The following is a 50,438-nucleotide window of genomic DNA, read 5'->3' as shown; positions in this document are numbered from 1 at the left end:
AAATAAAATATATTATTAGAATATCATTAAATAATATATATGACCCTTAATTAGGAGGGGTTAAGTATGGCAAAGAGCAATGATAAGAGTTTAAAAGCTGATAACAGAGTATTTTATACTTCGCTGATTGTTATAATACCTATATGTTTGTGGGCGATATTATCTAGTGAAAGTTTTACTAATGCTGTAAATTCAGCATTTAATTTCTTCACGAGTAGATTTTCATGGTTGTATTTACTGTCTATGTTAATTTTTGTTGGTTTTGCTTTATGGCTTGCATTTAGTAAATTTGGAAATATTAAACTTGGGGCAAATGATTCAAAACCAGATTATAAGACCAGCTCTTGGTTTGCTTTATTGTTTGGATCGGGAATGGGAATAGGATTAGTGTTTTGGGGAGCTGCGGAGCCAATCTCACACTTTCTATATCCAAAAGCAGGCATTGATCCGACAAGTGCAGAGGCAGCAGCATTTGCTATGAAATCTTCGTTTTTACATTGGGGAATTCATCCATGGGCTGCATATAGTATAATTGGATTATCGCTAGCATATTTTCAGTTTAGAAAGGGTAAATCAGGTCTAATAAGTAATCTATTTGAGCCATTAATAGGGGACAAAGTGCACGGACTACTTGGAGTAGTAATAGATACTCTAGCTGTATTTGCAACTGTAGCCGGAATAGCAACATCTTTAGGACTTGGTACACTTCAAATTAACAGTGGTCTTAGTTATATTTTCAATATAGAAAATACAATTAGATCACAGCTTATAATAATAGCAATAACAACGGTAATATTTATATGGACGGCAGTATCTGGAATAGATAAAGGTATGAAAATTTTATCTGATATAAATTTAGCGACTGCTGCTATAGTAACAGTAGTAGTACTTTTAATCGGACCAACTATACAAATTATAAACGGATTTGTAGGTGGTCTAGGAGGATATCTGCAAAATATTTTTGCTGACAGTATGAATATTAGTGCTTATGGAGACAACACTTGGGCAGGTAAGTGGACAATATTTTATTGGGCGTGGTGGATTGCATGGGCGCCATTTGTAGGGACTTTTATAGCAAGAATATCAAAAGGAAGAACTATAAGAGAGTTTGTTTTTGGTGTAATGATAGCACCAGCTATAGCTTCATTTATATTTTTCTCAGTATTTGGAACACTTGGAATAGATCTATTTATGAAAGGAACGGTAACCGGGCCTCAATTGGCTGACATGACTAAGGACGTATCTATAACACTTTTCTCGGTATTATCTCACTATAGTTTAGGCACAATAATATCATTAGTTGCTATATTTTTACTGTTAACATTCTTCGTAACATCTGCAAATTCAGCGACATTTGTGCTAGGGATGTTTACATCAAATGGGGACTTAAATCCATCAAATAAGAGAAAAATAATCCTAGGAGTAACTCAATCTCTTTTAGCGATAAGTTTACTTTTAACTGGAGGATTAGAGGCACTACAGACAGCATCTCTTTTAGCAGCATTTCCGTTTATTTTTATAATGTTTTTCGCATGTATATCTCTATTTAAGTCACTTAAAGACGAAGACCTTAATGCAGTAAACGAGCAGATTTTAAAAGAGAAAGCTTTAAAACATTAAAGAAGCGTAATTTAATGAAGTGCAATTTAAAAGTATAATTGAAAATAAAATTGTAGAGGTTGAATTATTAAAGATTGATTAATATCTTTAGTATCTTTATGGAAAGACTGTCTATAAAATTGGGCAGTCTTTTTATTTATAAAGAATTAAAAGCAAGTTAAATTTACAGATATATAAGGCAGAATCTTTACTATATATACAGACACATATATTTATAAAAGTTAAATCTATTTTTATATGGATGTATAAAGCAAGGCCTATATAAGATTTCATAAAAAGGAATACTTCATAAATAAGGATATTTTACAAAAAATAGTGAGCATCTAGAGATGCCCACCATAAAAAACATAATTATTTTTATAAGTTTCTATTATCTTTTAACACAACATCATGTGCTCCACCTTCAACTATACTAGTAGAAGACACAAGAGTTAATTTAGCATTTTTTTGTAACTCTGGTATTGTAAGAGCGCCACAGTTACACATTGTAGATCTAACTTTGCTAAGAGTCATCATTACGTTGTCCTTTAAAGGCCCTGCATAAGGAACATATGAGTCAACGCCCTCTTCAAATGAAAGTTTCTTGTCTCCGCCAAGGTCGTATCTTTGCCAGTTTCTAGCACGAGCAGAACCTTCACCCCAGTATTCTTTCATGTAGCTTCCGTTTATATTAACTTTGTTAGTTGGACTCTCATCAAATCTAGAGAAGTATCTTCCAAGCATTACAAAGTCAGAACCCATAGCAAGCGCTAAAGTTATATGGTGATCATAAACAATACCTCCATCAGAACAAATAGGAATATAAACACCAGTTTTTTCAAAGTATTCATCCCTAGCTTCAACTACTTCTATAATAGAACTTGCTTGTCCTCTTCCGATACCTTTTTGTTCACGAGTTATACATATAGAACCCCCGCCGATTCCAACTTTTATAAAGTCAGCACCAGCCTCAGCAAGGTATAAGAAAGCTTCTTTATCAACTACATTCCCAGCACCTACTTTTACAGTATCGCCGTATTTTTCACGTATATAGTCTATAGTTATTTTTTGCCATTCACTGAAACCTTCAGAAGAGTCTATACAAAGTACATCTGCACCAGCTTCAACAAGGGCAGGTACACGCTCTTCAAAGTCTCTAGTATTTATACCAGCACCAACGACATATCTTTTAGATGAGTCTAAAAGCTCAAGAGGATTTTCTTTATTTGTTTCGTAGTCTTTTCTAAATACAATGTACATAAGTCTTCCTTTGTCATCTACTACAGGAAGAGAGTTAAGCTTGTTATCCCATATTATATTATTAGCTTCTTTTAAAGTTATATCTTTATTTGCGTATATTAAAGATGAAAATGGAGTCATAAACTCAGAAACTTTTACATCTCTGCTCATACGGCTTACTCTATAATCACGGCTAGTCACGATACCTACTAATTTACCATTTGAAGTACCATCATCAGTTATAGGCATAGTAGAATGTCCGCTGATTCTTTTTAACTCTAAAACATCTTCAAGAGTATGATCAGGAGTTAGGTTTGAATCGCTAACTACGAAGCCTGCTTTATGTGATTTAACTCTAGCGACCATAGCTGATTGGTTTTCAATTGTTTGAGAACCGTATATAAAAGATATTCCACCTTCTTTTGCTAAAGCTATAGCCATCTTATCATCAGATACAGATTGCATAACAGCAGAAGTTAGGGGAATATTCATAGTAAGCGAAGGCTCTTCACCTTTTTTAAATTTAACGATAGGTGTTTTTAAACTTACATTATCAGGCGTACATTTAATGGAAGAGTAACCGGGAACTAGTAAGTACTCACTAAATGTATGTGATGGTGTAGAAAAATAAAATGCCATTTTAATATCAACTCCTTATATATTTTTTATTTTATTAATTTCTAATTATAACTTGACTATAATTGTTAGTATTTATTATAACTTATTATGATAAATTTTTATATGCTTCAACAAGCTTTTTTTTATAAAATTCGTTTTTTTACTTATTATTTTCAAAAAATTAGTAAAATAGTAGATTTTATATAAAGTAAGAAGGCATATTAACAGACATTTAATAAAAAAAAATATAATTCGTTAGTAATTTATCAGTATATTATAATATTATTTCGAATTTATTGAGAAATAAGACATACTTAAATTATATCCTATATATAAATAAATATAATTAATTCAAGCTATAAATTGTTTGTACTAATAAATACCCTAATTATAGCTGAATAAATAAAATTTACTTACATTATTATAAAACTACAAATATTAACATATATAAACAAATTTAATTGATTTATAAACCATGTTATAATAATATGTATATATGGAATTTTTGAATTAATAAAAGTATTAATAGATATATGATATTAGGAGGACAGTATGAAAGCCTTAGAGGAAAAAATTTTAAAAGAGGGTAGTGTGTCGGGAAATGACATATTGAAGGTAGATCGTTTTTTAAACCATCAAATAGATGTAGCATTTTTAAATGAAATAGGAAAAGAATTTAAAGAGAGATTTAAAGATGTAAAAGTGGATAAAATATTTACAATAGAAGCTTCGGGAATAGCTATTGCATCTATTGTCGCACAGTACTTCAATAATGTACCTGTAGTTTTTGCAAAAAAAGTAGAATCGAAAAACTTAGACAAAGATGTATATGAAACACAAGTGTATTCTTTTACAAAAGCAAAGAATTACTCAGTAAAAACTTCTAAAAAGTACCTAAATGAAGAAGAAAACATATTAATACTCGATGATTTTCTTGCGAATGGTAGAGCCGCACTTGGGCTTATGGATATAGTAAACCAGGCTCAGGCTAACATAGCGGGAATAGGAATAGTTATAGAAAAGGGATTCCAAGAAGGTGGACAAGTACTTAGAGACAGAGGAGTTAAACTTGAATCATTAGTTGTTGTAGAATCAATATCTAATGGAAAAGTTACTTTTAGATAGTTATAAATTGAATTAAGCTAGAATTAAATTAAATAACTTGGAGGGATAAAATGAGATTTTTTATAGACACAGCAAATGTCGACGAGATTAAAGAGGCTAACAGCTTAGGAGTTGTGTGTGGAGTAACTACGAATCCATCATTAATTGCGAAAGAAGGAAGAGATTTTGTACAAGTAGTAAAGGAAATTGCTGACATAGTAGATGGACCTATAAGTGCAGAGGTAATAAGTTTAGACCACGAGGGTATGATAGCAGAGGCCGACAAGCTATCTAAAATACACAAAAATATAGTAATTAAGTTGCCGATGACAGCTGAAGGTTTGAAAGCCACAAAGGCTTTATCTCAAAAAAATATAAAGACAAATGTAACTCTTATATTTTCAGCAGCTCAAGCGCTATTAGCAGCTAGAGCTGGGGCAACTTATGTAAGTCCATTTGTAGGAAGACTTGACGATATAGGACAGAACGGTATGGGATTAATAGAAGAGATAGTTGACATATTTGATGTGAATGCTATAGAAACAGAAGTAATAGTAGCTAGTGTGAGACATCCAATTCATGTAGTAGAGGCCGCTAGACTTGGAGCAGACATTGCGACAGTTCCATACAAAGTTATAAATCAAATGATTAAGCACCCACTTACAGATAAAGGTATAGAAAACTTTATTAAGGACTGGGAAGGCGCTTCATTACAATTATAATATTAATAAGACACTAAAACTTTAGCTAATTTTGTTTTAGTGTCTTTTATTAAGGTGAAGCCAAAAATTTGTGGTTAATAATATAGTAAGGAGATTAGTTATGTATAAGTTACAAAATGGATCTGATATAAGAGGAATAGCTTATCCAAACGATGAAAGGGAAGTAAACTTAACTAAAGATGTTGTTGAGAAAATATTTACAGCTTTTCATATTTGGTTAAAGAAAAAAACAAAGAAAGATAAAGTAAGTATTGCTATTGGTACTGATTCTAGAATAACTGGTGAAGAGTTCAGAAATATAGCTATAGATGTATTGAAAAACAAAGACTGCGACGTTTTAGATTGTAAAATGGCAACTACACCAGCAATGTTTATGACGACAATTATGGATGGATACGACTGCGATGGAGCGGTAATGATTACAGCAAGTCATCTTCCTTATTACCATAATGGATTTAAGTTTTTCACAAAAGATGGCGGTCTTGAAAATGGGAATATTAAGGAAATATTATATATAGCCTCAGAGCTTACTCAAGATAAAGAAGATAATATTTTATATAATATTAATGAAAACATTAAAGAAGGTAAAGTGACATATCCGAAACTTATTGAAGATTATTCCCAGATACTCGTTGAAAAAATAAGAGATGGGGTTATTCCAAAAGAAAATTACGAGAAACCTCTAGAGGGAATTAAAATATTAGTAGATGCGGGAAACGGTGCAGGAGGATTCTTTGTAGATCAAATACTAAAAAAACTGGGAGCTGATACAACTGGAAGCCAGTTTTTAGACCCAGATGGGATGTTCCCAAATCATATACCAAATCCAGAAAACAAAGAAGCTATGAAGAGCATATGCGATTCAGTGGTTAAAAACGAAAGTGATTTAGGTATAATATTTGATACAGATGTAGATAGAGCAGCATTAGTAGGAAAGGGCGGAAAACCTATCAATAAAAATGCTCTAATAGCTCTTATCTCAAAGATCGTATTAAATGAGCATCCAAATACTACAATTGTAACAGATTCAATAACTTCAGATGGGCTTACTAAATTTATAGGTGATATCGGCGGAATACACCATAGATTTAAGAGAGGTTACAAAAACGTAATCAACGAGGCTGTAAGATTAAACGGAGAAGGGAAAGAATGTCATATAGCTATAGAGACTTCAGGTCACGCTGCATTAAAAGAAAACTACTTCTTAGACGATGGATCTTACTTAATTGCTAAAATACTTATTGAGGTAGCAAAGCTCAGATCAAATGGTATGACTGTTGACGACTTACTTAAAGATTTGGAAGAAGCTAAAGAAGATGGAGAGTTTAGAATAAAAATTGATGTAGAAGATTTTAAACCTTATGCAGAAAATATTATAAAAGATTTAGAAGAACATATTTTAAATTTAGATGGTTGGAGCGTAGTTCCAAAAAGTTATGAAGGAATAAGAGTAAATTGTGACAAAGAAAACGGTGATGGATGGTTTTTACTTAGAATATCTCTTCATGAGCCGCTTTTAGTCTTAAATATTGAATCAAATAAGATCAGTGGAATCAATGAAATATACGCTAATCTCGAGAAATTCTTATCTAAATACAGATTGACTGGCTTATAAAAGTTTAGTAAATTCATAAAAAACTTAATTAAAATAATATTATTACATCCCTGTTACCTGAGATTACAATTTTGTAAACTCAGGTAACAGGGATGTAACTGTAAATAGAGATTTACTATGTTATTATATGGGTATAAGATAAATAAGCAATTATAACTATAATAAATAATGAAAAAGGGAGTGAATCTTATGAAAAAGTTAGTTACAGTAGTATCAGTATTATGTACAGGATTGTTAGTTGTTAGTCCATTAAAAAATGTTAGTTATGGAGCAGAGGTAACTAATAAAACGACTCCTATTGTGGTAGATTCAAGAACTAATGGAGAAGATCAAAATTTAAACAAAATAATAAAGAAAAAATCATACATAGATGGCACTAAAGTAAACCTTACAAGTGACACAAAGAACAGTGCGATAAAATTAAGTGAAGCATTAGCAAATGTAGGTAAAAAAGAAAATGTTACTGACAAAAATAAAAACTTAGACAAAGATAAGGAAGTAGTAAATAATAAACCTGAAAATGTAGTTGTAGAAAAAGAAAAAGATAAAAATGATATAGTTAATAATAATAATGGAAATAAAGATAAAGAAAAACAAGATGTAGTAAACAATGAAAACCAAAATGATAGCAAAGAAGATGATAAAGTGAAAGAGGATGTAAATAAAGAAAAACCTGTTGAAAATCTAAGTAAAGAACAATCTTTAAATTTACTTAAAAAGCATATGCCTGATGTAAGTTTTTACTATGAAGGTGATGAAAATACTTTTGAGTTTATTAAAGACAAAGGACTAAAAGGTTATGTTTTCTTGCCACAAGTTGACGGTGATTTAGCTTACTTTGTTGACAAGACTAGCTCTAGTGTTTACTTCTTCCATCCAAGTGGATATTTAGAACTTATAAGATAGTTTAGGATAATTTAAGATAGGTGCAGGAAAAATGACTTTCTATGGTAGTTTAGCCTACTATAGAAAGTCATTTTTGGTTTGTTATAAATATGGTGTGTGAAGTATTGATGGCGCAGTTTTGTTTTTTAAGAGCTTATCAAATGATTTGTGATCTGATTTATATCCGATGCCTTCACGATAGTTGTGTGAGTCGATAAATTTGTATTGCTCACATGCGTTCTTTATTTTGTTGTAGTCTTTTTCTGATTTAACTGTGTAGATTATTTTGTTTTTCATGGTTATTTTGTCTTCGTATTTTGGTTTGATGAAGTATTTGGCATCTTTGATTTTCCCTGAGTTGTATAAACCTTGAATTACAGATCCATTTTTTATGTGTTGGAGGTGGTCATCTAGTTTGTAAGTATGAGCTATGTGAGTTACACTTTTAAACTTGTTTTCAAATTCGATTGCGATGTTTTCCATGGATTCAAAGTATGAATCTCCGTTTGAATTTGTCTTTGGTAGTATAATAGTGTTTTCAGGTTTGACTCCTAAACTTTTTGTTGATGCCAAAAACTCCCTATTTCTGCATTCTATTTTATCCTCGGTTTTTAAATTTTCGTATTTTTTATACTTATCAAATACTGCTATCCCAGATCCGTTTGATACTAAAACGACATATACATTGTCTCTACCAACTTCGTTGATTGCATTGATAATAGCGCTTCCTGCCCATAAGACTTCGTCGTCTTGATGTTGACAGTAAAATACTACATGATCTTTGAATTTTTCGTTGTTTTGCTGGCTGTATATATCATAAGTAGTAAAAACTAAAAAAGTGGATAAAATAGCTGATAAAACTATATATTTAAGTGATAAATATTTTTTGAAAAAATCCATAGAATCATCTCCTAATAAATTTTATCCTGTATATATTATCGATCAAAAGTATTTAAATTATTGATAATTTTCTTGGTTAATTATTTACATTCTAACCAATAAAAATAAATTAAATTATAAAATTTTAAATTTATTAAATAAGTTGATAGATTGTATCATGTGGCTCTTTAAAATTATGTGTTTATTTGTGTTATAATTGTATCTTAGGAAAGTAATGTTAAAAAATTGTACAAATTAAAATAGATTGGGATATTGGAAAGGAATAAAGAATGGGGAAAATATTAGTATTAGCAGAAAAACCATCCGTTGGTAGAGATATAGCAAAAGTAATGGGTTGTAAAAATGAAAAAAATGGATTTATAGAGGGTCCAAAATATATTGTGACTTGGGCATTGGGACATTTGGTTACACATGCAGATCCGGAAAGTTATGATCCAAAATACAAAGTGTGGAATATGGATGATCTTCCTATGTTGCCTAAGTATTTAAAAATTGTGGTAATTAAAAAGAGCAGTAAACAGTTTAATACAGTAAAAAGCCAAATAAACAGAAATGATGTTGATGAGATAGTAATAGCAACAGATGCTGGAAGAGAAGGAGAACTTGTCGCTAGGTGGATAATCGAAAAATCTAAGTCTAGTAAACCGATAAAAAGACTTTGGATTTCGTCTAGTACAGATAAAGCTATTAAAGAGGGATTTAATAATTTGAAAGATGGGCATAAATACGATAATTTATACTACTCAGCAATAGCAAGGGCAGAAGCAGATTGGTTTGTTGGTATAAATGCAACTAGAGCTTTAACGACTAAATACAATGCTCAGCTATCTTGTGGTAGGGTTCAAACTCCGACGCTTTCTATCATTAAAATAAGAGAAGATGAAATACAAAACTTTAAATCGAAAGAGTTTTTTGGAATTGATGTAAATGTAATTAAAGGAAGTTCTGAGATAAAACTTTCTTGGCATGATAAAAATAATTCGACATCTAGTTTTGATAAAGAAAAAATAGATAAGATAATATCTAAAATTAGAGGAAAAGATATAGAGATAGTAGATGTAAGTAAAACGTATAAAAAGAAATATTCGCCAGCTTTGTACGATTTAACTGAACTTCAGAGAGATGCAAATAAGATATTTGGATTCTCAGCAAAAGAAACGCTATCTATTATGCAAAAACTATATGAACACCACAAGGTGCTTACTTATCCAAGGACTGATTCAAGGTATTTAACTGATGATATAGTAGATACATTGAAGGATAGAATAAAAGCGGTTAATGTAAGTGAATACTCTAGAGTTTGCAACAAACTTCTTAAGAATAAAATTGTAAAGAACAAAAGCTTTGTAGACAATTCTAAAGTGACAGATCACCACGCTATTATTCCTACAGAAGAGCGTGTGTTTATAAGTGATTTGAGCGATAAAGAGAGAAAGATATTTGATTTGGTAGTAAAGAGATTCTTGTCAGTTTTATCAGAGCCATATGAGTACGAACAAACGAAGATAACTGGTGAAATAGAAGGTGAAACTTTTGTAGCTACTGGAAATAAAGTTATAAAGTTAGGGTGGAAAGAAAACTACAGAGATTACGAAGATGATGATGAAGTTAGAACGATGCCAAGCATAAATAAAGGCGATGAACTTAAAAATTTAAATACTAATATGAGTAGGGGAAAAACAAATCCACCATCTTACTTAAATGAAGGTACTTTGCTTACTCATATGGAGAAAAATGGACTTGGTACAGTAGCGACGAGAGCGGATATTATTGAAAAATTATTTAATTCATTTTCAATAGAGAAAAAAGGAAAAGATATACACATAACTTCTAAAGGCAAACAGCTTTTAGATTGGTACCAGAGGATCTAAAGTCTGCCAAAATGACATCTTCTTGGGAAAAAAGGCTGCAGGATATATCGGCTGGTAAGCTAAATAAAAATGTTTTTATCGATGATATGAAAAATTACACAAAGACAATAATAAAAGATATAAAAAACAGTGATAGTAAGTTTAAACACGATAATATCACTAAAAATAAATGTCCTGAATGTGGAAAATATATGTTAGAGGTAAATGGTAAAAAGGGAAAAATGCTAATTTGCGAGGATAGAGAATGTAAAACAAGAAAACTTATCTCACAGACTACAAACTCTAGATGTCCAAATTGTCATAAGAAGTTGGAGCTAAGAGGTGAAGGTGATGGTAGGATATTTACATGTGCTTGTGGATACAGAGAGAAATTATCTTCATTCAATAAGAGAAAAAATGAAGAAAAATCAAAAGCAAGTAAAAGAGATGTAAACCAATATCTAAAAAAACAAAATAAAGATAACGAAGTGTTTAATAATCCATTTGCAGAAGCTCTTGCTAAACTTAAGAAATAGATTAAAAAAATAGATAAATATATTAACAAATAAAGATAATCGATTGATTGAGCTATCGATATACTAATTTAGTAAAGATCAGTATAGCAGCCAAACAATCGATTATTATTTTTAGCTTATTTTATAAATTTTATCGCTCCTGTATCGTGCAAATTCTTAATTATTGTAGCAGCTATTGGGAATCCAAATAGACCGACAATACCGAATAACTGAGCCCCAATAAACATGCACATTAATGTAATCAGTGGATAAAGGCCTATCTGACTCCCTACAACCTTAGGCTCAAGGACTTGTCTAACTACAGTTATTACAATGTAGATTATAAATAACCCTATGGCCATACTGCTATTTCCGTTTATTAAAGAAATTATAGCCCAAGGAATTATAATACTTCCAGTTCCTAAAATTGGTAGTATATCAACCATTGCTATTAAAATAGCTATTGGAAAAGCAGCATCTACTTTAAGTATAGTAAGTCCTATCCAAAGTTCAATAAAAGTAACTGATAATAAAATCGCATACGCTTTAATTAATTTAAATACGGCAACTATACTGCTTTTTTTAACATTTAGTATAAACTCGCGGTTTTTTTCTGAAAACTGATTTAAAACAAAATTAATGATTTTTTTGTAGTCAAATGTAAAGAAGAAAGAAGCGATTATAGTTATGATTAACTTTATCATAAAAGCAGGAGCTCTTGTAGCAGCGCTTGTAACAAAGTTAAGAGCATTTGATGAAAAAGAAGCTACTAAAGACATTATAGATTGAGATAAGTTATCCCATCCAAACAAATCTACATTTGGCGCTAGTGACTCCACTTTAGAAAAAAATGTTTCTAGATTTGGTTCTATAGAGTACTTGTATACATCCGGTAGAGTAAGTACCATTTCACTTATCTTACTGAACAGCTTTGCTCCAAAACTAGTAAGTGCAGCAATTGTAATTGCATAAAATAAAAGTAGTACTACTGTTGATGTCAATGCGGGATTAATCTTAATTTTATCTGTTAAGAAATTTATAGCTGGCCTTAATATAAAAGCAATAAAAAATCCAATTACAAATGGCATAAATAGCGGAAGGATAAATTTAAAACTTGCAAATATTAGAGCTGCTATCAAGATAAAATATGTAAACTTTATAATAAAAGCTCTTTGTTTTTCTGTACTGATCATAGAAACCTCCAAAGTCATTGTTATATTGATATATTATGTAATATTGACTAAACTTTAAAATAATATAATGCTAAAAGCTTTATATAAAATACTGATAATATTAGTAAGGCTAGTCTAAAAATAAATCTATTTCAGATAATTAACTGAGTTAATTTTAGCATTATTCTGCGTTAAGTACCAGCTAATTTATGTTAAATGATGTTTACATAATAGAGCTTGTCACTAATACGTGTATAAGTCTTGGTATTCTACCGAGAAAATTAAATAAATAACAGTTATATTATGATTAAAAAGTTTGATCCTGAGGGCTTTAAGATATATACGGACGGATATTATATTCTTTTAATAAAAATACTGATATATTTTATGAGATATTACATATATATAGATTAGGAATGTTTTTATAATAGTTCAGTCAGGTTGACTAAGAATGTTTAATTAGGGTATACTTTTATTAAGGAAAAAGAGATTACATACTATGGGCTTAGGGTGTATCTCCAAAGAATATAAAATAGTTAATATTTTAATCTGAAGCATCCGAATTGCCGTTCGGGTGTTTTAATTTTTTGATGTCATTTTTTAACTTTAAATATGTATTGATAAGCTTAGAAAGCCTATTCAATATTAAAGTTATCGCAGTAATCGTGCTGCCGATAAAAAATAATATACTCAAAAAATCTCCCATATATTATCACCTCCAATCATAATGAAGGGATAATTTTTTATATGGATTTACACCCGGTTGTTATGTAATCTCACTAATATTATATCATATAAATACTGTATGCAATTCATTCGATTGTAGTCAATTATTTTGAATTTATGACTATTTTTGAACTCTTATTTAATTAAGATAAATTTCAATAAGATTTGACAAAAAATCTTATCCTATTGTGTTTTGAAAACAAGATTGGTAAAATTAAGATATTAATTATTAGAAATAACTTTACAATATTAGGAAGTAAATTAATGGGGTGAAAATATGAAAAATTTTAGAGACTTGGGAGGAATAGCATCTCAAGATGGCAGATTTGTAAAAAAGGGGTATTTCTATAGATCAGCTAACTTAGAGAATCTTTCTAAAGAAGATGTAGATACTTTAAATAAGTTAAATATAAAGTGTATCTTCGATTATAGAAGCGATAGTGAAGCAAGTAACCATCCATCAACAGAAATTGAAGGTGTTAAAAATATTCGAGTTCCAGCGATGAATTTACAAAAGTTTAGTGGAGTTAAATTTGGATCAATCGAAGATATGATAGACAATATGTTTGAAAAATCGAGTGCATTTAATATGCTTAAAGAGAATTACCATGAGCTACCGATAAATAATCCTTCGTATAGAAGACTTGTAGAGCTTGTAAGAGATCCGGATATGCTTCCTTTGTTAAATCACTGTACAGCAGGAAAAGACAGAACAGGTGTCGGGAGTGCTATAATTTTAATGATATTTGGAGTATCTAGAGAAAATATTATTAGAGATTACTTAAAGAGCAATGATTTTGCAGAAAATGAAATAAATAATCTAATAGAACTAAAGCCTGAGTTTAAAAAAGTAGACAGAGAAAAATTAAACCATATATTTGGTGTTAATTTAGATTATATAAATGCTGCTTTTGACAGAATAGACGACGAGTACAAAACTGTAGAAGACTACTTAAATGGCGAGTTCGGATTAGACTTAGATGAATTAAATAATCTGAGAAATATGTATTTAGAGTAACATAAATCTTGAAATTAGTAGCTTAAGATTTAAGTATAACTTTGTTATAAAAATTTTAGGGGGATTTTTTTGTGTTAAAAAAATGGTTAAACATTGTCAAAAAAAAGCAAACAGATAAACATTATAATGAAGAAAAAGTTTTAAAGGAATATGAAGATGAAATAGAAACAGAAGCAAAGATTAATAAAGAAATAGAAACAGCTATTAAAGGCGTAACGGAAATAGTAGAGAGTAAAAAAGAAGACGTTGATATTGAAGAACTAAGGATAAAAAATGAAGTAGAATGTGGAAGAGCAGAAGAGATAAAAGAAGAAAGCGAAATAGAGAATAATAATTTTAATGAACTTGAGAATGAAACAGAAGCCGAAAAAACAGAAGAAGCTGAAGTAAAGGCGGATAAAACTGATGAATCTCATGAATTAGAAAATAATATAGAACTGATTGAAGAAAAAAGAAATGAAAAAGTTTTCGAAATAGCAGAGACACTTCGAGAAAATGATAATCATGACGCTGATTATATAAAAAAGGTTAAGATAAAAAGGGCGAAGTCTATAAAAGCTATAAATATTTATACCAATGAAAATGTAGAATTTAAAACTCACGCAGATTGTAGTCGAAAATTAAAAGTACCTTTAAGTTATATTAAAGAAAATATTTTATATGGATATACAGACTACTTTGGAGATGCAATAAACTATATCGGTGAGCAGCTTGGATTAATGGAATACTCAGATAAGAACGATAAGTATTTGGATAATGGTAAAAATCCATTTGAAACTTATAAACAATTAAATGATCGAATTTTTTCGCCAAAGGTTTCTGAAGAAAAGAGAGGTTATATATTGGGAAGTTCTACAATTGAGCCGATTAGTATGACTTACTCATTTGAGTGTTTAGATTCTGAATACGACGATTATTATAATAAGTACAAAGAGATAATAAAAAGGACAGGTAAGAAAAAAGTAGAGCTCGTTAAGAAAAATGGTGATTTATTAGAGGTGTTTAAATCTGTAGAAGAATGTGCAAATTACCTCAAATTAGATAAAACAAAAGTACAGGAAATGCTAAAATGTGGAGATACAAAAGTAGATAGAAATTATATTAGATATAGTTTTAGAAAAATATGATTCACTAAAAATTCATATTAGTTTCGACTCTTATTCACACAATATAAATTTTTATAATGTAAAATAATATACAATAAGAATTGTGTAATAATTCGGAAGGAGCCTGATAGATCAAGTGAAAGCCTCAAAGTTTAAACATAAGAAATCTCGTGATCTATTGAGAATAAAACAAATATCTATTATAACTTTAATAGGACTAATATTTTTAGGTATATATATGTCAGGAAAGTTTACGATTAAAAAGATTCTGTATTCACAGAAAACTTATAGTAAAGACAAGATAGTAGCAACTATGAGTGGATTTATTATTACTGAAGAAGATTTAAAGATAAAGATGGATCAGATCTTATGCCTTACTGATAAATCACCTACGAGTAGCGAGGAAGTTAAGAGATATGAGTACAACTTAATAGACCATATTACTAAGACTGAAATACTGTACAAAGAAGGAAAATCAAGTGGAATAAAAATCTCTGGCGATGAAATAAACAAACAGTATACGACAATAATAGGTGAACTTAAAGAGAAGTATTCTTTAAATGAGGACAGAATCTTAAACAAGCTTAGTATAGACAAGGTTGCCTTTGAAAATGAGATAGACAAAGAACTTATAGCGAGAAGGTTTATAACCACAGCGTGCAAGGTAAGCGATGAAGAGGCAAAGGATTACTACTTTAGCAATAGAGATGATTTCTTAGAAATTAGGGCGTCGCATATACTAATAAAGGATTTAGATGCGAAGGGAAATGAATTAAAAGGAAAGCAAAAAGATAAAGCTAAAGATAAAGCAGATCAAATTCTGAAAAAAGCATTGACTGGAAGTAATTTTGCAGATTTGGCTAAAGAGTACTCTGAAGATCCGAGCTCGAAGTACGGAGGTGATTTGGGGTATTTTGGAAGAGGAGAAATGGTTGAGTCTTTTGAAAAAGCAGCATTCTCATTAAATGTTAATCAGATTTACGATAAAGTTGTAAAGAGCGACTACGGTTATCATATAATTAAAAGAACATCAAAAAGATATAAAGATTTTTCAGAAGTAAAAAATGAAATAATAAACAAAATTTCTTATGAGAAACAAAGTAATTTGATAAGACAGCTAAAGGACAAATACAATCTAAATGTTGTAGATGAATACAACTATAAAAATTAAATTTAAACTAATTTTAGATCATTTTAATAGCCTATTAATATTAATAGCTATATTTTTTAGATTAAAATAATCGCCATATGTTCAGAAAATTCTTTGAAAAGAAAGGTTATTTATTTAACCTACACTATATTGCAAAAATAAATAAAAATGTAAAAATTAGTAAGAAAATGTTGAGAATTAGATAAATAGATGATATCATCTACCTATAAGATTAATTATGGAAACGGTTTCATTTAAATAAATAGACCTAAATGATCTTAATAACAAATTTAATGATTCGTATCAAGAAGGTAAATTTAACCCGATTGTTGAATATATAATTTCAAATATCTTTATATTTGGTCAGAAATATTTTGAGGAGGTTTTTTATAATGAATGTAAAAGACAGAGTACTTAAATTAAGAGAGCTTATGGAAGAGAAAAATATAGATGCCTATATAATTCCATCTTCTGATAGTCATCAAAGTGAATACGTAGGTGATTATTTTAAATCTAGAGAGTTTATCTCAGGATTTACAGGATCAGCAGGGACTGTAGTAGTAGCTAAGGATAAGGCTGGTCTTTGGACAGATGGTAGATACTTTATACAAGCTGAAACACAATTAGAGGGAAGTACAGTAGATTTATACAGAATGGGACAAGAAGGCGTTCCATCAATCGAAGAATTCTTATTGAATACAATAAAAGAAGGCGGAACTCTAGGATTTGACGGTAGAGTTGTATCTGCTAAAGAAGGTAGTGCTTATGCTGAAAGATTAGCTGCAAAAGGAATCAAAATTGAGTATCAATATGATTTAATAGATGCTGTTTGGGAAGATAGACCAGCTCTATCTGATAGCAAAGCATTTTTACTAGATGTAAAATACACTGGTGAAACTTTTAGTTCAAAACTAGCAAGACTTAGAGACAAAATGAAAGAAAAAAACGCTACTTATCATGTAATAACTACTCTTGATGATATAGCCTGGTTATTTAATATAAGAGGTGGGGATGTAACATTCAATCCAGTTGTGCTTTCATATGCCGTTGTTACATTAAATGAAGTTCATTTATTCCTTGATGAAAACAAATTAAACGATGAAATAAGAGCGGAATTAGCAAAAGAAAATGTACAAATAAAATCTTACAATGATGTTTATGATTTTGTTAAACAAGTTGGAAAAGACGAAAAAGTATTAATAGATGGAACTAAAATAAACTATGCTATACTTAACAACATACCAGCAGGAGTTAAAAAAATAGATCAATTTAACCCAGTTATGTTCTTCAAAGCTCAAAAGAACGAAATAGAGATAAAGAATATAAGAAACTCACACATCAAAGACGGTGTTGCTGTTACTAAATTTATGTATTGGTTAAAAAATAATGTAGGAAAAATGGAAATAACAGAAATCAGTGCGACTCAAAAACTAGAAGATTTTAGAAGAGAGCAAGAAGGATTTATCGAGCCAAGTTTCGACACAATAGCTGGATACAAAGAGCACGCTGCTATGATGCACTACAGTGCAACTCCAGAATCTGACTATAAACTAGAGCCTGAACATCTATTCCTAGTTGACTCAGGTGGTCAGTACTACGATGGAACAACTGATATTACAAGAACTTATGCACTAGGTCCAATAAGTGATGAGTTAAGACTTCACTTTACATCAGTACTTAGAGGTATGATAGGACTATCAAGAGCTAAATTCTTACACGGATGTAGAGGATACAACCTAGATATACTTCTAGAGGAATTATGTGGCAAATGGGAATAGACTATCAATGTGGAACAGGACACGGAATAGGATTCGTTCTTAACGTGCATGAAGCTCCAAATGGATTCAGATGGAGAGTTGTTCCTGAGAGATTTGACAGTGCAGTTCTTGAAGAAGGAATGGTAACTACTAATGAGCCAGGAATTTATATAGAAGGATCTCATGGAATAAGACTGGAAAATGAAATAGTAACTAAAAAGGCTGAGAAAAACATGTACGGACAATTTATGGAATTTGAAGTTGTTACGTTTGCTCCATTAGACCTAGATGCTGTAGACCCAACTATAATGACTAAAGAAGAGAAAGATTACTTAAACTGGTACCATGGACAAGTATTCGAAAAAGTTTCTCCTCACTTAACTGCTGAAGAGAGAGAATGGTTAAAAGAGTACACAAGAGCTATATAATGAATTTTATATTTAGATAAATGTTTAAGCGTGTTATTCGGTATATAAGTGCCGTTTAGCACGTTTTTGCTTTATAGAGAAGTAAGCTAGTATTATGTCTATTATCATACTTCTAAAGTAGTTTTATAGACAAATCACTTTTATTTCTAGATGGGGTGGAGAGATTGAAAGAGATAACTATATAATTATATGATTAAAAAAATTAATAATAATGAGTAATAAAAAAGGATATATGAGAAAAACTATCATCTTATATATCCTGCTTACTTCTTTTTATCATTTCAATAATATTCATGTAGGTATTATAATTGGTGCTTTATTAATATATGTTGTAACGGTTGTGATATACTTGTATCAAATTTAAAAACAGATAGGTAGTTATCTTAATTAGACAAAAGAGTAAAAAATAGAAAGTAACTATATTTTAATCTTTCACTGTAACTGAAGTACTAGGATGTAATGTTGTTCCACCTATTGAATAAGTTCTTTCTTTTACCAGTGGAATATTTTTATCATCTATGATAGTTCTCCACCATTCCCACGCTAGACCAGTACACTCTCTTATTTTTACATTTATATTTCTGGAATTACCTTTTAAATATATTTCTGTATTAAATTTTGCTGTTCTATTTTTCATATTATCATCCCAAGCTTTATGTGAGATTACTTCATTACCATTTTCATCGTAATCAACCTCATCCCATGTTATATCGAAATCAGCAACATAAGCTCCGTGATGATCAAGTTTTATCTTCCCATGCGTATATTCTTTAGATGTTGTTTCTATATATTCGGTCTTATTGTTTACAGTTGCTACGCTATTATCCTTTAAAAATGTACTTGTATAAGAAATTGGGTAACCAGGATTCTGTGGACTATACACTGAATTTTTTTTAATAAGTGCTCTTATTTTGTTAAAATCTTTAGTTACTACCTTATTATGTTGTTCTGCTCCTCCTCCTAAAACAGTTGCGGTAAATGAGCTTTGTTCTAATATATCTTTATACTCAGCATTACTTTGTACATCTTGACCGTTAATTAATGCTTTAAACGCTGCTTTTACATTTGTACTATTAGATGTAGTTTCTAGTTTTACGTAAACTGTTCTACCGTAAGCTACATTAGATACATAAGCTGGAGGATTATCATTATTCATACCTTTTTTAGTTAATGAATCGTATGTTACTTTATCACCAAATAAATCTGAAGGTTTGTTTGGAGCATCTACGCTTACTGTATAGAATATTTGCTTATAAGACACTACCATAACTTGTTTTTCACCTTTAAATATAGAATCAAAGTCTATATTTAATGTTTTATTTATTGTTTTTAAGTTACATCCAAACATTGTTGATAATTGTGAAGAACTATATACCATAGTATCAGAATAGTTTACTCTTGCAGGAATAGTGTACTCAGACGAAAAGTTCTTATTCCATTTTTTAAGTAGAGAATTTATGGAACCATTTACAGAAGAGTAGGTTGGTGATTCTACAACTTTAGATCCACCTTTACCCATTCCAGGTAAATCAATACTTAAAGTAATTGGCTTTCTTTCACACGAAACCAAAGTCGGTTTGTTTTCTACTAGACTTCTATTTGCTAACTGTATAGCACCAGGGTAAGTCTTATCATTTATCGAATCAATTATTGATATATCTGCAGTAGAATCTGAGATACTTTTCTTTTCACGCTTTATAACAGTATATTTGTTTGGATCATTGTGACCTTCTTTAGGGATAAAGTTTTCTATATTTTCACCACTAAAAGATAAGATTTGATTTGGATCATATATTAGATTATAAATATGATCGTCTATAACCTCGCTGTTATTTATAGATACTTTTTCTTGTTGCTCCGGCATAATAGCTTGTACAGCATCTCTCATTGGTAAATAGCATATTATTGCAGAGAAAATTAGGACATAAGAGAATGATTTTAAATATCTTTTTTTGACTTTCATATACAACCCTCCCTTTTTTAATACGTAATTATTATCAGTTTTCTTTAATAATTTAACTACATTAAAGTCAAAGTATTATTATAATTATATTTTATCATAAATATAAGTTAAATAATACTGATTAAAGATAATTTTGGAAAAGTCGTCGAGTGGTTGGTAAATGGAGAATAAAAGGAAATACGGCGACATTAGGAAACTACGAGACTGATATAACATGATATTGCAAGATACTCTTAATTACAAAATCATTAAAGTATTTAAGGAAATTCAACTTAAGATAGAATGATTTGAAAAAATTATAAAAAGTATACAAATTTCACGATTATAGTTGTTAATTTTATAAATAGAAAAAATAAATTTTATAAGAAAGAACGAATAAGTAAAATATTATAGAAAAATAATTTTTAAAATGATTTATACTTTTATTATTTATAAAAAAATGTTGAAAATTCAAGGTAAATAATTTGTAAATCTAAAAAACAAATGAAAGGAATTATTCAATTTACAGAAAACATGGAAATTCATATATTGATAAAAATATAATGACAATGAAAAAACATATTGAGTACTCCTTAAAATGGTGATATATTTAAAGTATGTTGTATTGACAATAAATGCACAAAAATATTAATATCTGGAGGTATTTGTGATGAACGTAAAAGATAGAGTGATTAAGTTAAGAGAACTTATGAAAGAGAAGAATATAGATGCCTATATTATTCCATCTTCAGACAGTCATCAAAGTGAATACGTAGGTGATTATTTCAAATCGAGAGAATTTATTTCGGGATTTACAGGATCAGCGGGTACAGTTATAGTAACTCAAGATGATGCAGGTCTATGGACTGATGGAAGATATTTTATACAAGCAGAAGGTCAATTAGAAGGAAGTACGGTAAGATTATTTAAAATGGCACAAGAAGGCGTTCCTACAACTGCTGAATATTTATATGAAAACATTCCAGAAGGTGGAACATTAGGTTTTGATGGTAGAGTTATATCAGCCAAAGAAGGTGCAAGTTTGTCTGATAAGTTAGCTAAAAGAGGAATCAAAATAGAGTACGAATACGATTTAATAGATAATGTCTGGGAAGATAGACCAGCGTTATCTGACAGCAAAGCATTTTTACTAGATGTAAAATATACTGGTGAGAGCTTAAGCTCAAAACTGGATAGAGTTAGAGAAAAAATGAAAGAAGAAAACACTACATACCATGTGATAACTAGTCTTGATGATATAGCTTGGCTGTTTAATATAAGGGGTGGAGATGTTGAATACAGCCCAGTAGTTTTATCTTATTCAGTAGTGACTTTAAATGATGTATATCTATTTGTTGACGAAAACAAACTAAACAATGAAATAAACGCTGAACTTGCAAAGGAAAACGTTAATATAAAACCATATAACGATATATATGAATTTGTTAAAGGAATAGACAGCAGTGAGAGAGTATTGCTTGATGGAGCAAAAATCAACTACGCAGTTTACAACAACATACCAGAAAGCGTTGAAAAAGTAGACAAGACTAACCCTGTTTTATTCTTTAAAGCTGTTAAAAATAAAGTTGAATTAGAGAATATAAGAAACTCTCATATAAAGGATGGTGTTGCATTTACTAAATTTATGTACTGGGTAAAAAACAATGTTGGAAAGATGGAAATATCTGAAATTAGCGCTAGTCAAAAGCTAGAGGATTTAAGAAAAGAGCAGGATGGATTCTTTGAGCCAAGTTTTGATACAATCGCTGGATATAAAGATCACGCTGCTATGATGCACTACAGCGCTACTCCAGAGACTGATTATAAACTTGAAGCAGAGGGAATGTTCTTGATAGATTCAGGTGGACAGTACTATGACGGTACTACAGATATAACAAGAACATTGGTGCTTGGACCTATAAGTGATGAGCACAAACTTCACTTTACATCAGTGGCTAGAAGTATGATAAGCTTATCTAGAGTTAAGTTTTTATACGGTTGTATAGGATATAATCTAGATGTACTTTCTAGAGGAATTATTTGGCAGATGGGGATAGATTACCAATGCGGTACTGGACACGGCGTAGGGTTTGTTCTAAACGTTCACGAATCTCCTAATGGATTTAGATGGAAAGTAAATCCTGATAGATTTGAGACAGCAGTTCTTGAAGAAGGAATGGTAACTACTAATGAACCGGGTATATATATAGAAGGTTCCCATGGAATTAGAACAGAGAATGAGCTAGTTACTAGAAAAGTTGAGAAAAATATGTACGGTCAGTTTATGGATTTTGAGGTTGTTACATTTGCTCCAATAGACTTAGACGGTATTGTGCCAGAACTTATGACTTATGAAGAGAGAGATTACCTAAACTGGTACCACGGACAAGTATTTGAAAAGATATCTCCACATTTAAATAATGAAGAGAGAGAATGGTTAAAAGAGTACACAAGAGCTATATAGAGTTTATAGATAAGGACAACAACTAATACCGAATTAGTTGTTGCTCTGAATACAATAATAATTAATTTTATTATAACGAAGCATCTGATTCGCAGTCAGTTGCTTCGTTATTTTTGTACTTATTTTAATTTTTATATAATAATAGAGTATAGAGTCAATTTCTTTAAGTAAAAAACCGCCTCAAGTAAAAACTGAGACGGTTTTGTGGCAACCCTATTCTTCGGTTAATTTCATAAGCCATCTATTTAGTAAAAATAAAATAGAACCGCATATAATAAGCACAGTTGGAATTGCAATGTATACGCTTAACATTCCTATACTGTCAATTATAGCTTGTGTGTAACCAGAAATCTTGTTTGCTGCAAACTTACCAAGGAACCAAACAGCTGTTAAAGATGATACATATTTTTCTGGTGAAAGTTTGTTGACCATTCCGTATCCTATCGGTGAAAAACAAATCTCTCCAATACTTTGGAAAGTTAAAAATCCGACTATCCAAAGTATGCTTGCCTTAAATGCTGGATCTACACTAGATGTGTTTTGCTTGATTGCTCCAATTATAAAGAAGAATCCAATAGCTAGTATTAAGAACCCTAACCCCATCTTATTTACTACGCTTACATCTTTTTTTCTAATTGTTGCTATCTTAATCCATATATAAGATATTGTAGGACCTAGTATTACACATAAAAGCCCATTATATGAATCTATCCAAGAAGTTGGAACCTCAAAATTACCTATAAATAAGTTTATATTTTCCTTTGTGTAAAGGGCGATTGACATGGTAGCTTGATTGTACGCTATCCAAAAAAATACTGTAAAGAAAGCTAAAACTAAAATCATAAGGATTCTCTGTTTTTCTTTTTTTGTAAGTGGAACTAGAGATAATTTCTTTTTTTCTTCTAATGTACTTTTCATTTTTGCTTTTCTGGTCTGTTTTTCAGCGTAATCCTCTTTAAAAAAGATTTTATCCCCTATTATAAAAACGAACAATCCGATAATAGTAATTATTGAGGCGATTAAAAATACATATCTGTATCCATATACTACAACATCAGAACCTAGTTTATGTGAAAACCAAGCATTAGCTATAAGTCCACCAATAAAAGGTCCGATTAGTGTTCCTATATTTGTTGAAGTGTATGTAATCAAAAATGCGCTGTCTTTTCTAGGGTCTTCATTGTTGTAAAGACTCCCTACTAAAGTATGCAGGTTTGATTTATAGAAACCTATCCCAAGCCCTGTCAAAAATATCATTATGTGTATTGAACTTTCACTTAAAGCAAAGTAACCGATAAAGTATCCTATCGAAACTAGGACTAGGCCTATTTTAATGCAGTTTTTTGAACCAATAAACCTGTCGCTAACCCAACCTCCTATTATTGGAGAGAAGTATGCCCACGACAGAAAAGAGGCCACCATAGATGATGCTTGTGCAGCACTTAAGCCTAAACCACCGTTTATAGTATTTTCGGCTAAAAATAGCAAAAGAACTAGTTTAACACCATAATATGCCAGTCCAACTATAGTAAATATCGAACAGCAGAAATATAAAGCTTTTGGTTGTTTAATTGTATTTTCTTTTTTTAGTATTGCATCCATTGTTTGTTACTCCTCCAAGATTGTGTATAAATTATAAGTCTAATTTTAAGTCTCCGTCTTTAATCCAATTTTTCTTCCTCATAAATTGAGCTATGATAAGGGTTATGATAGCTGGTAAGATAAAATGAAGTAATATTATTCCAAGCCACATAGAAGGGCCAGATCTACCGACGCTTTCCATAGCTGTAATTGTTCCAAATTGCCCGACCAATCCGCATGTACCCATTCCTGATCCTATTGGTATGTTTTCCATTTTAAAGACTGTTGTCGAAAGAGGACCAAGTATTATAGAACTAAGTGTAGGGGGTATCCATATTTTCCAGTTTTTTACTATATTAGGCACCTGTAACATAGATGTTCCTATGCCTTGAGCAACTAGACCACCTACGCCATTTTCCTTATAGCTCATAACTGCAAATCCAATCATCTGACAACAGCAACCTACTGTAGCAGCTCCACCAGCTAGTCCACCAAGGCTCAACATAATGCAAATTGCAGCACTGCTAATAGGTAGCGTAAGAGCGATTCCAACTAAGGCAGATACAAGTGCACCCATTATAACTGGCTGCATTGTAGTAGATTTCATTATTAGATTTCCAAATGAAGTCATAAACGCAGAAATAACTGGCCCGACTAGTCCAGCAACAAAAACACCGACAAGTATTGTAACAGCAGGAGTGACTAATATATCAACTTTTGTTTCTTTTGATACCAATTTACCAAATTCTGTAGCAAATATTGTGGCAATATACGCACCTACAGGTCCTCCGAGTTCGTTTCCGTATGATCCAACGAGCACACTTGAAAAAAGTACTAACGGTGGGGCTTTTAAGCCGTAAGCTATTGAAACGGCAATCGCTGGTCCAGTAACCTGTGTAGCTATTGGGCTAATAACCTCAGTAAAAAGCTTGATATCGAGTTTTGTACCTAATGTATTAAATATCGTGCCAATTAAAAGAGAAGCGAATAATCCTAGAGCCATAAAACCTGTGGCATCTACAAGATAATTTTTTAACGAAAGTTCTATCTTTTTCTTTTTTAAAAAACCTATTACGCCGTTTTTTGCATTATCTGGATTCAAATTTTCTAAACCTCCTTCAAAAATAATATTTATAGCATGAGTTTATTATATATATTTTGTACAATATTGGCAAATACTATTTAAAATAAGTGCTACGAGTCGTTTGGTGGTGTTTTATCAAATGCAATTATAGTTTTAAATTTTTAATTTATAGTTTATAATTAGAAATAAGATTCTAATTTATATAATTAGAATTTTAAGTATTAAAAAATCCTTGTTAGGGTAAAAATATTTTAATAATCAATAGTAGAGGGAGTGGAAGGATGAGATATATAAAGGAACACAAAACTTAAAAATAGCTATTTTATTATCTATTCCTATACTGCTAATAGCTCAGTTTTACCTATTTAAAATCGGGATACTTAGACCAATGGTTAAAGGAGTAGAGATTGAAATATCTGAAGGAGATTTTATAAAGGATATAGATAAGTATATTATAAGGTTAAATGATACCGTAGAATTATCTACAGGAAAGTATATTAAGGTACCATCTTATGCAAAAGATCCTAATATATGGTTCAATGTTTTAGATAATAACGGAACAATAAAGATAAAAGGCAATAAAATGATAGCTCTCAAGGTTGGTTATTCATCAATCGGTATAATGAAAAATTCGAGGGTGTTAAAAAAGGCCACCATAAGAGTAGTTGATCCAAAAGTGGATTCTTTAGATATGCAGATAGATGGTAAGTTAAATTATGTAGGTGATACTGCAAAAATTGAGAGTGTTGTAGATGTTGATTACGATAGATTTAAAGTAGCATATAAGCCTGAATTTATTAGTAGCGATACAGATGTGTTAAAAATTGTTGGTAAAAAAGTAGAGGCGGTCGGAGTAGGAAGTGCTACAATAACTGCAAAATGTGGAGATAAAGAAGTTGAAAAAGATTTCGATGTCCAAGCATTAGTAGACAGTATCAATATAAGCAAAAATATAACTATAGAAGTGGATCAAGAGTACAATATAAATCCAGAAGTTGAAACTAGTCCAGAAGGGTTAAAACCTCCAAAAATTATTTACAGTTTAGTAGAGTCTAAACTTCCGATTGAAAGAAATATAAGCTTAGGTAAAAATGGAAATATAGTTGGGCTTAGACCAGGTAAAGAGAAAATTCAGATAAGTTGTGGTAATGAGTCTAAAACTATAACGGTTAATGTAGTAAAAGATTTGATATCGAATAAAGGCATTAAAAATCTGATGTACAACCAAACTATCAAAGGAAACAAAATTGTAATAGATTTATCCTGGGACTATATGCCAAATGTAAATAACTACGAAATATTCTATAAAAATAATTTAACAACAGGAAAATTTTTAAGGTATGGATCTGTAAAAGTAACTAGCAAAGAAATAGGATCTGATGGAAGAGTCTATTACATTATGGAAGTAGAGCTAAATAAAAACAAAAAAGTAGATATAGATGTATATATTGTAGGAAATGGCGATGGAATGCAGACAAAACCTAGTAAAATAGTCAATATCAGCAATGGTGAAGAGACTACTAATGAAATTGGAAATACTAAAGTGGAAAATTTATCTATAAGTACATTTGGAAGCGATAGAATCTATTTAAAATGGGATAAAGTAAGCTTTAAAGGCTCTACTTATAGCGTATATGTTAGAAATAATGATGCAGGTGAAAGTGATTTTACTTTATACAAAAATGGTATTTATGAAAATGAGTATTCCTTTAGCAAACCAGATATAAAAGAAGATGGAGAATTAAATATTGATGTCTATATTATAGCTACACATAATGGAAATAATTCAAAACCAAGCGATGTAGCAAATTTAAAGTAAATTTAACCCATACGAGTGAAAAATAAAAGATAGTATACAAAAAGATTATAATATGTAAAGCCGTATTCGAGACTAATCATAAGTATTGAATATGGCTTTTTTTCTTAATATAGAGTATTCATAAATGCATTTATAAGATAAAAAAGGGTGATTTGGCAATAACAATCAGTTGTAGTTAAAAATTATTTGTGATAAAATAATTGACAGAAATTAAAATTGCATTTAACTTTTTTTGAAAGAAAAATTGCAAATTATACAAAATAAAGGTAAAATTATAGATAGTTGTCAAATAAATTCAGAAAAGTCGTATGATTCGATTAACTATTTATAGGCTAAAATGATTTAGAAAGGAGGAATATCAAGGAAGTGTATCTTGATAATAAATTAGTTATGAATGAAGAAACTAGAATTTCCTTGGAAAGAGCTGAGACTTTAAAACACAAAATAGATGACTATATGCTTGCCAGAAAGTCAATATCAAGGGGTCTTGAGAAAAAAGAAGAAATTCAAGGAAGAAAAAGAAAAATATTGAATATTTTAAATGGAACGGAAGAAGATTGGAATAACTATAAATGGCAACTTTCTAATAGGATAACCGATGTAGAGACGTTATCAAAAGTTTTAGATTTAAGTGAAAAAGAGAAAGAAAATATAAATGAGGTAGCTTCACAATTTAGATGGGCAATATCTCCATATTATCTAAGTCTTATAGATCCAGAAGATCCATATGATCCAATTAAATTAATGTCAATTCCGATGAAGGTAGAGCTAGATGACGATGAAAATGATCTAGATCCAATGAATGAAAAATATACAAATCCAGCGGGATGTATTACAAGAAGATATCCTGATAGGTTAATCATCAATGTTACAAATGAATGCGCAATGTACTGTAGACACTGCCAAAGAAGAAGAAATATAGGTCAAACAGATTCCCATAATACAAAGGCAAAGATACAAGAATCAATAGATTATATTAGAAAAAATGAAGAAATAAGAGATGTACTTGTAACAGGAGGAGATACTCTTACACTAAAAGACGATATGCTAGAGTGGATACTTAGCGAACTTAAGAGTATACCTCATGTAGATTACGTCCGTCTTGGCAGTCGAGCTTTAGTTACTATGCCACAGAGGGTTACAGATGAACTTTGCGAAATGATTAAAAAGTATCATCCAGTATATATAAATACACATTTCAATCATCCGATGGAGATAACAGAGGAATCGAAAAAAGCATGCGAAAAACTTGCTAATGCAGGTGTACCACTAGGTAATCAAGCGGTTTTATTAAATGGTATAAACAACGATAAGTTTGTTATGAAATCACTAAATCATGAACTTCTTAAAATTAGAGTAAAGCCTTATTATATTTTTCAAAGTAAGCATGTTAAGGGTACGAGACACTTTAATACATCAGTAGACGCAGGTTTAGAAATTATGGAATACCTAAGAGGATACACATCTGGGTTAGCTATTCCTACTTATATTATAAATGCGCCTAAAGGTGGTGGAAAAACACCTATACTACCTCAGTATTTGATTTCAAAAGGGACAGACTATATTATGATGAGGACTTGGGAAGGTCAAGTTGTTAAGATGGAAGACAATCCAGCCTTTGATATAAAAAAAGTAATCGATAAAAGTATTAAATAGACTATAACTAGAATATAAATAAAAAATATAAATATTTGTAAAACAAAAAATGGCCAGGCTCAAAAGTATTTAAATCTACTTTTGGGCCTGGTTTATTTTTTAAGCAAAATTAAATTATTTAATATTATCAAATGATATCAAAATATAATAAAAAATATTAAGAGAACATATATATGAATATATAACTATTAGAATAGAGGTGAGGAGTATAGATAATGAAATTATTGTTAAATACAGTGGAGATATAATGCGTCTAGAGCAGGAACTCGGTGTGAGAGTTGAAATATTAAGCCAGATGTACGCAATAATAACTTTTGAAAATATAGAACAAGTAAATCAGTTACTTCTATACCCTGAAATAGAATATATAGAAAGACCGTTTACATTGGGTCTTCAAGATGTTCAAAGTTTTTCAAGTACGGGAATAACATCGTTTAAAGGTAGAACAGGTCTAACTGGTAGGGGAACTATTTTAGGAATTATAGATTCTGGAATTGATTATACCTTGCCGATTTTTAGGACTGCAACGGGAGAGTCAAAAATTCTTTACTATTGGGATCAATCTATAGAAGGAAATCCTCCAGCTGGTTTTATAGAGGGGACTGTCTACGATAATGTCCAAATAAACGAGTCAATAAATGGACCTCAAACTATACCTATATCTACAACTAGTCTCCATGGTACACATGTAGCGGGAATATGTGCAGGAATTGCTACTGATGCAAGTATAATATTTGTTAGAGTAGGAACTCGACAGACAGATGTTTTTTCTAGAAGTACAGAGTTTATGAGGGCAATAAAATTTATACTAGATAGATCGCTAGAGTTAAGATTGCCTGTTGCTATAAATATTAGCTATGGAACTAATGAAGGATCACATAGAGGACTTTCACTGTTCGAGCAGTATATAGATGATATGTGTTTATTTTGGAAGAATAATATAGTCGTTGCTGCTGGAAATAATGGAGATAAAGGGGGTCATACTAGGATAAATCTTTCTAATAATTTAACGCAGGAAGTCGAGTTTGTCATTGGTGAAAATGAACCTATTTTAAACATAAATATATGGCCTCATTTTGTAGATACATTTAGAGTAGGATTGATAACTCCTGCGAATACAAGGACAAATTTTATGTCAATTGAAGCTAGGGAGCTAAATGTAAGATTACTAAATACAACTATACAAGGATATTTTTATCCGATTGCTCCATACTCAACAACTAGGAGGGTTTCTATACAACTTAGATCAAATACTGCAATCGATGCCGGTATCTGGAAAATAGTATTTGAACCAATAGATATAGTTATGGGCAGTATAGATATATACCTGCCAACATCTGAAGGTCTAAGTGTAAATACTAGATTTTTAACACCATCAAAAACACTTACAACAACTGTTCCTGGGACGGCTTCTAGGGTGATCACAGTAGGAAGTTATAATTCAAGAACGGATCAAGTATCTGTATTTTCAGGCGAGGGAGATGTAGAATCAGGGATAATAAAACCTGATTTATTGGCTCCAGGGGAAGGAATTTCATCGTATTTACCAGGTGGAACATTAGGAGCGCTCAGTGGAACTAGTATGGCAACACCTCATGTTACAGGGGTATGTGCACTTCTTATGCAGTGGGGTATAGCAGATGGAAATGACTTATTTATGTATTCTCAAAGGTCGAAATCTGTTTTAATAGAGCAAGCTAGAAGGGACGCAGGGACAAAATATCCAAACGATGCAAGTGGTTTTGGAAAATTAGATATGTCTGGTCTTTATATTACTAATATGGCTAGTTATCAAACAGAGGCAGGGGAATATTACTGATCTAGTTAAATGATTATGTTGATGAAATATACAATTTATATCAGTGAGAAATCTAAAGAAAGTTTAGAGAGTGTGGTTGATTATTATGATAAAGAAGGGTGATTATACAAACAAAACTGATAATATAGTCAATGAGAATAAAAAAGATAGTAAAAAAACCAAATCTGTAGAGGATATAGAAATAAATTATGGTTTGATACGACAAGATAGTGTACTTTATGATTTAAATGTTACGTTTACATCTAATTTCTTCAATGAATTTGAAGAGGCAGGGTACAATTATAACTTTTTAAGATTGAGTGAAAACTTTGGCGTGTTGAGGCTAACTAAAGAAACCTATAGATCTGGAACAGTAGACATACTTAAATTAAGATCAGTTACAGATATCGGAAAAACAGTAAGAATGGCACCGTTAAGCAGTGTAAGCCAGGGGGTTTCAGAAGGTGTAGTATCAACCGAAGATATAGGTGCAAATTATTTTAAGAACAACCCCAATATATCTATAACTGGGCGTGGAGTGATAATCGCAGTAGCCGATAGTGGAATAGACTATCTTCATCAGGATTTTATATATCCAGATGGTACTTCGAAAATTCTGTATTTATGGGATCAAACTATAGAAGGGAATCCTCCTGATGGTTTTTATATTGGAACTGAGTATACAAGAGAAGATTTAAATAGAGCAATAGCTGAAAATAACTCTAGCCTATCTCAAGATGAATCAGGAAGAGGGACTATGATAAGCGGTATATGCGCAGGTATGGGAAATGTAAATCCTGAATACGCTGGTGTAGCAATAGATGCAGAGCTAATAGTGGTAAAACTTGCTAGAATTGGTGATAACTTCAATAATGCAATGTTATATGCATCATCTCAATATGCGTATTTAAAAGCACAACAACTCAGTAGACCATTGATAATAAATATATCTTATGGAAGTAACAATTTACTTGGTCTAAACAATATAGATACAACAAGATACTTTGAAAGGGGATTTATTGAGGTAGTTGGAGCAGGAGATGAAGGTGATACACAGACACATACGACTGGTAGGATACAATCTGTTGGCGATTCGGTCGAAATTGAGCTTGAATTGAGCGAAGATGAAGAAGAGCTTACATTAGACTTGTGGGTTGAGAGACCGGACCAAGTAGATGTAGAAATATTTTCTCCATCTGGTGAGCAGAGCAGAAATATTGGTGCATTTTCAAACTATATCGAAGTTAGCGGGTTGTTTGATCTCGAAGACACTAGATATTCACTAACCTATATATATCCTACAACTCTTTCTGGACAGCAATTTACACAGATTTACTTAAGATCTCCGAAACGAGGAATATGGAGAGTTAGGCTTACAGGTATAAGTATATTGAATGGAAGGTACAATCTGTATTTGCCGAATAGGGTTTTTATAAAACCAGGAACAACATTTAGAAATCCAGATCCGTCGTATACAATTAATTATCCGGGTATAAGAGAAGAGGTTATCACAATTGGCGCTTACAATTCTTTTAACCAAAGTATTTGGAATGGTTCTTCAAGGGGACCTACAGTTCAGAACTGGATGAAGCCTGATATTATTGCACCTGGAGTAAATATAATAGCACCTTACCCTGGAAATACATACGCAACTATTACAGGTACAGGAGCAGCTGCAGCTCATGTTTCAGGAGCAGCTGCAATATTTTTTCAATACACACTCGTAGATGGATACTATGTAAATCAGGGTAATATGTCTAGTTTTAAGACATTTATACAATTAGGTGCTGATCAAAATCTTAATATTACGTATCCAAATAACAGTTATGGTTTTGGCGTTTTAGATTTGAGAAAAACTTTTGAAGTATTTAGATAGGGGGAGTATAAATGGAGAAATCTTATTATATGGTATTTAGTGATGATATAGAAACTGCACTCAGATCGAGGGGATTAAATAACTTTATCATTTTAAATTCAAGACTTGCTGTTCTTTATACTCCTATAGATTTTGATCCGCATATACTAAATGATATAAGTGAGATTTCATGGTACAATGAGTCAAGGCCAATGAGTTCCTTAATAGAAATTAACGATCAAATTGATTTTGGTGACACTATTAGAAATGTATCTGGAGTAAACTATATATACAACAATGTCTACAATGACATTACCGGAAGTGGGGTATTAATAGCCATTATAGATTCTGGTGTAAATTATCTTCATCAGGACATGATTAGAGAAGATGGAAGCAGTAAAATATTTAGACTTTGGGATCAAGAAGGAGAGGTAAATCCATCACCTGAAGGGTATCTATTCGGCAGTGAATTTACAAAAGAAGAAATCAATGCAGCTATTGCGAGAAATGATGATGGCCTTAGTAGAGATGAAACTGGAACGGGAACTATTGCTGCAGGAATAGTAGCAGGAACAGGAAAGATAAATCCAAACTATAAAGGCATAACAGAAGGATCTGAATTGATTGTGGTTAAACTAAAATCTTATCCTGGAGAATATTATGTAGAAAATCGAAATTATACAATTTCTGATTTTTTAGCAGCGATATCTTATGTAATAAATATTGCAATTAGAGCTGAAAAATCACTTGTAATAAACTTAACAGTTGGAGCAAGGTCGGCGTTTGGAAATATTACGATGTTAAATACATTTGACGAACTTCAACTTCCGGGTGTTGTTGTAGTCTCTGGAGCAGGAGATCAGAGAAATACATACATACATTATTCGGGGGAATTTAGAAATCAGACTGATGTAGATGATATTATTATTGAGTATGGAACGGGTCAAAACTTGGATATATTTATAGAAGGAGCAAGCTTAGATAGAATAAATGCAACAGTAATATCTCCATCTGGAGAAGTAAGTTATACTGCATACTATGCACCAGATTATTACGAGTATTATGGTACATTTAATTTAGAAGACACTACGTATCTAGTAAGATATTTTTATCCTTGGATTGCTACAGGTTCAGAGCTTTTAGAAATAAATCTTAGAAATATGAAGCCGGGAGCTTGGACTCTTAGGCTAAAGCCAGATATATATGTAAACGGTCAGTACAATGTATATTTACCTAATAGAAATCTTTTAGGTGGAGATGATGGATTGATAGATACAGAATCTTTCTCTACGATAACCTTATTTGGGATGGGTGATGAGACTATAACAGTTGGGGCTTACGACAACAGATACGATGGAATGTGGGTTGGATCTTCAAAAGGTCCAAGTAAAGGGATATCGGTAAAGCCAGATATTTCAGCTCCTGGTGTAAACATTATTTCGACATACGGTAATGATACTTACAGAACTGGAACTGGAACTGGTATAAGTAGTTCTGTTGTTGCAGGAGAGTTAGCTCTTATAATGGAGTATATCAAAAAACAAAGCGATGTTCCAAAAATGCTTTTATATCCACAAGTTTTAAAATCTTATTTGATGTTAGGTGCAACAAGAAAAAATATTTACGATTATCCTAATTATTCGCAAGGATACGGTGTAGTAGATTTTAGAACGACGATTCTAAAAATATCGGATAATTTATAGTAGTTTTGCCAAAACTAATACTAAATATTAAGTATTAGAGGTGAAAATATGTCAAGTAAAAAGCAAAGAGTATTAAAAGGTGTAAACCAAAAAATAATGAAGAAAAATTCAGAAGTTGGAACTGAATCTACAGCAGCTTGGGCAGATGTAGATAAGTTGAGAGAAGAAACAAATGTATCTGTACCTTCATTAAAATCTGTAGAGGATGCTAAAGATTGGGTAGACAATGGCAGTAGACTATAAATATATATAAAGACATGCTTAGAACGATGCACTTTAAATTAAAAAGCCAATTTCTTACTAAATTGTAGAAGCTGGCTTTTTATAATTTATTTAATTTTATTATTTAATTTTCGATACAAAAAAGTTAAAAATAATAAATGATACTGAATGTAGCTTAACGGAAGCTCAATTAAGCATTGACTTAAAATTCTTTACTTGGTATACTTTTATTAATTATTGCAAATAATGATAAAATAAAGACGAAGAAGAGAAGAGTAGGTATAATATAGATTTTCAGCGAGTTGAGGATGGTGTAAGCTCAATATGACATTTATATTGAAGAACATCTCAGAGTTTCTAATCGAAAGCGAAAGTTAGTAGACCTAGACGGGAAGTCCCGTTATAGACTTTAAGCATATGCTTACTAAGAGGCCAATTTGGCAATTAGGGTGGTACCGCGAAATTATAGCTTTTCGTCCCTTTATACAGGATGAAGGGCTTTTTTTATTTAAATTTATAAGGAGGAATAATAATGCAAAAGGATTTTATAACGGTAAAAGAGTTATATAGAGACAAAGAACAGTATATCGGCAAAGATGTAACTGTAGCAGGTTGGATAAGGACTTCAAGAGGTTCTAAGAATTTCGGGTTTATAGAACTAAATGATGGAAGTTTCTTTAAAAATATGCAAGTAGTTTACGATGAAAAATTAGAAAATTTTAAAGATATATCTAAACTTGCTATAAGTTCAGCAATATTAGTTGAAGGAAAACTAGTTTCAACTGAAGGAGCAAAACAACCAGTAGAGATACAAGCACATAAAGTAGTTATAGAGGGTGAATCAGATAGTTCATACCCACTTCAAAAGAAAAAGCATTCATTTGAGTATTTAAGAACAATAGCCCATTTAAGACCTAGAAGTAATACTTTCTCTGCAGTGTTTAGAATAAGATCAATGGCTGCATATGCTATACATAAATTTTTCCAAGAGAGAAACTTTGTGTACGCACATTCGCCAATTATAACAGGTAGTGATGCAGAAGGTGCGGGGGAAATGTTTAGAGTTACTACTTTAGATATGGACAATGTAGCAAAAAATGATGAAGGAAAAGTAGACTACACAGAAGATTTCTTCGGTAAAGAAGCACATCTTACAGTGAGTGGTCAATTAAATGCAGAGATAATGGCACTTGCATTTAGAAATGTATATACCTTTGGACCTACTTTTAGAGCGGAAAATTCATATACAGGAAGACACGCATCTGAGTTCTGGATGATAGAGCCAGAGATAGTTTTTGCAGACTTAGAAGACAACATGGACCTTGCAGAAGACATGATAAAATACATTATAAGTTATGTTCTTGAAAATGCCCCTGAAGAGATGGAATTCTTTAACCAATTTATAGATAAAGGATTATTAGAGAGATTAAACAACTTAGTTAATTCGGAGTTTACTAGAATAACTTATACTAAGGCTGTTGAGTTGCTAATAGAATCAGGTCACAAGTTTGAGTATCCAGTAGAATGGGGATGCGACTTACAAACTGAGCATGAGAGATACATTACAGAGCAAATATATGGAGCACCAGTGTTCGTAACTGATTATCCAAAAGACATAAAAGCTTTCTACATGAGAATGAACGACGATGGAAAAACTGTTAGAGCTATGGATTTACTAGTTCCTGGAGTTGGAGAAATCGTAGGAGGATCTCAAAGGGAAGAGAGAGAAGATGTTTTGTTAGCTAAAATAGATGAAATGGGATTAAACAGAGAAGATTATTGGTGGTATTTAGAGCTTAGAAAATTCGGTACTGCTACACATTCTGGTTTCGGACTTGGATTTGAGAGAATAATAATGTACATGACTGGTATGGGCAACATAAGAGACGTAATACCATTCCCTAGAACTCCTAAAAACGCTGAATTCTAAGGGATACATGGAATTGATGAAATCTTAATTTATAGTAATTATAGCAATTTGCCTCCGGCTTGCCACCGTAAGGTTTAACTCGGTGGCAAATTGCTATTTTATATGTTTTCAAATATATCCGCAACTTTTCTAGAAGAATCTTCTGTAGAATGCGCATACGTATCTAAAGTAACACTTATGTTGGCATGTCCTAGTCTAGTTTGTACTTCTTTTGGATTTGCTCCATTTTGTATAAAGCATGGTTGCATGCGTATGTCTAAGCATATGAAATGTAAAATCAAAGCCTAATTTTTGCTTAGCAACTCTTGTTAAGTAGTCAAAACTTCTTAGCTTTGTATAGGTCCCATTCTCATTTGTGCACACCAGATTTGGAATAATAAATTCTTTGTCTCTATAATGCTCTCCATATTTTAACTTCATTTCCATCTGGTACTTTTTATGTTTTTTCAAAATATTAACTAGGGTATCTCCAATGGTTATAGTTCTGTAGGAAGTTTTTGTTTTAGGAGTGCCTATCTCATATTTATACTCTCCATTAATAATAAGAGTTTTATTAACTTCGATTGTTTTCTCTTTTAAATTAATGTCATCCCAAGTCAAGGCTGTTACTTCACCGCCTCGCATTCCAGTGTAATAGCCAATTTGAAAAGGTATATAATAGAGTGTTCCTGGAGGAAATCTATCTATTAATTTGTCAAATTGTTCTTTTGTTATAATTTTGATTTCTTTTTTTTCATTTTCATACTTTGGTAATTTTATATATTTACATGGGTTTTCTTTAATTAATTCAAGAGGGTAGACAGCATATTCTAAAGATGCACGGGTGATCATAGCTATAGAAGAAAGGTAGTTTTTGCTATACCCACTTTTATATAGGCTATTAATAAAACTTTGTATTAAAGAGGGGGTTATATTTTTAAGTTTGTATCTATCGATTGCAGGTTTAAGATGTTTATCTATAATACTCAAATATGATGTTTTAGTATTCGTTTTACAGTTTACAAGTACATAATTTTCATACCAAAGATTTAGAAAATCACTATAACTCATTTCACTCTCTTCAATATATTTTCCTCTACTCTCATACTCATTTATAGCATCTCTAAGAGCTTTCTCAGTTTCTTTCTTAGTTGTGCCACCCACTCGTTCAACTTTCTTTCTTTTTCCGTCTACGATCCCTAGATCGAAATAATAATACCATTTCTTGCCGCGCTTTCTGATTCCACCTTGCATATTATTATCACCTTCTTATTTTTATTTTCTTTTAGATATTTCTAATTCTCTTTTTAATCCTTCTACTAATACTTTAGAAAAGTTGACGTTATTTGCTAATGCTTCTCTATTGATCCAATAAGGAATTGTAAGTGTCTTTTTTACAAGCTTATTACTAAGTTCTTCTCTGACAGAATCCATAAATACAATTATAGGTACTAAAAATTCTCCCTGTTCTATCTCTATAGCATCTGGTTTAGATGGGGTAGGGATAATATCGCCATCATCTTCTAGTCCCCATAAGTGTAACTCTAGAGCTTCTTTCGCGTATTTTAAACCATCTTCAATATTATCACACTCACTTATGCAACCTGGCACATCATAGTATGTTATTGTATATCCGCCTTCTTCTGCGGGGCTAAATGTAGCAAAGAATAAATATTTATCCAATTATATCACCTCATACCCTTAAAAGTTATTACACTTTCATATTAATACGCATAGATATACGTGTCAATATTAATGAACAAAAAAAGCACTGCTAATGCAATGCTCTCTTATTCTTTGGATTTATCGCTTATGTAATCAATATTAGTTTTAGTCATTAAGGTGTTCAACAGCATAAGAAGCTTCTTCAGCAGTGAATTTTTCCCCATGTTCTGATTTCAATTGGTCTTGAATCGCAGCAGGTGACATTGACATTTCGTCTTGGTATATTTTTGCCTTCTCTAAAGCATTCTTATTCCAGTCAGTACTGATATTGTCAATAGCGTATTGCGCAGCTTCATCAGAAAATTTTTCTCCGTGCTCAGAAGTTAGCTGATTGTAGATACCAGATTTTGACATATACATAGTATCTGAATAAATTTCTGCTTTTTTAAGTGCTGATGTGTATTCAGCGGGAACTTTACTATCAGATTGTTTTGTACTTTCGTCGTTATTGTTAGTAGTCTCTTGTTTTGTAATTTCGTCGTTATCGTTAGTAGTTTCTTGTTTTGTGGTATTGGTTGAATTATCAGTTGTGACGACAGTATTGCTATCACCTAAATTAGCTCCAATACTACCAACTATGATTACTGCTAGAATAATAAACCATGCACGCTTATAAATTGGTTTTTTATTTTTTGCCCCGCAATTTGGACATGATTTAGCATTACTTGCTATTTGGTTATTACATGTTTTACATTGTTTCATTTTCATAATAATAATACCCTCCATAATTAATTAAATTCAACATAAGGATAACATAGCTTTAAGTGTATTTATGTCAATTATTGTCGGAATAAACAAAAATAGGCTCTTAAAATTTAGAGCCTATTGTCTAGTATAAAAATTTATATAGTTTTTAATATCATAATTATCTGTATATCTTCTCCGTCACAATCGACGATAAGTTTAAAATCTATCGCTAGTCTCTGCTCGAGTTTAACTTTCGATCAATACCTGCTTTAAAACTATTCCTCACACCAGGTATAAAGGCAGTAGTAATTAGTGTTATTACCACTATAATCCGAAATATAAAGTTTCTATAGAACGGTTTGTTATTATCCATATATTCAATCCTCCTATAATCTTTTTAATAATTATAGCATAAATATAAAAAGATTATAGCTATTTATGTTGAAAAAAGTAGGAAAATATTGTATTATATTGTTGCGAACGAATGTTTGGTTTCTATATAAAGATCTTTATGTTTAAAGTTAATATACCGAGTAGAATTTAAAATTTGAATTACATATTAATGAAGGAAAAATAATTTTTAAAAAAATTTGCCTCCAATTTATTAAATCTATATAACACTATAGGAATACAGTAGGATACTATAGAGTACTTTGTGGTACGTTACTGTGTATTTATTTTTTAAATATGGCACATAAATTGGATTTGCACGAGTTTGAAATTATTGGAATTACTAGATATAATATTATTAAAGATAAATGATACGCGCGCGGGTACATAAAAAATGGAGGGATTCGATTGAAGGAAAAGGTAAAAAATTTAATTGATGAAATAGAAGATATGAGATTTTTGGGAATACTATGTCGTATGATAGAGAAACGTTTAGGTAAATGTTATTATTTTGTTTGCGTAAGAAAAACTCATTTGATATAATATAGTTGTATCATTCAAGAGGTGCAGGTTTTGGGATGAAGAACCAGTTATTAGTGATAAAATACTTAACGATTGGGGGATTCATCTTTGAAAGAAAAAATTCATGAATTGTTAGATAACACAGAGGATATCAAAATACTAAATATAGTATACATGATATTATTAAAGACTAACAAACAAAAACAGAATTTAATATGTAAATAAAAATAGCTAGAGTAGTTTTACCAACTACTTTAGCTATTTTTTATTTTTCTTTTTTAGCTTTCTTTTGATCCTCGGCTAAATTAGCAATCAAGTCACACACCATATCCACATACTTCTCATCTAAATAACAAAGATTCGTAACAATTTGGTGTATTTTCTCGTCATCCGTAGTTGCAATCTTCGCTAAAGCCTCGGCAAGAAGAGCATCATTTTTGGTCAGTGTGTGCATATCACCTTCACCTGTTCTTAGCCACTCCTCACTGATGTTAAAAGTAGAGCATAGATGGTTAAGAAATAAATGACTCGGTTCTGTTCTTTCGTAGACTATGTTAGCGATTACAGAGCGACTTACGCCGAGTAGTTCACCAAACTTAGCTTGGGATAAATTTTCACTCTCCATTATTTGTTTAACTCTCTTATTTATCGCGTATTTATCCAATACCTTTCAACTCCTATTTTTTATTTATCTTAATACGATTATACACTATGTTATTGTATTGTTCAACACAAAAAAATAAATAATTTCCAAAAATTGTATTGACAGATACAAAAAATATGAGATATAATGTGTTCAACAACACAACGAGGAGGTGGAGAAATGAAAGAGGGGAAAATACTAAGGGCTCTAAGCAAACTACAAAATCTTGATGAAGAAAGAGTTGATCTAATAGTTAATGCTATTAATTCTTGTACAATAGTTCAGGATTTAGAGAAATTAAAAGTTCCAATGGATTATACACAAAGATTAGAACATGTACTTAGAAAAGAAAATACAATTAACTAGAAAAGAGGGAATAAATATGAATAACTTAATTAAAATTGAAGTAAACGAAAATCAAGAACAATTAGTAAGCGGTAGAGAACTACACGAGTTTTTAGAAATTAAAACGAGATACAATGATTGGTTTGAAAGAATGGTGGGTTACGGGTTTGTTGAAAATACCGACTATGTAGCTATTACTCAAAAAAGAGTAACAGCTCAAGGCAATGAAATCGAATACACAGACCACGCAATCAAAATAGACATGGCAAAAGAAATCTCAATGATTCAAAGAAGCGAAAAAGGAAAGCAGGTTAGACTATACTTTATAGAAGCTGAGAATAAATACAAACAATTGTCTTTAGATACTACACAACTTAGCCCCGAACTACAGATGTTTAACAGTCTATACAAAGCAATTGCTAATACAGAACTAGAGCAAAAGCAAATCAAACAGGATATAGCAGACACTAAACAAGACATCCAGGGAATAAGAGATGTAGTTGCTCTTAATTCAACAAATTGGAGAGAGGATACAAGCAGACTAATCGCGACTATGGCTAGGAAGTTAGGTAATCTTAGCCATATACAGGATTTAAGACGTGAGAACTATGAGATATTAGAACAACGCATGGCTTGTAGATTAGGTATTAGGTTAACTAATAAGAAGAAAACTCAGGCAGAAAACGGAGTTTGTAAATCAAAAAGGGACAAGCTTAATAACTTAGATGTAATAGCAGATGACAAGAAGTTAACCGAAGTAGCTATAGTGAAGGAAATGGCAATCAAATATGGTGTTGTAGCAAGTTAAATTAGCGAGAAGGGGTGATTATGTTGGATACGGCATTTAATGATAAGAAGCTTAAGAAGGAACTGTTCTCTTTATTAAAACAGCTTAGCCCAAATGACTTTTTACTAACTGTAGATGAAGTTTCTAAACGACTTGGCGTAGGGCATGTAACAGTAAGAGAGCTAATTAAAGACGAAGAGATATTTGCAATGAAACTTAACGGCTATAAGATAAGCAACTCAGAGCTTAATAGGTTCATAGCAGAGAACAAAAATAGAGACTTCGGAAAGATACTTAGCTAGAAATTAATAGTAAATTAAATAACTAATAGGAGGTAAATTAAAATGTCAGCAGAACTAGTTGGACAAAATGTTCAAGATAACGATGGGGCTATGTGGGATAGATTATACAAGGTAGGTAACAGCAGTGTTTTTATAAGCTACGCAAAACATTCTAAAGAAGAAAATGACAAAGTACTTGAAGAGGTCAAGAAAGTAAACATAGACATATTAAAGAATCTAGCAAGTGAATCTGTAACAGGTTAATACAAGATGTGCTTATGGCACTTCTTAAGTAAAAAATGGACAAGCCGTAGGAGGCGATGAAAATGTATAAAACTAGATGTTGTCATACTTGCAGACTAGAAAAGGACAAGTGTCTTGGTCGCTGCTTTAGAGACTGTATGAACTAAACTTATGGTTTGGAGAAAAGGACAAGGATTAGCAAAGGAGGTTTTTAAAATGCAATATACAGATTTTAAAATATACAAAGAACTTTGCATTGAGGGGGTGTTCGATTACAGTTTTGAAGGAATCAAGGAATTTAAACAAACTTTAAAAGTAGTAAGAAACTTATATTAAAAATTAGGAGGAATGAGCGTGAATATAATTACCAAAACAATAGATTATGAGTTAGTTTTACATTTGGGGGATATTGTGGAGTTAGAACATAGGAATACTGCACGTTCACTATATGTAGTTGCACTATGGAGAGGAGTTAATAATGAATCGGAGTATGTTCTTTTAAACTTAAACTCATGCGCATTTGTCAATACTAATTCGCGTATATTTAACGGTTCATACAAAACATTAAGCGATTTAACATTGTCTGTAAAAAATAAGATAATTGAACGCTACCCAAGAATCGAATACGAACTATTATTACAGAAAAAGAAAAAGTGCTAGTCGCCACAACTAACACTTTTAGGTACTACTAAACTTTAACTTAGCAACATTATAACACAGAGAGGGGAATTTATAAATGAGCGAAAATACAATAGTTTTAAAAACTGATTCAAAGATAATAGATTTACTTACAAACATTATTCAAAATTAGATTTTTTATTAAATAAAGGTACAAAAGTAGTAAACCTATCAACACCCGAAATATCAAAAGATGTAGATGTAAAAACAATGGCTAATGAAGTAGTTAACAAGATAGAAGAAGCCAAAGAAACAGCAGTAGTAGACGGAACAACAGAAACAAAAGTAGAAAAGGAAACAGAGACAACAAAGTACACACTAGAAGATGTAAGAGAAAAACTTACTATATTGGCTAGAGCAGGAAAGCAGAAAGAAGTAAAAGCCTTAGTTACAAAGTTTGGAGCTGAGAAAATATCCGCACTAGATCCAAAATACTTCGCTGAAGTAATGGCAGAAGCGGAGAAACTGTAATGACTCAACATGCTAAATTAAGTGCCAGTGGTGCTAGTAGATGGTTAGCTTGTACACCTTCTGTGAAACTAGAAGGGAACTACGAGAATACAACAAGTGTATATGCAGAAGAGGGTACATTCGCGCATAAGTATGGAGAGCTATTACTTTCTTTAGAATACGACTATATAAAGAAGAGAAGTTTTAATACTAAATTAAAAAAGCTAAAAGAGAATGATTTTTACAGTAAAGAACTTGAGGAATATGTGCAAAGTTATGCTAATTCAGTAATTGAATTTGTAAACGAGTTAAAAGCAACTAACAAAAATGTAATTGTATTTCTAGAACAAAGAGTTGACTTTAGTGATTGGGTACCTGATGGGTTTGGCACTGGAGATGTTGTAGCTATAGCGGATAACACACTGCATATAATGGATCTCAAATATGGTAAAGGCGTTCCAGTATTTGCAGAAGGTAATCCACAGCTTAGGCTTTATGGCTAGGGGCTTACTCCGAATTTGGTTTCCTCTATGATATAGAAAAGGTAAAAATGACAATTATACAACCTAGACTAGATAACATTTCGAACGAGGAATTAGAGTTAACCACTCTACTTACATGGGCTGACGAAGTAAAAGTTAAGGCGGAAATGGCTTACAACGGAGAAGGTGAATATATAAGTGGCGATCATTGTAGATTTTGTAAAGCTAAAAACGATTGTAGAAAAAGAGCTTCTGACAATATAGAACTAGCAAAGAAGTACGATTTTGCAGAAGAGGATACTCTTAATGAATTTGAAATAGCGGACATACTTTGCTGGGCTAAAGATGTAACTGATTGGCTTAAAGATATACAAGACTTTGCACTTAAGCAGGCAGAAAACAAAGGTATTAAATATCCTGGATTTAAACTTGTAGAAGGTAGAAGCAACAGAAAATACACAGATGAAACTAAAGTCGCAGAAGTATTAAAAGAAAATGAATTTACGGAAGATGTTATTTATAAACCACAAGCTTTAAAAGGAATAACAGATCTAGAAAAAACATTAGGTAAGAAAGCATTTAATGAACTCTTAGCAAATATGATAGCCAAGCCTGAAGGCAAGCCAACACTTGTAAGTATTGCAGATAAAAGACCTGAGATAAATAGTATAGATAAGGCAAAAGAAGATTCTATTAATGAACTTGTATCTTTTATGAGAGAAGCGGGCAAATATTATAATTACAATCCGATCCAAATTGGGAGAGTTAGAAAGATAAATCCATTAGAAATAGATACTACTATTAATGCAAGTACTATGACCTTGTATAAACAGAACTTACAAATTAATTCTCATTTAAACATAAGTAATGAATATATGAATACAACTTTGAGTATAAATGATGAAGTATTAATGTATCATCGAGGGGAAAAATTTATTATTATTTGTAAGGTGGTGGACGCATGATATCTGTATTTCCTTTTGTTTCAGGGGACTATACCCTACCAAGCAACGAGCAATTGCCACTATTCGTAGATGTTGCCTGGGATTTTGAAAAGGACGAACCAATTATAAAAGATAATGATTTTATATTAGTAGAAGGAAACGAAGCAATAAAGGTATGGATATATAAATGTATTAAAACAAATAGAAAAGAACATGACATATATAGCTGGGATTATGGCACAGATCTTATTGAATTAATAGGACAGAAATATACTAAAGGGCTAACAGAGGCAGAGGCTAAAAGATATGTAAAGGAGTCTTTAGAAAAGAATCCCTATATATTAGAAGTAACTGTAAAAAATAGTGAGTTAATTGGAGATAATTTTAATTTAACAATACACTGCCGTACAGTTTATGGGGAGGTGGAATTGAATGTATAATAAACAAACTTTTGAAAATATAACTGAAAGAACTCTTAATAGTGTAGACCTACCAGTTTACAAAGGCGAGGGTTCTTTTTTATTCAATATGTTGGAACCTACAAATACAGAACTTGCAGAAGTAGGGAAAGCAAAGATAGCAAACGCAACGGCAATGGGAGAAAAAGTTAAGTTACTAAGATGCAGCTCGGGGATGGCGGAGGCAGTCAATACGACCCTCAAGAAAAACAAACAGAGTTAAAAAATAAAGTGTGGTAAGGAAATATAAGCAACATAAAAATAGACGAAAATAACTCTAACTGGATAGTTGTTGAAACTGCGTTACCAGGTAGCTCCGGTGGTTTCACAGTTAGAGAAGTTGGGATATTCGACGATGCAGGCGAATTATTAGCTATAGGTAAATACCCAGAGACTTATAAACCAGTAGTCGATGATGGTTGTGTAAAGGATTTATTTGTTAGAGTAATTCTGATGGTTGTAAATACTTCTACTATAACTTTAAAAATAGACCCTACTGTTATACTTGCCAGTATAAAGTCTCTCAAGTATGGAAGTATTCTATATCGGGCAGTAAGAACATAGTAGTAGCAGATTTACAAGGTAGTGTATACGTAAAACCCACTAATTATTCTAAAGTGATAAAACTTTCAGCATTAGGAAAAGTAATGTGGGAGTATTCTTTAGATGTTGGAATTAGTAGTATTTCATCGGATATACAGGGTAATGCTTATTTAGGACTTGGTAATAAAGTGATAAAACTATCATCATTAGGAAAAGTAATGTGGGAAGTTTCAGTAGTAGGTACTGTCGTTAGTATTTCATTAGATTTACAAGGGAACGCATATATAGGACTCAGTAATAAAATGACAAAGCTATCATCATTAGGAGAAGTAATATGGGAGTATTTAGTAGTAGGCAATATAACTAAGATTTCATTAGATTCACAAGGAAATATTTATGTGAGCATGAATAGTGATGGTAGAGGAAAGGTGATAAAACTGTCACCTTCAGGAGAAGTGATTTGGGAGTATGGGCATAAGTGATATGGAGGTATTAGCATTTCATCAGATACACAGGGAAATATTTTTGCAAATTATTGTAACAGTAATAATTCTAGTTATTATGGTGAGGTAATAGCTTTGAAAGATAACTACAAGTTAGAAAAAGTAGCAGTACTAAAAGAAAGAGGGGGAAATTAATGAAATTTTTAGGAAACTTAGAACAAATAAAAGATAATAAATACAAAGTAAATTTTGTACACTATAAGCCAGAACTATTACAAGATACAAGCGAGGGTATATTAGTAGAACAGTTACCAGAGCCTACTAAGCAAGATGGTAAGGTAGCAGTATTATATGTAAATATAGACACAAAAGAAGCGTATTATGAGTGCGAAGATGCTCTGATAACTGAAGAAGATGAAATAGAAATACTCAAAAAACAAGTTGCAGATTTATATTTCATGCAAATGCAACCACAAGGAGGGACTAATTAATGAATTGGTATTTTAATATAAATTACTTCTATAACAATAAGTTATGGACGATATCACAAGTCAAATTAGCAGTAGATTTAAACGAGATAACAGAAACAGAATATAAGGAAATAACGAGCGAGGACTATACAAAGTAGAGTTCTTTTTTTATGTATAATATCAAGGGTGATTTAATACATTGTAATAACACCGAAATAGTATCGACAAACCTCTATTCTTTCGGTGTTTAGTGTTTTTAATTTCCTTTTAACCATAAACACCTTAAAAATACACATCCTAAGGTGTTTATGGTATTAAAACAAAAATAATTGTATATAATATGTACATAGGATTATGGGTTCACATGATCCTGATCCTCTTTACATTTTGCAGTTATGAGCATATATTATACATGAAAAAGCACCGCTTTATGTGGTGTTTTTTATTGCAAATTTAGGGAGTAAAATTCTATTCCTTATATAAATTTTAGATTCGGAGATGAATAAATGAATGAGGAACTGATTAAACATCAAATTGATACTCATAAATGTAGAATAGACAACCATTCAGAGAGGCTTGACAAACTAGAACAACAACAAGCTGCTTTTGCTATACAAATAGAAACGTTATGTAGTGATTTAAAGGGATTAACAGGCGTACTTAAATGGTTAGTAGGTGTAATGATAACATCGCTTATAGGGTTCTTTATATATATGGTGCAATCAGGATTAATTAGATAGAAGGGGTGATTAGATGGATATTATGAGTTTTATAGGTACAGTATTTACTAGTAGAGGTGTGAAAGATAGACCAGATTTGTACATGCTTAACTCTACAGATTGTCCTGCTATAATGATAGAGACATTCTTTTGTGATAATAAAAATGACTATGGTATAGCTACAAAATTAGGTTATGGAGAAGTCGCTAAACTAATAGCAGAGGGAATATTAAATAAAACTATTCATGGAAGTGATAATAAAATGAAAAAGAATTGTGTTTTATATAGTAATGATGCAGACAGAACTATTGCGGAAGTATTTGCATGGAGTAAAGACAACTGTATTGTGATGGATGTAATAAATTTTAAGAGTTATACAGCAGAGAATTTATTTGTCTTAGGTGGTAAGACAGAGGAAGCCTTAAAGGCTAAGAAGTTACCAGACAGATACACAGTATTTAACGGAGTAGATAGATGGGATACATTGGATAAGGTATTAAATAGTAAATAAATTTTAGTATTTCTGTGTAATTAAATGCAAGACTGTTGCTATAATGTTATAATTTTTTATAACTTAGTTTATATAGTTAGGGGTGTTAAATTGAGCAATAATAAATATAATGACCATGCTAAATATATAGTCATAGGAATGATAATTGGTTTATTTTTAGGGGTTATTTTTTCGATAATTATGAGGAACAACACTTTCTTCGCAATAAGTGGAACAGGTTTTGGTATAATATTTGGATTGTCAATTGCAAATATTATATGGTGCTTAAAGAAAGGACAAGAATAGAAAAGTTGCTAAGTGGTTGGAAGGTAGAAAATTTATGTTGTAGAAAAAGTACATGCCACCTTATATAATTAATAAGGTGGCATTAACTTTACTATATCTTACATGCAGGAAGAAATTCCCAGACAATGTGACTAAGTTTGTGGGTTAATGACTTTAAGGAGATGTATAGAAAAGTAGTTGATTATATGTAAAACATATTAGTTAAGTGTAAAAATTCTCTCATTTACAACACTATTTTATATTTAATATAGAGTAAAATAACACACCTAATTGAACTAGAAGGTGACGCACTAATTTTAAAGCATAAAAACTTAATCTATAATACATCTTTAGCAATTACCTGACCTAGGACGCGAGCTTTTTCAAGTAATTTTTTATTACTTTTAGTTGTACCCTTTTCAAAAGCTTTTGTTGATATTAATGTCTTATAATGAGTTAAACCCATTCCTTTAAGATGTTTCGCCGTATATTTAAAGTATCTTTTAAATATAAATGAAAATGGAGCTGCTTGTGTATATACCATTATAAGTTTTTTATTACCGAATCTTGGTAAATGTCTAAATTTATCAATTTCTGTTAACGGGTAAAGCCTATCTAATAATAGCTTCGTCTGTGCAGATACTTGGCATATATATACAGGTGTGCCTATAATAATATATTCTGCATCTTTTATGAGTTTATAAATTTTACTCATATCATCATCGACTATACAGGTAGGATTTTTTCTACAATAAAGACAACCTTGACAGCCTTTAATATTCAAATCATTTAAATATATTTTTTTAATCTCAACATCTTTAGATTTTGCTCCTTTAATAATTTCATCTATTATAGTATCAACGTTTCCGCCTTTCCTTGGACTTCCAACTAATGCTAATATTTTGGTCATAATAGTATCTCCTTATCGCTCTAAATTGTTTAAATTTGAATTTATCTTTTTAAGATAATTTTCATAATCTTTTTTTATTGTTTATCAAACCCATTATAATATATTAAATCTAATTGATATACAATTTCTTCATATACTTTAAAGATTTCATTTGCTTTACTTGTATTAGACACCAATAAGTGTTATATAAAAAAATTGGATATTCTATACCTTAACTTTACACATGATATGGAAGTATCTATGTTGATATGAAAGATTAATCAACGTATAACTTATAAATATTACATATTTCAAATTTAGACATTTAGTTTCACGTTTAGTTTTAATTTTCATATATTAAATAGAGGCTTGCCTCAAATTTTTAATAGGAGTGAATGCTTTTGAAATATAATAAATGTTGTAAAAGCTGTGGTTGTATAATTACAAACTGCAACTGTTGTTGTTGTGATCATTATGATTGTAATTATTGCAATGGTTGTTGTCAAAATAGACCAGGTTGTTGCAATCAAAGTTGCGTAACAGGTCCAACAGGTCCAACAGGTCCAACAGGAGCAACAGGATCCACAGGTCCAACAGGAGCAACAGGATCCACAGGATCTATAGGTTCTACAGGAGAGACAGGATCCACAGGATCCACAGGATCCACAGGAGAGACAGGATCCACAGGGGCAACAGGATTAACAGGAGCAACAGGATTAACAGGGGCAACAGGATTAACAGGAGCAACAGGATTAACAGGAGCAACAGGATTAACAGGGGCAACAGGAGAAACAGGTCCTGCATTGATAAATGCATATGGAGGACTGTATAGTGATGTGGCACAAGTTATTGAATTAGACAGCGGTGGTGTAGAAGAAGTTGTAGCTTTAGATGAACCGTTGGTAAACCTAAATATTACGACTGGAACTAACAATATCACAATTGATATAGCCGGGGATTATAGAGTAGAGTTTATGATTCTTGCTCAATCAACTACTGGTAGTTTTGGACTGACAGTTGGAGTTAGAGTCAATGGAGTTTTATCATTACCATCGTTAATTACGTCAACTGTATTAAATGCTGACTTTGAAATGTTAACTTTCAGTTCTATTGTCACATTGGCAGAGGGTGATGTATTGGATTTAGTGATTTTTTCATCAACTGGCGGAACAGTTTTATTTGGTCCAAGTATAAACGCATATATAAATGTCCTGCGTATTGGAAGCTAATATGTTTAAATATTTTTAGTAACACGAATCACATTAAATTTCAAACTCCTAAAAGTACTTTATATACTCATTGGTATTAAAATGCTTATAAAGATAATATAAAGAAAAATTAAAGTAATATTAAACACGGAATTAGAAAAATTTAATGAGAGCCATGTAATATAACAAGGCTCTAAAAGGAGTTAATTGATAAAAATGTTTCACATATACAATTCAACTATTTATTATTTTTCTCTAAATAGATAGAAATATTACCTTTTAATACAAAAACCTTTGATATATTATCTATTATCGACTG

General features: G+C 31.3%; 44 protein-coding genes, 4 pseudogenes and 1 other annotated feature. Of the genes and pseudogenes, 36 read left to right on the top strand and 12 right to left on the bottom strand.

The window, feature by feature from the left end; all coding sequences use genetic code 11:
• Positions 1 to 66 precede the first annotated feature (66 nt).
• A complete protein-coding gene (locus T473_RS0106290; RefSeq protein WP_024621130.1) occupies positions 67 to 1,620 on the top strand; it encodes a BCCT family transporter in 1,554 nt (517 codons plus the stop codon).
• 357 nt (positions 1,621 to 1,977) lie between these two features.
• Here T473_RS0106290 and T473_RS0106285 read toward each other — a convergent pair whose 3' ends face one another.
• A complete protein-coding gene (locus T473_RS0106285; protein ID WP_024621129.1) occupies positions 1,978 to 3,477 on the bottom strand; it encodes an IMP dehydrogenase in 1,500 nt (499 codons plus the stop codon).
• Positions 3,478 to 4,008: 531 nt separating this feature from the next.
• Here T473_RS0106285 and T473_RS0106280 point away from each other — a divergent pair.
• The 4 genes from T473_RS0106280 to T473_RS18050 all read left to right on the top strand — a co-directional run bounded on the left by T473_RS0106280 (position 4,009) and on the right by T473_RS18050 (position 7,803).
• The gene (locus T473_RS0106280; protein ID WP_024621128.1) at positions 4,009 to 4,581 is read left to right on the top strand and encodes a xanthine phosphoribosyltransferase; all 573 of its coding nucleotides are present in this window, start codon (positions 4,009 to 4,011) and stop codon (positions 4,579 to 4,581) included.
• Positions 4,582 to 4,631: 50 nt separating this feature from the next.
• Complete coding sequence (fsa, locus tag T473_RS0106275; protein ID WP_024621127.1) at positions 4,632 to 5,282, top strand: fructose-6-phosphate aldolase; 651 nt, start codon at positions 4,632 to 4,634, stop codon at positions 5,280 to 5,282.
• A gap of 100 nt (positions 5,283 to 5,382) precedes the next feature.
• Positions 5,383 to 6,897 carry a phosphohexomutase domain-containing protein gene (locus tag T473_RS0106270; RefSeq protein WP_024621126.1) on the top strand — a complete coding sequence of 505 codons (1,515 nt, stop codon included), beginning with the start codon at positions 5,383 to 5,385 and terminating at the stop codon, positions 6,895 to 6,897.
• Between the two features lie 189 nt (positions 6,898 to 7,086).
• Positions 7,087 to 7,803 carry a hypothetical protein gene (locus T473_RS18050; RefSeq protein WP_024621125.1) on the top strand — a complete coding sequence of 239 codons (717 nt, stop codon included), beginning with the start codon at positions 7,087 to 7,089 and terminating at the stop codon, positions 7,801 to 7,803.
• Between the two features lie 81 nt (positions 7,804 to 7,884).
• On the opposite strand, the gene T473_RS0106260 is transcribed toward T473_RS18050, so the two are convergent.
• The gene (locus T473_RS0106260) at positions 7,885 to 8,682 is read right to left on the bottom strand and encodes a PIG-L family deacetylase (protein ID WP_024621124.1); all 798 of its coding nucleotides are present in this window, start codon (positions 8,680 to 8,682) and stop codon (positions 7,885 to 7,887) included.
• A 269-nt stretch (positions 8,683 to 8,951) separates the two neighbouring features.
• On the opposite strand from T473_RS0106260, the pseudogene T473_RS16380 reads away from it, so the two are divergent.
• Positions 8,952 to 11,068 (top strand): annotated as a pseudogene (locus T473_RS16380) (DNA topoisomerase III).
• Positions 11,069 to 11,184: 116 nt separating this feature from the next.
• Here the strand turns inward: T473_RS16380 and ytvI are convergent.
• On the bottom strand, positions 11,185 to 12,240 hold the full coding sequence (gene ytvI / locus T473_RS0106250; protein ID WP_029791573.1) for a sporulation integral membrane protein YtvI: 1,056 nt from the start codon (positions 12,238 to 12,240) through the stop codon (positions 11,185 to 11,187).
• 523 nt (positions 12,241 to 12,763) lie between these two features.
• Positions 12,764 to 12,925: a hypothetical protein gene (locus tag T473_RS18455; RefSeq protein WP_161627540.1), complete on the bottom strand. Its 162-nt coding sequence runs from the start codon at positions 12,923 to 12,925 to the stop codon at positions 12,764 to 12,766.
• A 297-nt stretch (positions 12,926 to 13,222) separates the two neighbouring features.
• On the opposite strand from T473_RS18455, the gene T473_RS0106240 reads away from it, so the two are divergent.
• The 4 genes and pseudogenes from T473_RS0106240 (at position 13,223) to T473_RS16375 (ending at position 18,404) form a co-directional block, all read left to right on the top strand.
• Positions 13,223 to 13,963, top strand: coding sequence for a tyrosine-protein phosphatase (locus T473_RS0106240; protein ID WP_024621122.1), 741 nt, complete (start codon positions 13,223 to 13,225; stop codon positions 13,961 to 13,963).
• A gap of 71 nt (positions 13,964 to 14,034) precedes the next feature.
• On the top strand, positions 14,035 to 15,090 hold the full coding sequence (locus T473_RS0106235; RefSeq protein WP_024621121.1) for a hypothetical protein: 1,056 nt from the start codon (positions 14,035 to 14,037) through the stop codon (positions 15,088 to 15,090).
• Positions 15,091 to 15,205: 115 nt separating this feature from the next.
• A complete protein-coding gene (locus T473_RS17215) occupies positions 15,206 to 16,240 on the top strand; it encodes a peptidylprolyl isomerase (protein WP_024621120.1) in 1,035 nt (344 codons plus the stop codon).
• Between the two features lie 371 nt (positions 16,241 to 16,611).
• A pseudogene (locus tag T473_RS16375) lies at positions 16,612 to 18,404 on the top strand (aminopeptidase P family protein).
• A gap of 424 nt (positions 18,405 to 18,828) precedes the next feature.
• On the opposite strand, the gene T473_RS0106220 reads toward T473_RS16375, so the two are convergent.
• The gene (locus T473_RS0106220) at positions 18,829 to 20,367 is read right to left on the bottom strand and encodes a thiol-activated cytolysin family protein (protein ID WP_024621119.1); all 1,539 of its coding nucleotides are present in this window, start codon (positions 20,365 to 20,367) and stop codon (positions 18,829 to 18,831) included.
• Positions 20,368 to 21,016: 649 nt separating this feature from the next.
• Between T473_RS0106220 and T473_RS0106215 the strand changes: the two genes are divergently transcribed.
• Entirely contained in the window at positions 21,017 to 22,810 is a 1,794-nt protein-coding gene (locus T473_RS0106215; protein WP_024621118.1) for an aminopeptidase P family protein, read from the top strand.
• 213 nt (positions 22,811 to 23,023) lie between these two features.
• On the opposite strand, the gene T473_RS0106210 is transcribed toward T473_RS0106215, so the two are convergent.
• Positions 23,024 to 24,412 carry a peptide MFS transporter gene (locus T473_RS0106210; RefSeq protein ID WP_024621117.1) on the bottom strand — a complete coding sequence of 463 codons (1,389 nt, stop codon included), beginning with the start codon at positions 24,410 to 24,412 and terminating at the stop codon, positions 23,024 to 23,026.
• Positions 24,413 to 24,443: 31 nt separating this feature from the next.
• The gene (locus T473_RS0106205) at positions 24,444 to 25,493 is read right to left on the bottom strand and encodes a PTS sugar transporter subunit IIC (protein ID WP_024621116.1); all 1,050 of its coding nucleotides are present in this window, start codon (positions 25,491 to 25,493) and stop codon (positions 24,444 to 24,446) included.
• A gap of 370 nt (positions 25,494 to 25,863) precedes the next feature.
• Between T473_RS0106205 and T473_RS0106200 the strand changes: the two genes are divergently transcribed.
• The 7 genes from T473_RS0106200 (at position 25,864) to asnS (ending at position 36,458) form a co-directional block, all read left to right on the top strand.
• Entirely contained in the window at positions 25,864 to 27,294 is a 1,431-nt protein-coding gene (locus T473_RS0106200) for a hypothetical protein (protein WP_242825872.1), read from the top strand.
• A gap of 366 nt (positions 27,295 to 27,660) precedes the next feature.
• The gene (gene eam, locus T473_RS0106195) at positions 27,661 to 28,950 is read left to right on the top strand and encodes a glutamate 2,3-aminomutase (protein ID WP_330369397.1); all 1,290 of its coding nucleotides are present in this window, start codon (positions 27,661 to 27,663) and stop codon (positions 28,948 to 28,950) included.
• A gap of 199 nt (positions 28,951 to 29,149) precedes the next feature.
• Entirely contained in the window at positions 29,150 to 30,769 is a 1,620-nt protein-coding gene (locus tag T473_RS0106190) for a S8 family peptidase (protein ID WP_161627539.1), read from the top strand.
• Positions 30,770 to 30,854: 85 nt separating this feature from the next.
• A complete protein-coding gene (locus T473_RS0106185) occupies positions 30,855 to 32,624 on the top strand; it encodes a S8 family peptidase (RefSeq protein ID WP_051365881.1) in 1,770 nt (589 codons plus the stop codon).
• An 11-nt stretch (positions 32,625 to 32,635) separates the two neighbouring features.
• A complete protein-coding gene (gene cspC, locus T473_RS0106180; RefSeq protein ID WP_024621113.1) occupies positions 32,636 to 34,306 on the top strand; it encodes a bile acid germinant receptor pseudoprotease CspC in 1,671 nt (556 codons plus the stop codon).
• A 48-nt stretch (positions 34,307 to 34,354) separates the two neighbouring features.
• On the top strand, positions 34,355 to 34,549 hold the full coding sequence (locus T473_RS0106175) for a CDIF630_02480 family spore surface protein (protein WP_024621112.1): 195 nt from the start codon (positions 34,355 to 34,357) through the stop codon (positions 34,547 to 34,549).
• A 233-nt stretch (positions 34,550 to 34,782) separates the two neighbouring features.
• Positions 34,783 to 35,012 (top strand) — a binding site (T-box leader).
• A gap of 48 nt (positions 35,013 to 35,060) precedes the next feature.
• Positions 35,061 to 36,458 carry an asparagine--tRNA ligase gene (gene asnS, locus T473_RS0106170; protein ID WP_024621111.1) on the top strand — a complete coding sequence of 466 codons (1,398 nt, stop codon included), beginning with the start codon at positions 35,061 to 35,063 and terminating at the stop codon, positions 36,456 to 36,458.
• A gap of 195 nt (positions 36,459 to 36,653) precedes the next feature.
• Here the strand turns inward: asnS and T473_RS16370 are convergent, their stop codons facing one another.
• The 3 genes from T473_RS16370 to T473_RS0106155 all read right to left on the bottom strand — a co-directional run bounded on the left by T473_RS16370 (position 36,654) and on the right by T473_RS0106155 (position 38,864).
• Complete coding sequence (locus tag T473_RS16370) at positions 36,654 to 37,691, bottom strand: tyrosine-type recombinase/integrase (RefSeq protein ID WP_330369396.1); 1,038 nt, start codon at positions 37,689 to 37,691, stop codon at positions 36,654 to 36,656.
• A gap of 21 nt (positions 37,692 to 37,712) precedes the next feature.
• The gene (locus T473_RS0106160) at positions 37,713 to 38,120 is read right to left on the bottom strand and encodes a type II toxin-antitoxin system HicB family antitoxin (protein WP_024621110.1); all 408 of its coding nucleotides are present in this window, start codon (positions 38,118 to 38,120) and stop codon (positions 37,713 to 37,715) included.
• Positions 38,121 to 38,267: 147 nt separating this feature from the next.
• Positions 38,268 to 38,864: an Ltp family lipoprotein gene (locus tag T473_RS0106155; protein WP_330369395.1), complete on the bottom strand. Its 597-nt coding sequence runs from the start codon at positions 38,862 to 38,864 to the stop codon at positions 38,268 to 38,270.
• A 783-nt stretch (positions 38,865 to 39,647) separates the two neighbouring features.
• On the opposite strand from T473_RS0106155, the gene T473_RS19395 reads away from it, so the two are divergent.
• Entirely contained in the window at positions 39,648 to 39,782 is a 135-nt protein-coding gene (locus tag T473_RS19395; RefSeq protein WP_278246348.1) for a hypothetical protein, read from the top strand.
• 244 nt (positions 39,783 to 40,026) lie between these two features.
• Here the strand turns inward: T473_RS19395 and T473_RS0106135 are convergent, their stop codons facing one another.
• Positions 40,027 to 40,425, bottom strand: a complete 399-nt coding sequence (locus T473_RS0106135) for a helix-turn-helix domain-containing protein (protein ID WP_029791566.1) — start codon at positions 40,423 to 40,425, stop codon at positions 40,027 to 40,029.
• A 159-nt stretch (positions 40,426 to 40,584) separates the two neighbouring features.
• Between T473_RS0106135 and T473_RS0106130 the strand changes: the two genes are divergently transcribed.
• From T473_RS0106130 to T473_RS0106055, 16 genes and pseudogenes are all read left to right on the top strand, one after another.
• Complete coding sequence (locus T473_RS0106130; protein WP_024621107.1) at positions 40,585 to 40,770, top strand: hypothetical protein; 186 nt, start codon at positions 40,585 to 40,587, stop codon at positions 40,768 to 40,770.
• Positions 40,771 to 40,786: 16 nt separating this feature from the next.
• Positions 40,787 to 41,557, top strand: coding sequence for an antA/AntB antirepressor family protein (locus T473_RS0106125; protein WP_024621106.1), 771 nt, complete (start codon positions 40,787 to 40,789; stop codon positions 41,555 to 41,557).
• Positions 41,558 to 41,577: 20 nt separating this feature from the next.
• Positions 41,578 to 41,838, top strand: coding sequence for a helix-turn-helix domain-containing protein (locus T473_RS0106120; RefSeq protein WP_024621105.1), 261 nt, complete (start codon positions 41,578 to 41,580; stop codon positions 41,836 to 41,838).
• 42 nt (positions 41,839 to 41,880) lie between these two features.
• Positions 41,881 to 42,081, top strand: coding sequence for a hypothetical protein (locus T473_RS0106115; protein WP_024621104.1), 201 nt, complete (start codon positions 41,881 to 41,883; stop codon positions 42,079 to 42,081).
• A gap of 390 nt (positions 42,082 to 42,471) precedes the next feature.
• The gene (locus tag T473_RS0106105; RefSeq protein ID WP_152522271.1) at positions 42,472 to 42,720 is read left to right on the top strand and encodes a hypothetical protein; all 249 of its coding nucleotides are present in this window, start codon (positions 42,472 to 42,474) and stop codon (positions 42,718 to 42,720) included.
• A gap of 228 nt (positions 42,721 to 42,948) precedes the next feature.
• Positions 42,949 to 43,209: a hypothetical protein gene (locus tag T473_RS0106100; protein WP_024621102.1), complete on the top strand. Its 261-nt coding sequence runs from the start codon at positions 42,949 to 42,951 to the stop codon at positions 43,207 to 43,209.
• Positions 43,209 to 44,635: pseudogene (locus T473_RS18045) on the top strand (DUF2800 domain-containing protein). Before T473_RS0106100 ends, T473_RS18045 begins: the two are co-directional and overlap by 1 nt.
• Complete coding sequence (locus T473_RS0106090; protein WP_024621101.1) at positions 44,632 to 45,054, top strand: DUF2634 domain-containing protein; 423 nt, start codon at positions 44,632 to 44,634, stop codon at positions 45,052 to 45,054. The pseudogene T473_RS18045 and the gene T473_RS0106090 overlap by 4 nt, the downstream one beginning before the upstream one ends.
• Complete coding sequence (locus tag T473_RS19060) at positions 45,047 to 45,295, top strand: hypothetical protein (protein ID WP_024621100.1); 249 nt, start codon at positions 45,047 to 45,049, stop codon at positions 45,293 to 45,295. The genes T473_RS0106090 and T473_RS19060 overlap by 8 nt, the downstream gene beginning before the upstream one ends.
• A pseudogene (locus T473_RS19990) lies at positions 45,235 to 45,636 on the top strand (phage tail protein). The gene T473_RS19060 and the pseudogene T473_RS19990 overlap by 61 nt, the downstream one beginning before the upstream one ends.
• 83 nt (positions 45,637 to 45,719) lie before the next feature.
• The gene (locus T473_RS0106080) at positions 45,720 to 46,097 is read left to right on the top strand and encodes a hypothetical protein (RefSeq protein WP_152522270.1); all 378 of its coding nucleotides are present in this window, start codon (positions 45,720 to 45,722) and stop codon (positions 46,095 to 46,097) included.
• A gap of 155 nt (positions 46,098 to 46,252) precedes the next feature.
• Positions 46,253 to 46,549: a hypothetical protein gene (locus T473_RS0106075; protein ID WP_024621098.1), complete on the top strand. Its 297-nt coding sequence runs from the start codon at positions 46,253 to 46,255 to the stop codon at positions 46,547 to 46,549.
• On the top strand, positions 46,549 to 46,686 hold the full coding sequence (locus tag T473_RS16360; protein ID WP_038300362.1) for an XkdX family protein: 138 nt from the start codon (positions 46,549 to 46,551) through the stop codon (positions 46,684 to 46,686). The genes T473_RS0106075 and T473_RS16360 overlap by 1 nt, the downstream gene beginning before the upstream one ends.
• A gap of 348 nt (positions 46,687 to 47,034) precedes the next feature.
• On the top strand, positions 47,035 to 47,268 hold the full coding sequence (locus T473_RS0106065) for a hemolysin XhlA family protein (protein WP_024621097.1): 234 nt from the start codon (positions 47,035 to 47,037) through the stop codon (positions 47,266 to 47,268).
• 13 nt (positions 47,269 to 47,281) lie between these two features.
• Entirely contained in the window at positions 47,282 to 47,758 is a 477-nt protein-coding gene (locus T473_RS0106060) for an N-acetylmuramoyl-L-alanine amidase (protein ID WP_024621096.1), read from the top strand.
• A gap of 90 nt (positions 47,759 to 47,848) precedes the next feature.
• The gene (locus tag T473_RS0106055) at positions 47,849 to 48,043 is read left to right on the top strand and encodes a hypothetical protein (protein WP_024621095.1); all 195 of its coding nucleotides are present in this window, start codon (positions 47,849 to 47,851) and stop codon (positions 48,041 to 48,043) included.
• A 316-nt stretch (positions 48,044 to 48,359) separates the two neighbouring features.
• On the opposite strand, the gene T473_RS0106050 is transcribed toward T473_RS0106055, so the two are convergent.
• On the bottom strand, positions 48,360 to 48,932 hold the full coding sequence (locus T473_RS0106050; RefSeq protein WP_024621094.1) for a flavodoxin family protein: 573 nt from the start codon (positions 48,930 to 48,932) through the stop codon (positions 48,360 to 48,362).
• A gap of 380 nt (positions 48,933 to 49,312) precedes the next feature.
• Between T473_RS0106050 and T473_RS18450 the strand changes: the two genes are divergently transcribed.
• The gene (locus tag T473_RS18450; RefSeq protein WP_024621093.1) at positions 49,313 to 50,140 is read left to right on the top strand and encodes a collagen-like protein; all 828 of its coding nucleotides are present in this window, start codon (positions 49,313 to 49,315) and stop codon (positions 50,138 to 50,140) included.
• The last annotated feature ends 298 nt before the right edge of the window (positions 50,141 to 50,438 follow it).

The sequence above is a fragment of the Clostridioides mangenotii TR genome, assembly GCF_000498755.1.
GTDB lineage: Bacteria > Bacillota > Clostridia > Peptostreptococcales > Peptostreptococcaceae > Metaclostridioides > Metaclostridioides mangenotii_A.
This window is presented reverse-complemented; position numbering and strand designations above follow the sequence as displayed.

Excerpts from the sequence above, each read along its gene's own strand:
- T473_RS16370 (WP_330369396.1), bottom strand. The coding sequence starts at position 37,691 with ATGCAAGGTGGAATCAGAAAGCGCGGCAAGAAATGGTATTATTATTTC.
- T473_RS0106100 (WP_024621102.1), top strand. The coding sequence starts at position 42,949 with ATGGCTAATGAAGTAGTTAACAAGATAGAAGAAGCCAAAGAAACAGCA.
- T473_RS0106260 (WP_024621124.1), bottom strand. The coding sequence starts at position 8,682 with ATGGATTTTTTCAAAAAATATTTATCACTTAAATATATAGTTTTATCA.
- T473_RS0106050 (WP_024621094.1), bottom strand. The coding sequence starts at position 48,932 with ATGACCAAAATATTAGCATTAGTTGGAAGTCCAAGGAAAGGCGGAAAC.
- T473_RS0106125 (WP_024621106.1), top strand. The coding sequence starts at position 40,787 with ATGAATAACTTAATTAAAATTGAAGTAAACGAAAATCAAGAACAATTA.
- T473_RS0106175 (WP_024621112.1), top strand. The coding sequence starts at position 34,355 with ATGTCAAGTAAAAAGCAAAGAGTATTAAAAGGTGTAAACCAAAAAATA.
- T473_RS0106290 (WP_024621130.1), top strand. The coding sequence starts at position 67 with ATGGCAAAGAGCAATGATAAGAGTTTAAAAGCTGATAACAGAGTATTT.
- T473_RS0106240 (WP_024621122.1), top strand. The coding sequence starts at position 13,223 with ATGAAAAATTTTAGAGACTTGGGAGGAATAGCATCTCAAGATGGCAGA.
- T473_RS0106080 (WP_152522270.1), top strand. The coding sequence starts at position 45,720 with ATGTGGGAGTATTCTTTAGATGTTGGAATTAGTAGTATTTCATCGGAT.
- T473_RS0106215 (WP_024621118.1), top strand. The coding sequence starts at position 21,017 with ATGAACGTAAAAGATAGAGTGATTAAGTTAAGAGAACTTATGAAAGAG.
- T473_RS0106200 (WP_242825872.1), top strand. The coding sequence starts at position 25,864 with ATGGTTAAAGGAGTAGAGATTGAAATATCTGAAGGAGATTTTATAAAG.
- T473_RS0106285 (WP_024621129.1), bottom strand. The coding sequence starts at position 3,477 with ATGGCATTTTATTTTTCTACACCATCACATACATTTAGTGAGTACTTA.
- T473_RS0106120 (WP_024621105.1), top strand. The coding sequence starts at position 41,578 with ATGTTGGATACGGCATTTAATGATAAGAAGCTTAAGAAGGAACTGTTC.
- asnS (WP_024621111.1), top strand. The coding sequence starts at position 35,061 with ATGCAAAAGGATTTTATAACGGTAAAAGAGTTATATAGAGACAAAGAA.
- T473_RS0106065 (WP_024621097.1), top strand. The coding sequence starts at position 47,035 with ATGAATGAGGAACTGATTAAACATCAAATTGATACTCATAAATGTAGA.
- T473_RS0106185 (WP_051365881.1), top strand. The coding sequence starts at position 30,855 with ATGATAAAGAAGGGTGATTATACAAACAAAACTGATAATATAGTCAAT.
- T473_RS0106075 (WP_024621098.1), top strand. The coding sequence starts at position 46,253 with ATGAAATTTTTAGGAAACTTAGAACAAATAAAAGATAATAAATACAAA.
- T473_RS0106220 (WP_024621119.1), bottom strand. The coding sequence starts at position 20,367 with ATGAAAGTCAAAAAAAGATATTTAAAATCATTCTCTTATGTCCTAATT.
- T473_RS18050 (WP_024621125.1), top strand. The coding sequence starts at position 7,087 with ATGAAAAAGTTAGTTACAGTAGTATCAGTATTATGTACAGGATTGTTA.
- T473_RS19060 (WP_024621100.1), top strand. The coding sequence starts at position 45,047 with ATGTATAATAAACAAACTTTTGAAAATATAACTGAAAGAACTCTTAAT.
- T473_RS0106115 (WP_024621104.1), top strand. The coding sequence starts at position 41,881 with ATGTCAGCAGAACTAGTTGGACAAAATGTTCAAGATAACGATGGGGCT.
- ytvI (WP_029791573.1), bottom strand. The coding sequence starts at position 12,240 with ATGATCAGTACAGAAAAACAAAGAGCTTTTATTATAAAGTTTACATAT.
- T473_RS0106270 (WP_024621126.1), top strand. The coding sequence starts at position 5,383 with ATGTATAAGTTACAAAATGGATCTGATATAAGAGGAATAGCTTATCCA.
- cspC (WP_024621113.1), top strand. The coding sequence starts at position 32,636 with ATGGAGAAATCTTATTATATGGTATTTAGTGATGATATAGAAACTGCA.
- T473_RS0106155 (WP_330369395.1), bottom strand. The coding sequence starts at position 38,864 with ATGAAACAATGTAAAACATGTAATAACCAAATAGCAAGTAATGCTAAA.
- T473_RS16360 (WP_038300362.1), top strand. The coding sequence starts at position 46,549 with ATGAATTGGTATTTTAATATAAATTACTTCTATAACAATAAGTTATGG.
- T473_RS0106210 (WP_024621117.1), bottom strand. The coding sequence starts at position 24,412 with ATGGATGCAATACTAAAAAAAGAAAATACAATTAAACAACCAAAAGCT.
- T473_RS0106280 (WP_024621128.1), top strand. The coding sequence starts at position 4,009 with ATGAAAGCCTTAGAGGAAAAAATTTTAAAAGAGGGTAGTGTGTCGGGA.
- fsa (WP_024621127.1), top strand. The coding sequence starts at position 4,632 with ATGAGATTTTTTATAGACACAGCAAATGTCGACGAGATTAAAGAGGCT.
- T473_RS18455 (WP_161627540.1), bottom strand. The coding sequence starts at position 12,925 with ATGGGAGATTTTTTGAGTATATTATTTTTTATCGGCAGCACGATTACT.
- T473_RS0106130 (WP_024621107.1), top strand. The coding sequence starts at position 40,585 with ATGAAAGAGGGGAAAATACTAAGGGCTCTAAGCAAACTACAAAATCTT.
- T473_RS0106090 (WP_024621101.1), top strand. The coding sequence starts at position 44,632 with ATGATATCTGTATTTCCTTTTGTTTCAGGGGACTATACCCTACCAAGC.
- T473_RS0106060 (WP_024621096.1), top strand. The coding sequence starts at position 47,282 with ATGGATATTATGAGTTTTATAGGTACAGTATTTACTAGTAGAGGTGTG.